This is a genomic window from Leisingera sp. CC-HEC096 (genome assembly GCF_059429235.1).
In genome coordinates this window covers 1-57191 of record NZ_JCAIJS010000003.1, presented here as the reverse complement: position 1 = coordinate 57191, position 57191 = coordinate 1, and the positions used below count along the sequence as shown (strand labels likewise).

53 protein-coding genes (1 of these 53 running past the window's edge) are annotated in these 57191 nt (G+C 59.9%); 36 read left to right on the top strand and 17 right to left on the bottom strand.

Annotated elements, in window-relative coordinates:
* The 5 genes from AC5STI_RS18905 to AC5STI_RS18885 form a co-directional block, all read left to right on the top strand.
* Positions 1-759, top strand: partial view of a nuclear transport factor 2 family protein gene (locus AC5STI_RS18905; protein ID WP_495447828.1) — the 3' portion only. 216 nt of this gene lie to the left of the window's left edge; only the last 759 of its 975 coding nucleotides appear in the window; its start codon lies beyond the left edge, outside the window; it ends in the stop codon at positions 757-759.
* Between the two features lie 156 nt (positions 760-915).
* The gene (locus tag AC5STI_RS18900; RefSeq protein WP_495447827.1) at positions 916-1875 is read left to right on the top strand and encodes a cupin domain-containing protein; all 960 of its coding nucleotides are present in this window, start codon (positions 916-918) and stop codon (positions 1873-1875) included.
* Between the two features lie 95 nt (positions 1876-1970).
* Positions 1971-3089, top strand: coding sequence for a cobalamin-independent methionine synthase II family protein (locus AC5STI_RS18895; RefSeq protein ID WP_495447826.1), 1119 nt, complete (start codon positions 1971-1973; stop codon positions 3087-3089).
* The gene (locus AC5STI_RS18890; RefSeq protein WP_495447825.1) at positions 3086-3781 is read left to right on the top strand and encodes an alpha/beta fold hydrolase; all 696 of its coding nucleotides are present in this window, start codon (positions 3086-3088) and stop codon (positions 3779-3781) included. Before AC5STI_RS18895 ends, AC5STI_RS18890 begins: the two co-directional genes overlap by 4 nt.
* Positions 3778-4473: an RraA family protein gene (locus AC5STI_RS18885; RefSeq protein ID WP_495447824.1), complete on the top strand. Its 696-nt coding sequence runs from the start codon at positions 3778-3780 to the stop codon at positions 4471-4473. The genes AC5STI_RS18890 and AC5STI_RS18885 overlap by 4 nt, the downstream gene beginning before the upstream one ends.
* A gap of 243 nt (positions 4474-4716) precedes the next feature.
* Here the strand turns inward: AC5STI_RS18885 and AC5STI_RS18880 are convergent, their stop codons facing one another.
* From AC5STI_RS18880 to AC5STI_RS18865, 4 genes are all read right to left on the bottom strand, one after another.
* Entirely contained in the window at positions 4717-5664 is a 948-nt protein-coding gene (locus AC5STI_RS18880) for a GlxA family transcriptional regulator (RefSeq protein ID WP_222481266.1), read from the bottom strand.
* A gap of 66 nt (positions 5665-5730) precedes the next feature.
* The gene (locus AC5STI_RS18875; RefSeq protein WP_495447823.1) at positions 5731-8181 is read right to left on the bottom strand and encodes a GcvT family protein; all 2451 of its coding nucleotides are present in this window, start codon (positions 8179-8181) and stop codon (positions 5731-5733) included.
* 172 nt (positions 8182-8353) lie between these two features.
* A complete protein-coding gene (locus AC5STI_RS18870) occupies positions 8354-9913 on the bottom strand; it encodes a trimethylamine methyltransferase family protein (protein ID WP_495447822.1) in 1560 nt (519 codons plus the stop codon).
* A 264-nt stretch (positions 9914-10177) separates the two neighbouring features.
* Positions 10178-10771, bottom strand: coding sequence for a helix-turn-helix domain-containing protein (locus AC5STI_RS18865; RefSeq protein ID WP_264210807.1), 594 nt, complete (start codon positions 10769-10771; stop codon positions 10178-10180).
* A gap of 85 nt (positions 10772-10856) precedes the next feature.
* On the opposite strand from AC5STI_RS18865, the gene thrC reads away from it, so the two are divergent.
* Together thrC and AC5STI_RS18855 are read left to right on the top strand one after the other, a co-directional pair.
* On the top strand, positions 10857-12254 hold the full coding sequence (gene thrC / locus AC5STI_RS18860) for a threonine synthase (protein WP_495447821.1): 1398 nt from the start codon (positions 10857-10859) through the stop codon (positions 12252-12254).
* Positions 12251-13039 carry a hypothetical protein gene (locus tag AC5STI_RS18855; RefSeq protein WP_495447820.1) on the top strand — a complete coding sequence of 263 codons (789 nt, stop codon included), beginning with the start codon at positions 12251-12253 and terminating at the stop codon, positions 13037-13039. Before thrC ends, AC5STI_RS18855 begins: the two co-directional genes overlap by 4 nt.
* A 132-nt stretch (positions 13040-13171) precedes the next feature.
* Here the strand turns inward: AC5STI_RS18855 and AC5STI_RS18850 are convergent, their stop codons facing one another.
* Positions 13172-14089, bottom strand: coding sequence for a LysR family transcriptional regulator (locus tag AC5STI_RS18850; RefSeq protein ID WP_495447819.1), 918 nt, complete (start codon positions 14087-14089; stop codon positions 13172-13174).
* A gap of 125 nt (positions 14090-14214) precedes the next feature.
* Here AC5STI_RS18850 and AC5STI_RS18845 point away from each other — a divergent pair, with 125 nt between their 5' ends.
* From AC5STI_RS18845 to AC5STI_RS18815, 7 genes are all read left to right on the top strand, one after another.
* Positions 14215-15585: a lyase family protein gene (locus tag AC5STI_RS18845; RefSeq protein ID WP_495447818.1), complete on the top strand. Its 1371-nt coding sequence runs from the start codon at positions 14215-14217 to the stop codon at positions 15583-15585.
* Entirely contained in the window at positions 15582-17075 is a 1494-nt protein-coding gene (locus tag AC5STI_RS18840) for an aldehyde dehydrogenase family protein (protein ID WP_495447817.1), read from the top strand. The genes AC5STI_RS18845 and AC5STI_RS18840 overlap by 4 nt, the downstream gene beginning before the upstream one ends.
* Positions 17076-17126: 51 nt before the next feature.
* On the top strand, positions 17127-18224 hold the full coding sequence (locus AC5STI_RS18835) for an aldo/keto reductase (protein ID WP_495447816.1): 1098 nt from the start codon (positions 17127-17129) through the stop codon (positions 18222-18224).
* A gap of 73 nt (positions 18225-18297) precedes the next feature.
* Positions 18298-19635 carry a dimethylsulfonioproprionate lyase DddP gene (gene dddP / locus AC5STI_RS18830; protein ID WP_495447966.1) on the top strand — a complete coding sequence of 446 codons (1338 nt, stop codon included), beginning with the start codon at positions 18298-18300 and terminating at the stop codon, positions 19633-19635.
* 94 nt (positions 19636-19729) lie between these two features.
* Positions 19730-21400 carry a BCCT family transporter gene (locus AC5STI_RS18825; protein WP_495447815.1) on the top strand — a complete coding sequence of 557 codons (1671 nt, stop codon included), beginning with the start codon at positions 19730-19732 and terminating at the stop codon, positions 21398-21400.
* Positions 21401-22546: 1146 nt separating this feature from the next.
* A complete protein-coding gene (locus AC5STI_RS18820; RefSeq protein WP_495447814.1) occupies positions 22547-22834 on the top strand; it encodes a plasmid mobilization protein in 288 nt (95 codons plus the stop codon).
* Positions 22835-23650: 816 nt separating this feature from the next.
* Entirely contained in the window at positions 23651-23944 is a 294-nt protein-coding gene (locus AC5STI_RS18815; protein WP_222481241.1) for a hypothetical protein, read from the top strand.
* A 477-nt stretch (positions 23945-24421) separates the two neighbouring features.
* On the opposite strand, the gene AC5STI_RS18810 is transcribed toward AC5STI_RS18815, so the two are convergent.
* From AC5STI_RS18810 to betI, 3 genes are all read right to left on the bottom strand, one after another.
* The gene (locus AC5STI_RS18810) at positions 24422-24778 is read right to left on the bottom strand and encodes a GFA family protein (protein WP_291733796.1); all 357 of its coding nucleotides are present in this window, start codon (positions 24776-24778) and stop codon (positions 24422-24424) included.
* 446 nt (positions 24779-25224) lie between these two features.
* The gene (locus AC5STI_RS18805; RefSeq protein WP_495447965.1) at positions 25225-25452 is read right to left on the bottom strand and encodes a transposase; all 228 of its coding nucleotides are present in this window, start codon (positions 25450-25452) and stop codon (positions 25225-25227) included.
* A gap of 470 nt (positions 25453-25922) precedes the next feature.
* Positions 25923-26564 (bottom strand): transcriptional regulator BetI, encoded by a 642-nt coding sequence (betI, locus tag AC5STI_RS18800; protein WP_495447813.1) that lies wholly within the window; start codon positions 26562-26564, stop codon positions 25923-25925.
* Positions 26565-26673: 109 nt separating this feature from the next.
* Here betI and choX point away from each other — a divergent pair, with 109 nt between their 5' ends.
* The 7 genes from choX (at position 26674) to AC5STI_RS18765 (ending at position 31728) form a co-directional block, all read left to right on the top strand.
* On the top strand, positions 26674-27600 hold the full coding sequence (gene choX / locus AC5STI_RS18795) for a choline ABC transporter substrate-binding protein (RefSeq protein ID WP_495447812.1): 927 nt from the start codon (positions 26674-26676) through the stop codon (positions 27598-27600).
* Complete coding sequence (locus AC5STI_RS18790) at positions 27597-28538, top strand: alpha/beta fold hydrolase (protein ID WP_495447811.1); 942 nt, start codon at positions 27597-27599, stop codon at positions 28536-28538. The genes choX and AC5STI_RS18790 overlap by 4 nt, the downstream gene beginning before the upstream one ends.
* On the top strand, positions 28525-29358 hold the full coding sequence (choW, locus tag AC5STI_RS18785) for a choline ABC transporter permease subunit (RefSeq protein WP_226431553.1): 834 nt from the start codon (positions 28525-28527) through the stop codon (positions 29356-29358). The genes AC5STI_RS18790 and choW overlap by 14 nt, the downstream gene beginning before the upstream one ends.
* A gap of 1 nt (position 29359) precedes the next feature.
* Positions 29360-30391 carry a choline ABC transporter ATP-binding protein gene (gene choV, locus AC5STI_RS18780; RefSeq protein ID WP_495447810.1) on the top strand — a complete coding sequence of 344 codons (1032 nt, stop codon included), beginning with the start codon at positions 29360-29362 and terminating at the stop codon, positions 30389-30391.
* A gap of 125 nt (positions 30392-30516) precedes the next feature.
* Positions 30517-30981 (top strand): MarR family winged helix-turn-helix transcriptional regulator, encoded by a 465-nt coding sequence (locus AC5STI_RS18775; RefSeq protein WP_495447809.1) that lies wholly within the window; start codon positions 30517-30519, stop codon positions 30979-30981.
* Positions 30974-31348, top strand: a complete 375-nt coding sequence (locus AC5STI_RS18770) for a hypothetical protein (protein ID WP_495447808.1) — start codon at positions 30974-30976, stop codon at positions 31346-31348. Before AC5STI_RS18775 ends, AC5STI_RS18770 begins: the two co-directional genes overlap by 8 nt.
* 59 nt (positions 31349-31407) lie before the next feature.
* Complete coding sequence (locus AC5STI_RS18765) at positions 31408-31728, top strand: monooxygenase (protein ID WP_495447807.1); 321 nt, start codon at positions 31408-31410, stop codon at positions 31726-31728.
* Between the two features lie 149 nt (positions 31729-31877).
* Here AC5STI_RS18765 and AC5STI_RS18760 read toward each other — a convergent pair whose 3' ends face one another.
* From AC5STI_RS18760 to AC5STI_RS18740, 5 genes are read right to left on the bottom strand one after another with little or no spacing between them, the layout of a single operon-like run.
* The gene (locus tag AC5STI_RS18760) at positions 31878-32330 is read right to left on the bottom strand and encodes an SgcJ/EcaC family oxidoreductase (RefSeq protein WP_495447806.1); all 453 of its coding nucleotides are present in this window, start codon (positions 32328-32330) and stop codon (positions 31878-31880) included.
* Positions 32323-32898, bottom strand: a complete 576-nt coding sequence (locus AC5STI_RS18755; RefSeq protein ID WP_495447805.1) for a hemerythrin domain-containing protein — start codon at positions 32896-32898, stop codon at positions 32323-32325. Before AC5STI_RS18755 ends, AC5STI_RS18760 begins: the two co-directional genes overlap by 8 nt.
* Before the next feature lie 2 nt (positions 32899-32900).
* Positions 32901-33515, bottom strand: a complete 615-nt coding sequence (locus tag AC5STI_RS18750; protein WP_495447804.1) for a glutathione S-transferase family protein — start codon at positions 33513-33515, stop codon at positions 32901-32903.
* A gap of 26 nt (positions 33516-33541) precedes the next feature.
* Positions 33542-34378, bottom strand: coding sequence for a hypothetical protein (locus tag AC5STI_RS18745; RefSeq protein ID WP_495447803.1), 837 nt, complete (start codon positions 34376-34378; stop codon positions 33542-33544).
* A 7-nt stretch (positions 34379-34385) separates the two neighbouring features.
* Positions 34386-35627 carry a hypothetical protein gene (locus tag AC5STI_RS18740; protein ID WP_495447802.1) on the bottom strand — a complete coding sequence of 414 codons (1242 nt, stop codon included), beginning with the start codon at positions 35625-35627 and terminating at the stop codon, positions 34386-34388.
* A 242-nt stretch (positions 35628-35869) separates the two neighbouring features.
* Between AC5STI_RS18740 and AC5STI_RS18735 the strand changes: the two genes are divergently transcribed.
* Positions 35870-36232, top strand: a complete 363-nt coding sequence (locus tag AC5STI_RS18735) for a winged helix-turn-helix transcriptional regulator (protein WP_226430787.1) — start codon at positions 35870-35872, stop codon at positions 36230-36232.
* Between the two features lie 220 nt (positions 36233-36452).
* Here the strand turns inward: AC5STI_RS18735 and AC5STI_RS18730 are convergent, their stop codons facing one another.
* Positions 36453-37589 (bottom strand): acyl-CoA dehydrogenase family protein, encoded by a 1137-nt coding sequence (locus AC5STI_RS18730; RefSeq protein WP_495447801.1) that lies wholly within the window; start codon positions 37587-37589, stop codon positions 36453-36455.
* Positions 37586-38965: a CaiB/BaiF CoA transferase family protein gene (locus AC5STI_RS18725; protein WP_495447800.1), complete on the bottom strand. Its 1380-nt coding sequence runs from the start codon at positions 38963-38965 to the stop codon at positions 37586-37588. Before AC5STI_RS18725 ends, AC5STI_RS18730 begins: the two co-directional genes overlap by 4 nt.
* Here AC5STI_RS18725 and AC5STI_RS18720 point away from each other — a divergent pair.
* From AC5STI_RS18720 to pgi, 14 genes are all read left to right on the top strand, one after another.
* Positions 38847-39743, top strand: a complete 897-nt coding sequence (locus tag AC5STI_RS18720) for a LysR family transcriptional regulator (RefSeq protein WP_495447799.1) — start codon at positions 38847-38849, stop codon at positions 39741-39743. The genes AC5STI_RS18725 and AC5STI_RS18720 overlap by 119 nt on opposite strands.
* A 549-nt stretch (positions 39744-40292) precedes the next feature.
* Positions 40293-41324, top strand: coding sequence for a LacI family DNA-binding transcriptional regulator (locus tag AC5STI_RS18715; RefSeq protein ID WP_495447798.1), 1032 nt, complete (start codon positions 40293-40295; stop codon positions 41322-41324).
* Between the two features lie 113 nt (positions 41325-41437).
* Complete coding sequence (locus AC5STI_RS18710) at positions 41438-42739, top strand: ABC transporter substrate-binding protein (protein ID WP_495447797.1); 1302 nt, start codon at positions 41438-41440, stop codon at positions 42737-42739.
* A gap of 245 nt (positions 42740-42984) precedes the next feature.
* Complete coding sequence (locus tag AC5STI_RS18705; RefSeq protein WP_495447964.1) at positions 42985-43815, top strand: carbohydrate ABC transporter permease; 831 nt, start codon at positions 42985-42987, stop codon at positions 43813-43815.
* A gap of 10 nt (positions 43816-43825) precedes the next feature.
* Positions 43826-44656: a carbohydrate ABC transporter permease gene (locus AC5STI_RS18700; RefSeq protein ID WP_222482398.1), complete on the top strand. Its 831-nt coding sequence runs from the start codon at positions 43826-43828 to the stop codon at positions 44654-44656.
* Positions 44657-44668: 12 nt separating this feature from the next.
* Positions 44669-45673 (top strand): ABC transporter ATP-binding protein, encoded by a 1005-nt coding sequence (locus AC5STI_RS18695; RefSeq protein WP_222509976.1) that lies wholly within the window; start codon positions 44669-44671, stop codon positions 45671-45673.
* Positions 45670-46443, top strand: coding sequence for an L-iditol 2-dehydrogenase (locus tag AC5STI_RS18690; protein ID WP_495447796.1), 774 nt, complete (start codon positions 45670-45672; stop codon positions 46441-46443). The genes AC5STI_RS18695 and AC5STI_RS18690 overlap by 4 nt, the downstream gene beginning before the upstream one ends.
* A complete protein-coding gene (locus tag AC5STI_RS18685; protein ID WP_495447795.1) occupies positions 46431-47966 on the top strand; it encodes a mannitol dehydrogenase family protein in 1536 nt (511 codons plus the stop codon). Before AC5STI_RS18690 ends, AC5STI_RS18685 begins: the two co-directional genes overlap by 13 nt.
* Positions 47963-48889, top strand: a complete 927-nt coding sequence (locus tag AC5STI_RS18680; protein ID WP_495447794.1) for a carbohydrate kinase family protein — start codon at positions 47963-47965, stop codon at positions 48887-48889. The genes AC5STI_RS18685 and AC5STI_RS18680 overlap by 4 nt, the downstream gene beginning before the upstream one ends.
* Positions 48890-49057: a hypothetical protein gene (locus AC5STI_RS18675; protein ID WP_475046241.1), complete on the top strand. Its 168-nt coding sequence runs from the start codon at positions 48890-48892 to the stop codon at positions 49055-49057.
* A gap of 4 nt (positions 49058-49061) precedes the next feature.
* Complete coding sequence (gene zwf, locus AC5STI_RS18670) at positions 49062-50513, top strand: glucose-6-phosphate dehydrogenase (RefSeq protein WP_495447793.1); 1452 nt, start codon at positions 49062-49064, stop codon at positions 50511-50513.
* A gap of 92 nt (positions 50514-50605) precedes the next feature.
* Complete coding sequence (gene edd / locus AC5STI_RS18665; RefSeq protein ID WP_495447792.1) at positions 50606-52417, top strand: phosphogluconate dehydratase; 1812 nt, start codon at positions 50606-50608, stop codon at positions 52415-52417.
* Positions 52418-52420: 3 nt separating this feature from the next.
* Complete coding sequence (eda, locus tag AC5STI_RS18660; RefSeq protein ID WP_495447791.1) at positions 52421-53074, top strand: bifunctional 4-hydroxy-2-oxoglutarate aldolase/2-dehydro-3-deoxy-phosphogluconate aldolase; 654 nt, start codon at positions 52421-52423, stop codon at positions 53072-53074.
* Complete coding sequence (gene pgi, locus AC5STI_RS18655) at positions 53071-54678, top strand: glucose-6-phosphate isomerase (RefSeq protein WP_495447790.1); 1608 nt, start codon at positions 53071-53073, stop codon at positions 54676-54678. The genes eda and pgi overlap by 4 nt, the downstream gene beginning before the upstream one ends.
* A gap of 491 nt (positions 54679-55169) precedes the next feature.
* Here pgi and AC5STI_RS18650 read toward each other — a convergent pair whose 3' ends face one another.
* Both AC5STI_RS18650 and AC5STI_RS18645 read right to left on the bottom strand, forming a co-directional pair.
* Complete coding sequence (locus tag AC5STI_RS18650; protein ID WP_495447789.1) at positions 55170-55796, bottom strand: hypothetical protein; 627 nt, start codon at positions 55794-55796, stop codon at positions 55170-55172.
* Positions 55797-55964: 168 nt separating this feature from the next.
* Positions 55965-57124 (bottom strand): IS3 family transposase gene (locus tag AC5STI_RS18645; RefSeq protein ID WP_495445279.1). Its coding sequence is split into 2 segments (ribosomal slippage): positions 55965-56866 and positions 56866-57124, totalling 1161 coding nucleotides; the frame shifts between segments, so codons are not numbered across the junction.
* Positions 57125-57191 lie beyond the last annotated feature (67 nt).

The window sequence follows — 57191 nt, the reverse complement described above, 5'->3', positions numbered from 1 at the left end:
GAGGATGTAATCTGGTCCGGCACGCCGGAAAATGGCATGCTGTCCTCGCACCGGCTGCTCTCAACCGCGACGCACCTGGGCGACGGGGTCTACGGCAAGGCAACCGGCAAGAAGCTCACCTACCGCATCCTGGCCGACTGTCACGCGATCAACAACCAGATCAATGATGAATGGCTGATCCGCGACCAAGGTGCCATCGTGCGCCAGATGGGCTGGGACCCCAAGGAATACGCCCGCGATCTGATCGCGCGCGAGGGCGGCCCCGAGGCTTGCGTGCAGCCCTATACCCCCGCCAACGAGCAACCCGGCCCTTACAAAGGCAACGGCAACGACAATGAATGGGGCCAGAAATACGCCGATATCCTGAAGCGGATCATGAATGCCGACATGCGCGCGATTGAATCCGAATACGACCGCGCAGTGCAGTCGGAATATCCCGGTGGCATCACCGGCCACAGCTGGGGTTCGGTGGACCGCTTCTGGATGGGGCTGCGCGCCTCCTTCCCGAACGCCGAGTTCAAGATCCACCACCAGATCGGTCGCGACGATCCAATGATGCCGCCCCGCGCTGCGTTGCGCTGGACGCTGCATGGCAAGCACGACGGCTGGGGCGTCTTCGGCAAACCGACCGGCGCCGAGGTCTTCGTGCTGGGCGCCAGCCACGCCGAATTCGGCCCCTGGGGACTGCGCCGCGAATACGCGCTGTTTGACGAAACCTCGGTCTGGAAACAGATCCTGCTGCAGACCGGCGATCTCTGAATGCGGCCCGGTGCCTCTCCTCTGAACGCCAGTCAGGCGGCCCGGCGGTATCACGCCCACCGCGCCAGCCTGCGCGCACGGCGGCTGAACAACCACCCGCCCGGTTGCGGGCGCTGACTCAGCCGTTTCAAACCAGATTTCAAGAGGATACGAGATATGAGCACCATCCAAGAACGCATCGTCCGCTACGGCGAATTGAAACCCTGCAAGACGGCCTTCATCGACGCCCACACCCCGGGCTCCGACCAGAAGGAAAACTTCACCATCATCGGCGGCGGCGTCAGTGAAAGCCCGGACCAGCATGTCCACATCACCGACAAGATCGGCTTCAACATCGGCGCCGCGGGCCAGCCGCCGAAATGCCGCAACTCGCTGCACAGCCACACCACCGCCGAAGTGTTCTTTGTCGCCAAGGGCCGCTGGCGCTTCTTCTGGGGCCGCTACGGAACTGCGGGTGAGTTCATCGCCGAGGAAGGCGATATCTTCAACATCCCCACCGGCATCTTCCGCGGCTTTGAAAACGTCGGCCAGGACTATGGCATGATCATGTCGATCCTCGGCGGCGACGATGCTGGCGGCGGCGTCACCTGGGCGCCGCAGGTGATCGAGGACGCCAAAGCCCACGGGCTGATGCTGGGCGACAACGGCGTGCTGTATGACAGCAAGAAGGGTCAGGACCTGCCCCACAACGTGCGCCCCATGCCGCTGCTGACTGAGGAACAGCTGAAGGCCTACCCCGAGGTCCCGGTCGAGGACGTCGTCGGCAAATACGTGGCCCGCTACTGGGACCTGATGGCGCTGGCGGCGGACAAACCTGCCAAGGTCATCGGCGAAGATGCCCTGATCAAGGACAAGCCCGGTTTCGAGGTCGATTTCCTGGCCCGCGGCTCTGCCGTGGCGGATCAGGTCAAGGCGGAAAAGCCGGTGGTGCTGATGCCCGCCAGCGGCCATTGGCGCATCACCATCAACGAGGTCGAGACCACCTTGTCAAACGGCGACACCGCGCTGGTGCTGCCCGGCGAAAGCTACAGCGCCGAACCGTCGATGACCGGGAACGCGGGCCTCTACCGCATCACTGCCACCGACGATCCTGCCGGCGCCACCTGGCAGGGCTGATGATCGAAATTCCCCCTGTGCGGCGCCGTCCGCTGCACAGGGGGTGTACAGGGGGTGTACGCATGGCACCCCCCTGAAATCAGGGAGATTGGTTGATGGTCAAGATAACCCATGTCGGCTCGCTGCCCCGGACCCGGGAAGTCGTGGATTTCATCTTCGCCCGCGAGCGGAAGGAGCCTTTTGACCAAGCGGAATTCGACGCCTGCATGTCGGCTGCCGTTTCTGAAACTGTCCGCAAACAGGTTGCCGCGGGGGTAGATATCGTCAGCGACGGCGAGACCTCCAAGATCTCCTATGCCACCTACGTCAAAGACCGCTACACCGGCTTTTCCGGCGACAGCCCGCGCAATGCGCCTGCCGATCTGAAGATGTTTCCGGGCTTCCTGCAACGGCTGGCAGACGACGGCGGCACGCCGCAATATGCCCGCCCCATGTGTACCGGCGAGGTGCGCTCCAAGTGCCAGGCTGAGCTGGAAAAGGACATCGCCAGCCTCAAGACTGCCATGGCAAAGCACGGCATGGAATACGGTTTCATGAACGCGGCGTCGCCCGGGGTCATCTCGCTGTTTTTGCAGAACGATTTCTATCCCACACGCGAGGCGTACCTGGCCGCGCTGGCCGATGCGATGAAGGCTGAATATGAGACCATCGTGGCCGCCGGGCTGGATCTGCAGCTCGACTGCCCCGACCTGGCGCTGTCGCGGCATATGCTGTTCAATGACTTGTCCGACGCGGAGTTCATCAAGATCGCAGACATGCATGTGGAGGCGTTGAACCACGCGCTGCAAAACGTGCCGCAGGAGCGCGTCCGGGTGCATATCTGCTGGGGCAACTACGAAGGCCCGCATTGCTGTGACATTCCGATGGACACAGTGTTCACCACTCTGATGAACACCAAATCGCGCTATGTTCTGTTTGAAACCTCCAATCCGCGCCACGCCCATGAATGGACCGTGTTCCACGACCGCAAGGCAGAGATCCCGGAGGACAAGGTGCTGGTGCCCGGCGTGGTAGATACTACCACCAATTTTGTAGAACACCCGGAACTGGTCGCGCAGCGCATTGAAAGATTTACGGAAGTCGTCGGCTCTGACCGGGTGATCGCGGGCTCGGACTGCGGCTTTGGTACCTTTGCAGGCTTTGGCGCAGTGGACCCGGACATCGCCTATGCCAAGCTCGCCGCGCTGTCGGAGGGGGCACGGCGCGTCAAATGACACCGCTTGTCCTGATCCCCGGCATGATGTGCGATGCGCGGCTTTTCAACCCGCAGATTGCGGCGCTGTCCGGCAGCGTTCCGATCGTGACCGCGCCAATCGGCGGTCATGGCACAATGGCGGCGCTGGCGGCGGAGCTGCTCTCTTACGCGCCGCCGCGCTTTGCACTGGCGGGCCTGTCGATGGGCGGCATCCTGGCGATGGAAATCCTCCGCCAGGCGCCAGAGCGGATCGCAGGCTTGGCGCTGATGGACACCAACCCGCTGGCCGAAAGGGATGAGGTCAAGGCCCGCCGCGCGCCGCAGATCGAAGCCGTCCGCCAAGGCGGGCTGCGCCGGGTGATGGCCGAGGAGATGAAGCCGAACTACTTGACGGAAGGGCCCAACCGGGCCGCGATCCTTGATCTGTGCATGGACATGGCCTTGGATCTGGGTCCGGACGTTTTCATCAATCAGTCCACAGCCTTACGCGACCGCATCGACCAGTGCGAAACGCTGCGCGCCTTCACCGGCCCGGCGCTGGTGCTGTGCGGTCGCGACGACATCCCCTGCCCCGTCACCCGGCATGAGTTGATGCACGAATTGATGCCGCAAAGCCGGCTGGAAATCATCGGAAACGCCGGCCATCTGCCGGTTCTGGAACAACCTGAACAAACCACGGCGGCACTGAACCGCTGGCTGGAGACGATATGAAACCATCGCTGCTAAACCTGCTGAATAAGGTCGACACGCCCACCGTCTGCAACGCCATCGAAGTGGCTGAGGGAAAGCGCGGTTTCAACGCCTTCACCCGCGGCACCATGCTGTGTTCGGACCCGGATGCCGGCGCCATGGTGGGCTATGCCCGCACCGCCAAGATTGCCGCGGTGAACCCGCCGGAAGAACCGCCCGAAGTGATCCGCAAGCGCCGCATGGACTACTACCGGCACATGGCTCTCGGCACCGGGCCTTCGATCACCGTGGTCGAGGATCTGGACTTCCCCCATTGCATCGGCGCCTACTGGGGCGAGATCAACACCACCGTGCATAAAGGCTTCGGCATCAGCGGCGCGCTGACCAACGGTGTGATGCGGGATCTGGGCGATCTGCCCGAGGGCTTCTCGGTTGTTGCTGGCTCCATTGGCCCCAGCCACGGGTTCGTACACGTCAAGGAACTCGGAACACCCGTCAACATCTTCGGCCTGGAAATCAATGACGGCGATCTGGTGCATGCGGACCGTCACGGCGCACTGGTGATCCCCCCAGAGGTGTTGGATGATCTCGAACAGGCCATCCTCAAACTGCTCGAAACAGAGAAACTGATCCTGGAGCCTGCGCGCAAGCCCGGGTTCGACTTCGACGCATTCGAGGAAGCATGGCAAGCGTTTGAAGCGGCCAGGACTTAGGTTAGGCCCCATTAATCCTACACCATTGCTTTCGCCGCTTTCGACTTGGCTGCGTAACAACTACTGGCCGTAGAACAAGCAGTCCGCGGAGGCCGTTTCTGACCTTGGAGTTGTTGAGCAGGCAGCGAGGTCTATGGCTGGGCTCATTGGCGTAAGGCACCTTCTGCGTTTAATCGCGATGGTACCACACAGCTGCGCTGTGACCAGCTTGGCCTGATTTGGTCCCATTGCCGCAGTCTGAATTTAGTGTGCGAGCACGGCCTTTTCGAAACGGGGAGTGATGCCAAATTGCCTCTTGTAGTGTTTCGAGAAGTGGCTGACCGATGAGAAACCGCAGGCAGTCGCGACATCAATCACGCGCATCTGCGTTTGCTGCAAAAGCGCGCGCGCTCGCTCGAGCCTGAGAACCGTCATATAGCTCTTTGGACTGTTTCCCAAATGCTGGCTGAAGAGCCTTTCGAGCTGCCGCGTCGAAATACCAACCTGTTCAGCGATGATTGACGGCGAAACAGGATCCTCCAAGCATTCCTGCATATAGCCTATTGCCTTTGACAGTTTTTCATTCCTGAATTCGACGCGCCGGAGACTGGCCACAACCTGGCGACTGCTCCCATCCCGAACAGATGCGCTGAGGAGTTGATCAGCGACTTGAGTGGAGGCTTCCGGGCCGGCCTTCTGACAGATCAGCGCGGAAAAGAGATCCAGAGTGGCAACGCCGCCACCACATGAGACGACGTTGGCAGTTTCTTCAAAAATCGTGCAGACAGGATCCAGCTCAAGAAAGCTCTCTTGAAAAATGGGTTTCATTCTCCAGTGCGAGCTGATGCGCCCCTCTTTTGCGATGCCAATTCGAGCGAGAAACAGTGCTCCGCCTCCCAGTCCGCAAAGTTGCGCCCCAATTCTTGCTGCTTGCCGCAACCAAGCCGCGGTTCTGCCAGACTTGGGGTAATTTTGGGAATTGAAGGCGCAACAAATAACGATGCAATCTTCGCGGCGCACATCAGGCAAAGCACTGTCAACTGCTGCATTCAGTCCCGAAGAAGAAATGACACTGTCACCCGTTTCGCTGACAATTTTCCACTGAAAAAGCGTCTTTCCAGATGTTTCGTTTGCGGCGGCCAAAGAGTCGATTCCGGATCCCAAGTCCAAAGCTGAGAACCCGGGCATCAGCAAGAAAACGAAACGGTTCAATTCAACCGGCTCACATCGGTCCGAGCCTATTTTTTTCTCTGGCCGCCCCATAGTCCTATTCCCGAATTAGGAACGCATATTTGCGCCGTTGGCGTCGTAGGCCGGCCCTGCCAAGACCAGCGCATCGTAAAAGTTGCCAAGGATCTCCACCTGAAGCTTCGTTCCGGGAGCCGCGAACTCGGCCGCAACGTAGCCCATGGCCATCGACTTTCCGACATGATGTGCATAGCCGCCCGAACTGACGTAACCGACCGGCTCACCGTCTTTGAGGATCGCCTCATCATGGGCCACGTCGATCCCCTCAACGTCGATCGTCATCGTCACCAGTTTCTGGGAAACGCCGCCTTCGCGGGCCTTCAGCGTTGCCTCCTTGCCGACAAACTCCTTTTTCCAGTTGATGAAGACATCCATCCCGGATTCGACCGCGTCAAAGTCGGGACGGTATTCCATCGTCCAGACACCCCAGCCCTTTTCGAGCCGCATCGATAGCAGTGCGCGTGCGCCGTACCAGCGATAGCCCAGATCCGCGCCGGCCTCTTCGATGGCGTCTGCCAGGCGCATCAGATATTGCGGCTTGCAGTAGATCTCATAGCCCAGTTCACCGGAGAAACTGATCCGGTTGATAATCACCGGCACGCCGCCGACAAAAGTCTGGCGCAGGTCGCGGAACTTGAAGGCTTCGGCTGAAACATCGTCGCGTGTGATCCGGGCAAGCAGTTCCCGCGATTTCGGGCCTGACAGGGCGATGCCGTGCCAGTCGTCTGAAACATTGGCATAGGAAATGCCTGCGGGCAGGTCTTTTTCGAACCAGCGGCGGTGCGCCTCCTGCATCGCGCCAGAACCGAACAGCATAAAGTGATCCTCGGCCAGACAAGCCACGGTCAGGTCTCCGTAAAGCTTGCCCTTGGGTGTTAGCATCGGTGTCAGCGCCAGGCGTCCGGGTTTGGGGACAAAACCGGCCAGGATATGGTTCAGGTATTCGCGAACGCCCTCGCCCTTGAACTCATGCTTGGCAAAGTTGGCAATCTCGATGCCGCCGACAGCTTCGCGCACGGCCTTGATTTCCCGCGCGACATAGTCGTGCGACCGGTTGCGCTCGAAGGATGGAACCTCATGCGCATCCTCGGGACCGTCGGCAAACCACAGCACATGTTCCAAGCCGAACCCCTGGTCCATCACCGCCCCCTTGGCGATCATGCGGTCATAGAGCGCGGTTGTCTTTTGCTTGCGGCCCTTGGGCAGGGTTTCGTTCGGGAAGGTCATCACGAAGCGGCGTTCGTAGTTCTCCGACGACTTGATGGTGCCCCAGTCAGGTGTCGCGAACTCGCCAAACCGTGCTACGTCCATCGCCCAGACATCGATGGAGGGTTCGCCGTCGATCATCCACTCCGCCAAGGTCAGGCCCACGCCGCCGCCCTGGCAGAAGCCCGCCATGACACCAACAGCCACCCAGTAGTTCTTCATGCCCGGAACAGGACCGATCAGCGGGTTGCCGTCTGGACCAAACGTGAACGGGCCGTTGATCACATCCTTGATGCCGGCATTGGCCATCGCCGGGAGACGTTCGAATGCGGTTTCCAGGCGGTCTGCCACCCGGTCCAGATCCGGCGGCAGCAGTTCATGGCCGAAGTCCCAGGGCGTCCCGCCGACTTTCCACGGGGTCGCCTGGGCCTCGTAGGTGCCCAGCAGCATGCCCTGCCCTTCCTGGCGGCAATAGACGTTGGCCTCGAAGTCGATCCCGTGCGGCAGTTGCTGACCGAAGTTCACAACTTCATCCATGCGCTCAGTGATCAGGTAATGGTGCTCCATCGGCTGAACCGGCAATTGAATGCCCGCCATATGACCCACCTCACGCGCCCACAGACCGCCGCAGTTCACAACATGCTCTGCGTTGATCGTGCCCTTGGGGGTGACGATGTCCCAGCTGCCGTCCGGGCGCTGCGTCATACCGGTTGCGCCGCAGTGGGTGAAATACTGTGCGCCATGCGCCTTGGCCGCCTTGGCAAAAGCATATGTCGTGCCGGACGGGTCCAGATGGCCGTCCTGCGCATCCCACAGAACCGCGTGATAGTGGTCCGGATCGATCAGCGGGTGACGCTCGGCCAGTTCCTTGGGCGAGATGAATTCCTGATCCAGGCCCATGTAACGCGCCTTCGAACGCTCGCCCTTTAGGTAGTCATACCATTCCTTGGTGGAAGCAGCGTAGAAACCACCGGTCTGATGCAAGCCGACGGATTGGCCAGACAGTTCCTCGATTTCCTTATAAAGGTTGATCGTATATGACTGCAGGCGCGAGATGTTAGGGTCAGAGCTGATGGTATGGATGCCCCCGGCCGCGTGCCAGGAGGAACCGGATGTCAGCTCGTCACGCTCAAGCAGCACCGCATCTTTCCAGCCAAATTTTGCAAGGTGGAACAGGATTGAGCAGCCAACAACGCCGCCGCCAATAACAACGACTTTGGCGTGGGACGGAAGTTTCTTGCCGCCTGTGGTCTCTTCGGTCTGAATAGTAGGCATGTTTCGTTCATCCTCAGGGATTCAGCTCTCATAGCGCCAGGGAATAGGGTGCGCGCACCCCGTTTGGATTCCAGGCCATCTCTGAATGAAAGCGGGGTTTCTGATTGTTAATGAATTGCGGGTCGGCAGCGCGATCACGTCCTTTGCGACCCGCGAACGGATCCCGTAAGCGTTAGAAGTCCGTCGCTGCGCCACCCTCGGCCTTGCGCTTGGCGACAAAAGCGTCCAACTCGTCTCGGATCGCCGGATCCAGGACCGGAGCCTCGTATGAGGCAAGCCGCTTCTTCCACTCCGCGTTTGCACGCTCGATCGCAATCGGCGATCCAGCCTCTTGCCAGGCTTCAAAGTTACGCCAATCGCTCAGGATTGGTGAATAGAAGGCATCGCGGTAACGCGCCTGGGTGTGTTCAGTGCCAAAGAAGTGGCCCGCCGGCCCGACCTCATTAATGGCTTCCAGCGCCAGATCGTCAATGCTGGTCGAAACCGGTTGCAGGAATTCTGAAATCATCTGCAGCAGGTCGATATCGAGGATCACCTTTTCATACGAGCAGCACAGGCCCCCTTCGAGCCAGCCGGCCCCATGCATGAGCATGTTTGCGCCGCCATTGATGGCGCCCCAAAGCGAGAAAACCGCCTCATATGCAGCCTGCGAGTCGACCGTATTGGCCGCGCATACATTCGATGAGCGATAAGGAATGCCATAGCGCCGCGCCAGCTGGCCGCCGATATGCTGCGCCTTCATGTATTCCGGCGTGCCAAACGCCGGTGAGCCGGTCTTCATGTCCACATTGGACGTGAAACCGCCATACATCACCGGCGCGCCCGGGCGCACCATCTGGGTAAAGGTCACCCCCGCCAATGCCTCGGCATTCTGCAATGTCACGGCCCCGGCAATCGTAACCGGCGCCATTGCCCCGGCCAGCGTGAAGGGTGTGATCACGACAGGCTGGCCCATCTCGGACAAAGCCATCACCCCCTGCATCATCGGAATATCGAGCTGCAGAGGAGAGTTCGTGTTGATGATCGAGAACATACACGCCTGATCACGCATCTGCTCGTGTGTCAGACCATGGGCAATCCGTGTCATCTCGATCGCATCGGACACACGCTCCTCGCCTAGCGAGTAGATACAATACGCCTTGTCGGTCAGCGTGATGTAATCCTGGATGCAATCAAGATGGCGGACAGAGGCGTGAATATCGACAGGTTCGACAGGATACCCGCCGGTCACGTTCAGCACATTGTGCATCTGGGCCAATCGCAGGAAATTGCGATAGTCTTCCTGATTGCCAGCACGCCGTCCCCGGTCCGTATCAGAGCAATTCGGCGCACTTGCCATCATGTTGAAAACAATATTGTTCCCACCCATAACAACGTTGTGCTGGGGGTTGCGCGCGTGCAGCGTGAACTCCGACGGAGCACTTGCAACGGCTTGGTTAATCAGATCCGGATCGAAGCGCACGCGCACTTCGCCATCCCTGACATCTGCACCCGCCTTTTTCATCACGGCGCGCGCGTCATCGTGCAAAACGTCCAAGCCGGTTTCTGAAAGCAGTTTCAGGGATGCCTGGTGAATATGTTCGACCTGATCATCCGAAATGAGCTCAACGGCCGGATAAGGACGCTTAAGCTGGGTGAAGGGCCGCTGCACGATTGCTGGGGCCGGCGCCCCGCCATCACGGCGGCGTCCGCGGCGTCCGCGCGCTCCTTGGGACAGTTGATCAGTAGACATCCAATAGCACCTTCATGGCCGGAATTGAGCTTGAGAACGAGAGGCTTGGGTTCAAGCCCTCAAGTCCGTTTCTGCGGGTGGAAGCTGGATGAAGAGCCAAGCCGCAGGCCGCCGCTCAAACTTGCGGAGGCTGGCGGGCTTGCCGGCCCGCCAGAGCCCGGAGGCACCAGACGAAGGTTCTTTTTATGTTTTCCAATATACCGCATTGTATCCGATATATAGGAATATTGCAAAGATTCGGTCAAGCCCTTCTGCGCCCCCCCCTCAAACTGACGCGGTCGGCTCCTGATACTGAGTCGGCTGGGCCACGAGAAGGATCGCCTCCGTTTCCCCGTCCGCCTCGTTGCTAATGCGATGGTTGCAGTCACTGCGGTATCGCAGTGTGTCGCCGGCCTCCGCCCGGACGGTCCGATCGCCAACCGTTACCGACAGTGACCCAGACAAGCAGGTCAGGTGTTCAAAGGTGCCAGGGGCATGAGGCTTTGAATCCAGCTCTGCTCCAGGCTTCATGAGCAGCCTGTGCCATTCAACAGGAAGAACCGTTCGCCGCGGACTGAGCATATATAACTCACATTTCCCATCCGCGCTGCGCCGCATTGGCGTGGAATAGTGATGAAGATGCTCAATCGGCTCCTCTTTACCAGGCCCGCTTTCCAGCAAGCTGAGATCAATCCCAAGCGCTTGAGAAAGTGCCCAGACAATGGAGAAGGTCGGGTTTGTAGCGCCCCGCTCAATTGCGGACAGCATCGACCGGGACACCCCTGTACGCTCAGAGAGCCGCTCCAAAGTCAGGCCAAGCGACTTTCTGGCCTCCTTCATTATTTTTCCGATATCTGGAGTGGCTGCGTGTGTGTTCATTCTCAATATCCAATATATTAGATTTTTCTTTACTGGCTGCTGAAGCCTTGCTAAGTCCACAATATTGGAAATCCAGGGGAATGCTATGCTCTACTCCAGCACTCGCGGGAACGCACCTGCTCGATCCCTCCGGGAATTGCTAAGCCGTGGCACTGCTGAGGATGGCGGTCTTTACGTGCCCGAGACCTGGCCCGAACTCACACCCGGCGAACTGACTACGCTGGGCGGGCAGCCCTACGACCAGATTGCATCGGATGTTCTGGCGCTGTTTGGCGGAGCCGAGTGGCAGCAGGGCGATTTCACCGCAGGCATAGGACATGCACTGGCCGGTTTTGAAGGCAGTGATGGCCCGCCCCTGACCCGCCTGAATGACCAACTGTGGAGCATGGAGCTATTTCATGGCCCCACACTGGCTTTCAAGGATTACGCCCTCGCTCCTCTGGCGGAAGCGATCGACCGGGAACTCGCACTCACCGGCAAACGGGCTACAGTACTCTGCGCAACCTCAGGAGATACTGGCGCGGCTACGGCTAACGCCTTTGCGGGGCGTTCGCGCGCCAATGCAGTAATTCTGTTTCCGGAGGGCCGCGTATCTGACGTGCAGCGCAAGCAGATGACCTGCCTGGGAGCGGAAAATGTCCAGGCCATCAGCGTCCGGGGAGACTTCGATGACTGTCAAAGCATAGTCAAGAGCCTGTATCAAAGCGAAGCCGCTGAAAAATATAGCTACACGGCTGTGAATTCGATCAACCTGGCCCGGATCCTCCTTCAGACGTCCTATTACATTTACGCTTCGGTGAAGATCCACAACGATTGCGGCCAGCCTGTGAATTTCGCTGTGCCGAGCGGAAATTTTGGCAATATCTTTGCGGGCTATATCGCGAAGCAAATGGGTGCTCCCATCGGGAAGCTGATCGTCACCTCAAACGAGAATGACGTCCTTCCCCGGCTGTTCGACACTGGACGGATGTCGAAAGCCGAGACCATTCCAACAATCTCACCTAGCATGGACATTCAGGTTTCAAGCAACTTTGAACGCATGCTGTGGCTATTGAAAGGGCGCGACGGGAACGCAACGCGCGACATGCAAAAACAGCTGGCCGAACAGTCTTACTACGAACTCACGCAAGCCGAGCGTTCCGTACTGACCGAGAACTTCGGAGCGATGAAATGCGGCAAAGGCGACGCCTTGGACACCATGCGCCAGCTCCACAAGCAGTTCGGCAAGATCATTTGCCCGCATTCAGCAACCGGATATTTCGCGGCAGATCAGCTGAAGGCAACGCTTGACGGTCCCATTGTTGTCGCTGAAACAGCCCATCCGGCAAAATTCCCGACGGCTGTCGAAGAAGCGCTCGGCACACTTCCGGATACGCCTGCGCGGCTGATGGACCTGTTTGCCCGTGAAGAGGAGTTCGCAACGGTCGATCCGACGGTTGAAGCGGTGCAAAGCGTGATCGACGGAAAATTCGGAACGCCATGAAACTGACGTGCTTGCCCCCGGAGGTTCAATCTCTTCTGAATGAACCGCGTGACATCCTCTTGATCGGGATGTCGGGAATCGGAAAAACGCTCCTTTCGAGCTATTTGAACCAATCCGGGGCGTGGCACTATGTGTCGATAGACGCCCAAATCCAAGAGCGGTATTTGCGCGAGCAGATTCTTGATGCCTTCAATGCCGAGGTCAGCAAGGGTGCAATGCTGTCCAAGCTGCAAGAACTGGGCATTCTCAGCCTGGACAATGAATTGTGCAAGGACACGCTTGCGCCTTTGACGTCCTATTTGGGGATGCCCGGCAACCCGGACAAAGGCGGGATCGAATTCAACGAATATGTGAAACGGCAAAACTTGCATCGGCTGGCTGAACGCACGGCGGTCGAGGACCTTCTTCGGCTAGGTGCCGATCAGCCAATTCTGGCTGATTCCAGCGGATCGTTCTGCGAATTGTTCACTGCCGGTGACCCCACATTTGCTGCTTTGAAAGACAGGTTCCTTGTCGTGTCGCTGAGGGAGAACGACGAACTCGTCAACAATCTGATAGCGAGATATGTTGAGAATCCGAAACCGATTTACTATCCGCCTGACCTGCTTTCTGAATACTGGGGTGAGTTTTCGGCTGCGGTTGGAAACCAGGACAGGAATGTCGATCCGAGGAAGTTTGCGCTCTGGTCGTATAAGAAGTTGGTTTCTGTCAGGCGGGACAAGTTTGCGGACCTGGCTAAGCACAGTGACATATCTATTCCCGCCGCAAATTTGCGATATGCCTAAGGGCTGCAGCCCTGACGAGCCGTGCTCTCCCCTTTTCCGGATGCCTTTACCTGCGCACCTCCAGCGGCATCTATCCGCCGCTGGCCTTGTTCCTGCAAAAGCACACGACTTAATGCGAGGTAACTGCAGTTTCTAGAACGCGCCCGCCGTTAGGCCTGCCACGCCTCTGAGCCACCGAAAGAACTGCACCGAGCGGGTTTTGGCTTGTTGCTCTTCTGAAATCTCAAGCCAGTATCCGTTTGGCCCAACCACAGTTGTTGGAGAAATCTGGACAAGGCTGCCTGCGTTGAGTTCATATTCAATCATATTGCGGTCGACCACGGCGACGCCGACCGAATTTTTGGCTGCCTGAATGGCAAGCTCAAGCGTTGCAAATTCCATGGATGTCCCGCTGGGAATATCCGGGTTGTCCGGCTCAAGTGCCAGCCAGTCCTCCCACAAAGGAAAGCGCACACCTTTGTCAAAGACATGCAAAAGGCAGCTGGCGCGCATGGCCTTACGGTCCTCAAAAAGTGCCGGCGAACAGACGGCAATGTGCTGTTCCACCAGCAGCTGCACATGTTCGGATCCTGCGGTGGGATGTGCGCCAAATTGAACGACGCAATCCATGCGGATATCAGGCCATGGCTCGGTGTGGACGGCCAATTCAACACCCGGAAACCGTTGTGGATAGGATGGCAGGCGCCGTGTCAGCCAACGGGACGCCAAGGTGGGTGGCGCCAGCAGGTTGATTTTATGCCGTTGAAGGGATCCGGTGGCTTCGCCCACAGCGTTTTCCAGAAGGCCAAATGTCTCGAAAATCCGCTGATGGAAGACCCGGCCCTCTTCCGTCAACGAAATGCTGTTGCCGACCCTATCAAACAGCTTGAGATCCAATGCGTCCTCCAGCGCTTTTATCTGCCTGCTAACAGCGCTCTGGGTGACGCCAAGATGCTTGGCCGCGCCGGTAACGCTCAGACAGTTGCCAACAACCGAAAAGGCCCGGAGCGAGGTGAGACTTGGGGAATTATTCATTGGTGCGATGCGCAAGCCACTGTGGAATAGTGCCATGCAACTTAGTCAGTTCTCGCGCCAACGTCATTACAAAAAGGAATGCTTATTCCTTTTTGTAATTTGCCTGAATCCCTGAATTTCACCAAAGACACGCCACGACAGCTCGACACGAGGGAGGCGTGGTGTCCGTGGATCACTTCAGGACGGAGCATGATACCCTTGGCTCGGTATCTGTGCCTGCGAATGCCCGCTATGGCGCTCAAACACAGCGCTCCGCAGAACTTTTCCCCTTATTTGGCGCGCAAAAGTTATCTGCTTATCCACAGTTGATCGAGGCGATGCTGCATGTCAAACGCGCGGCTGCGCAGACCAACGTGTCCATCGGAGCCATGCCGGAGGACGTGGGAGAAGCGATCAGCGCGGCCATAGACCATTTGTTGACACAGCCTCTGGGGGCAGATTTCCCCATACATTCATTTCATGGGGGTGGCGGGATCGGCATCAACATGAACGTCAACGAAGTGCTGGCCAATCTCGCCAACCATCAGCGATTTGGCACGTCTTTTGGCAGCAACGCACCGCTGCATCCGAATGATCACCTTAACCTCAATCATTCCACCAGCGACTGCCTGTCCACCGCCTGCCACATCGCGGCCCGTGCCGCCTGGGCGGAGCTGGAAACCGAGCTAGTGGGACTGGTGGATGACCTCGAACAGTGCGCTAAACAGATGGGGGACCAGCCCAAACTGGCGCGCACCTGCCTGCAGGATGCGGTGGATATTCGCGCCGGGGACTATTTCGGCGGGGTTGCGCATAATCTGCGCAAGCTGACGGCGCGCGCCGGCGCAGACGCCAGCGATCTGGCAGCCGTGAACCTGGGCGGCAATATCATCGGGCGGTCTGATGATTGTGACCCGGATTTCTTCAATGAGGTCATCCATCAGTTGAACACGGTTCTGGAACAGGCAGGCCTGGCCCAGGATCTACGCCGCACCGACAATCTGTATGCCGCGTCGCAAGCTCATGATCCGCTGCAAAACCTGGCGTCGTCGCTGGAACAGATCGCCCGGACACTTATCCGGTTTGGCGGGGATCTGCGGCTGATGGCGTCAGGGCCGAATGCAGGCTTTGGCGAAATCCGTCTGCCGGTAAAGCAGCCCGGCTCATCGGCCATTCCGGGCAAGATCAATCCGACGATCCCCGAATTCACTATGCAATGCGCCATGATGGCCTGTGGCCGCGCGGCGACGGTGCGCATGACCCAGGATCACGGGGAACTGGATTACAACCCGTGGCAGATGCTGGTCGTGATCGCCCTGCTTGACATGATTGCCCTGTTGCAGAGCGGGGTGTCCTCGCTGCGCCGCAACTGTGTGCAGGGGCTGGAATTGAACTCCCAGCGCAACACCGAAAATGCGCAAGGGCTGGGCCCGAGCCTCATGCAGGTCAAACGCAAATATGGCTACAGCCGTGCCTCGGCCGTAGCGAAACAGGCCGCGGGCGATGTGTCCATCGTTCGCGCAGCTCTTTCCGGAATAGAGGAAGTACAATGACACTCGATGCAGATCTGAGCTGGGCCAGAACCTGGCTGAAGGCAGAAAAGAAGCAGTATATCAAAGGCCAGTGGGTGGCCGGTGCAGGTCAGGCTTGGGATGTGAAGAACCCTGCCACAGGCGAAACCCTCAGCACCATCGCGCTGGCCGATGCGGGTCAGGCGGATGCCGCCGCAGCTGCCGCCCACCGCTGCCATCAAAGCGATGTCTGGAGCCGCAAGACCACCCGCAAACAACGCGCCGATGTGCTCAATGCCATCGCCCGGCTGATCCGCGAGAACACGCAAAAGCTGGCTATTCTGGAAAGCCTGCCGAACGGCAAGCTGCTGTCCGAGGCCATGGTGGACGACATCCCGACCTGCGCCGAGATCTTCGAATACTACGCCGGCTGGACCGACAAGTTCTACGGTGAGGTCTCGCCGGTTGAAGACGGGTTTCTGAACTTCACCAACAAGGAACCCGTGGGCGTCTGCGCCCTGATCGCACCGTGGAACTTTCCGCTCTATCAGGCCAGCCTGAAAATCGCGCCTGCGCTGGCCATGGGCAACACGGTGGTGATGAAACCCTCCGAATACACGCCGCTGGCCACGCAATTCCTGTTCGAACTGATCGACCGAGAGCTTGACCTGCCCGCCGGGCTCTTGAACCTGCTGGTTTGTGACGGGCCGGTGGCCAACCACCTGACGGTCAGCCGCGACGTCCACAAGGTGTCCTTTACCGGCAGCACCAATGTGGGCCGTCAGATTGTGCAGAACTCGGGTCAATCTAACCTTAAGGCAGTGACCCTGGAACTGGGCGGCAAATCGCCTTGCATCATCTTCGACGACACGCCGGATCTGGACGCAGCGATCGACCGCGCCTTTACCGTCATGTTCTCGCACAAGGGCGAGAAATGCTCCGAGCCGACCCGCTTCCTGATCCAGAAAGGCAGCTATGACTATGTCATGAGCCGCCTGATCGAGAAGGCCGAGGCGGTGCGCTGCGGCGATCCGCTGTCCGCAGATGCGCAACAGGGCCCGCAATGCAACGCGGCGCAGTTCAAGCGCATCATGGATTACATCGAAATCGGCAAAGGTGAAGCCGAACTGGTCGCTGGCGGCCATGCGGATCAGCGAGGTGACAACGCCAACGGCCTGTTCATCCGCCCGACAATTTTTGCGAATGTACCGGGTTCCGCACGCATTGCCCAAGAGGAAATCTTTGGGCCGGTTCTGTCCTGTACGCCATTTGATACCGCAGAGGACGCTCTGACCCTGGCCAATGACACCACCTATGGCCTGGCCGCCGGGGTCTATACCGGCAACATCAATGTGGCGCACCGAATGGCGGATCGCCTGGATGCGGGCATGATCTTTGTGAACCGCTATGGCTGTTACGGCCTGTCCAGCCCGTTCGGCGGATTCAAGGAAAGCGGCTGGGGCAAGGAAATGGCCATCCATTCGCTGAGTTCCTACACCAAAACCAAAGGAGTCTGGATCGCTTACGGGTGATCCTCCTCCGACCTCTCCACCATCAATTCATTCACTAGGAAAGACTGTAGAATGAAATACACACGCCTTGGCAATTCGGGCCTGCGCGTCTCTCGGCTGTGCCTTGGAACAATGAACATGGGTTCCAAGGATTGGAAGCCGTGGATCTTTGACGAAGCCGAAAGCGAGCCGCTGATCGGCCACGCACTGGACAACGGGATCAACTTTATCGATCTGGCGGACTTTTACTCGGCGGGCGAAGGCGAAGCCGTGGTGGGCAATATCCTGCGCCGCCTGGCGCGCCGGGATGAGCTGATCCTGACAACCAAACTGGGCTACCAGATCGGTCAGGACGTGAACTCTTATGGGACGTCGCGCAAGCATATCCTCGATGCCATCAATGGCTCGCTGCAGCGCTTGAAGATGGATTACATCGATATCTACATGCTGCACTACTTCGATACCGAAACCCCGGTCGAAGAAACTATGGAAGCGCTGAACGACGTCGTGCGCAGCGGCAAGGCGCGGTATATCGGCGTGTCGACCATGTACACATGGCAATTCGCCAAGATCCTGAATGTCTGCGAAAAAAATGGCTGGACCAAGCCGGTCAACATGCAGCTTCAGCTGAATTGCGCCTACCGTGAAGAAGAGCGCGAAATGATCCCCTACTGCATGGATCAGGGGATTGGTGTGTCGTCCTTCAGCCCGCTGGCGCGGGGCACCCTGGCCAATGATCCCAACTCGACCCGCAACAAGACCGACTTCTTTACCGCGCAGATGTACAATGACCAGGCGTCCTATGACATCGCCTGTTCCGTGCAGCGTGTGGCCGAGGCCAAAGGCATCACTTCCTCGCAGGTGGCGCAGGCCTGGGTTCTGCGCAAGTCAGAGATTTCGTCGATGCTCGTCGGTGCGGACAGTGTTGCCCAACTCGACACCGCCTTTGCGGCGCTTGAGACAGAACTCGATGCAGAGGATTTGCACGAGATCGAACGTAACTACACGCCCTGTGACCTGATCAACGACTACACAGCGGAAAAGCGCACCCCGCGCACCCCGCGTGCAGCCATCGGCAAATATGCCGGCCAGACACCGGAAAACCACGACCTGAGCATCCCGTGTACGGCCATCGGCCAATACGCGGATCAGGCGGCAAACGTGGCTTGATCCACTGCCCGCGTGCCTCAAGCACGCGGGCATGTTTTCGCATGTCTCCAAGCTTCTGAAAGGGATGCACAGAATGAACTCGCATTACAGGGATCACCGGAAGATCGACCCAAGCCAGGGCGCACGCCTTGGCGACGGGACGGAAAATGACGGCAACCGGGTCGAGATCGGACCAACCGCGCTCGCCCATGCCGAATGGCGCGAGGCGGGTCTGGAACTGCCCGACCTGGCCGAGATGCGCAAAGCCCGCCATAAGCGCCTGACCGACGCCATCGTCGCGCGCGGCTATGGCGGCCTTCTGATGTTCGACCCTTTGAACATCCGCTACGCAACCGACACGACGAACATGCAATTGTGGAACACCCACAACCCGTTCCGGGCCTGCCTGCTCTGCGCCGACGGTTACATGGTTATCTGGGACTACAAGAACGCGCCGTTCCTGGCCGAGTATAATCCGCTTGTCCGCGAGAGCCGGTCCGGCGCGGACATGTTCTATTTCGCACGCGGCGACCGGATCGGCCCGGCGGCCGACGCCTTCGCCGCCGAGGTGGCGGACCTGCTTGCCACCCACGCACCGGGCCATACTCAGATCGGCATCGACAAGATCCAGCCTGCCGGATTGGACGCGATCCGCCGCGCGGGGCTGGAGTATCGCGACGGCGAGGAAGTCACCGAACGCACGCGGGGAATCAAGACCGAGCACGAGCTGCGCGCCATGCGCTGCGCCATCCATTCCTGCGAACGCGCCATGGCCGCAATGGAAGACTTCGCGCGCACCGAGATTCCGAACGGCGGGGTGACTGAAGACGACGTCTGGGCCGTTCTGCATGCCGAAAACATCAAACGTGGCGGCGAATGGATCGAAACACGGCTGCTCACCTCGGGGCCGCGCACAAACCCCTGGTTCCAGGAATGCGGGCCTCGGGTCATCTCCGAGAATGAGATCCTCGCTTTCGATACTGATCTGATCGGACCTTACGGCATCTGCGCTGACCTCAGCCGCACATGGTGGATCGGCGACGACCTGGCGCCGGCCCATATGCGCGAGAGCTATGCCGAGGCCGTCGAACACATCCGCTACAACACGGCGCTCCTGCAGCCTGGCCTCCACATGGAGGACCTGACCCGCTCATTGCATGTGCTGCAGGACAAGTATCAGGCGCTCAAATACTCCTCGCCGATGCACGGGGTGGGGATGTGCGATGAGTGGCCTCTGATCGCCTATCCCGACCGTCTGGTGGAAGGTGCCTTCGACGCCGTTCTCGAGCCCGGCCTGACGCTGTGTGTCGAGGCGCTGGTGGGCGAGGTCGGCGGGGACCACATGGTCAAGCTGGAGGATCAGGGCGTGGTGACCGGCAGCGGGTTCGAGACGATCTCGACCTACCCGCTCGACGAGCGCCTGCTGGGCTGAACAAGCCAGCCAGCATTCGCAATACGCAATACCTGCCGGCAGACCGGAACCACGGTTTGCCGACGGGTCGGTTTTGACACATTGGGAGGAAAGTATGAAACCACCTTTAAATAAACTGGACATTCCGGTTTCGGAGAGCGGCTTTTACGCAGGGTTTTCGAAAGACGTGGCCGTTGGAGGCAAGCTGCTCGTGATGGCGCTGATCGTGTGGGCTGTTGCCTTTCCGGAGAGTGCCTCATCGGCGCTGGGATCCCTAAATACGCTCATTCTCGGGGTGTTTAACTACTGGTATATTTATGCCGTGGCCTTTTTCCTGATCCTCTGCCTGGTTCTGGCCCTTTTGCCCGCATCAGGCCGCTTGCGGCTGGGGCTGGACAACGAAAAGCCCGAATTCTCGAATTTCTCGTGGTTTTCCATGATGTTCAGCGCGGGTATCGGGATCGGGATGCTGACATTCGCGACCGCTGAACCGATTTACCATTTTCAGAATAACCCGAACGTGATCATGGGCGACGTCGCCGGGACTTCGGCTGACGCCGTGCGCTCTGCCTATATCTGGTCCTTCACGCACTGGGGCCTTTCGGCGTGGGGCGCATATGCGATCGCGGGGCTGGCGTTTGCTTATTTTTCCTACCGCCGCAATCTGCCCCTGACTGTCCGCACCGCACTGATCCCGCTGTTCGGCAAATCGCTGTCGGGCCGGCTGGGCCATGTTGTCGACATCGTTTCGGTGGTCGCCATTGTTCTGGGCATTGCGCAGACACTCGGGTTCGGCGTGGAACAGTTCGTGGCCGGCTTGGCACGCATTGGTGTCGGTGACTGGTTGCTGGTGGCCGACGGAAACGGCGGTCAGAAAGCCTCCTTCGCTGCAATTTTGTTCGCCCTTCTGGTCATTGTCGGCGCTTCTACGCTGTCGGCGCTGTCCGGCGTCGGGCGCGGGATCAAATGGCTGTCGAACTTGAATATGGGACTGAGCTTCTTCCTGTTGGCGTTCTTCCTGATCTTCGGATCCACGATGTTCGCTCTCGAAGTGTTTTTCGTCGGCATCTGGGATTACCTGCTCGCGCTGCCGGAAATCAGTTTCACCGTGTGGTCTGATGATGGCACCGAGAAGGGTACGGCTCTGGCCGGATGGCAAGGCGGCTGGACCGTGTTCTATTGGGCCTGGTGGATTGCCGTGACGCCGTTTGTCGGCCTGTTCCTGGCCCGGATTTCACGCGGTAGAACAGTGCGTGAATTCATTCTTGGCGCGATGATCATTCCGTCGATCATGTGCTTTATCTGGTTTGCCTTTATCGGTGGAACGGCCATTAATCTGGAACTGAACGGCGCGGCCGAAAACGCGATCCTGGGCGTTGGGATTTCCGATCAGCTCTATGCCACACTTGCGGTCCTGCTCAGCGACGGGCTGACCTGGGTTTTCTCGGTTATCGTCGTCGTATTGCTGCTGACCTATCTGGTGACATCCGCGGACTCGGCTGTGTTGATCATCAACACCATCAACGCGGCCGGTGACGATGGTCCAAAGGCGCGCCCCCATATCATCTTTTGGGGTATTGCGCTGGCATTGGTCGTTGGCGCCCTGCTCGTTGTCGGTGGCCTGAAAGCCATTCAAACCGCGATGGTCATCGCCGCGTTGCCGTTCAGCTTTGCGATGGTGCTGATGGGCTTTGCACTGATCAAGGCGATCATCAACGATAGCCGCCGGAACGCGGCAGGAGTCGCATCGACAGTGGATGATGAGGATCCGTTACCGGCTGAGTAACGGCACACAATACTCCCGGAGCGCCCGCATGACCTGTTGCGGGCGCTCTTTCTGCAATCAATCTGGGGAGGGCTTTGTCAGGTTCTCTGCTCGATGAAGGCGGATTTTTGCCCCGACAGCCGCACACCAGGTCCGCACGCATTGGCAACAAACTCCGGCCCATAGCACGTCGGGAAGATTAGCCGCTGAGAGGCTATGGCCACGCGCGCAGCCCTCAAATCGCGCAGCGGGTGGCCATAACCGGGTCTCAGGTCTCAACAGTGGTTTTGCGTAAACCACACCGCTGAGGAGGCCGGGTATGACCGCCACTTATTCTACTGCGCCGACCTTACTGGTCGCCATCGACATTTCCAAACACCGCCACGACGTTCTGATCGGTGATCCCGGCAAGAAGCGCCGCCACAGCCGCTCGATCCAATTGAAACTGACCTGCCAGACTGGATCTCGCAGCAGCACGGCGCCCCCCCGATATCGGTAGCTGCCATCTTGCCGGACCAGCTCGGTCATTTCAGCAACCAGTCGGCCCTGGTTTTCCCGGCCCCTTGGACGATGCCGCTGCGCCACCGGCGGGCACATGTTGAGCGCTTGATGCGGACGTGTGTGGTTGTATTGCCTGACGCATCATTCAATGACGATCTGCGCCTGTTTTGTGATCTTCAACCGTTCGGCATTGGGCATCTCACGGCGAAGCGTTCCATTGAAACGTTCGCTGTATTCGTTCTCCTAGGGTGATCCCGGAAAGATCCGAATTGGGGTCACACCGACCTTCTCGAGCCAGCTCCGGGTTGCCTGGGATGCAAACTTCGGGCCGCAGCCGGTTTCGAGGGTGTACTGTGACCAGATGCGGAAGCGCATAATTGTCCCGGTTGCGTCAGGCGTATTATCGAGCCCAGGATTTCTCCCGTGCGTTAGGACCTAAGCACCAGGGCCCTATTTCTCCGCGCTGAATGCCAGCTGGCCGCATCGGCAAGGAGCACGGCGCAGAAACATTTGAATGGGGTTTTCCACATTCCCGTTGTCTCCGGCCATCCCGATTTTCGCCTTCCTGGCCTATATTTGTCCAGATATCGGAGATCAGCAGGACAGGGCCTGAACACGCGTTTGCGCGAACGGGAAAGGCTTGCCCCAGGAACAGAAGGACAGGTCATGACCGAACGCAGGACCCACATGGTCAAGTTCCGCTTAAGCGAGACTGAGAATCAGCAGCTGGAACAGCTTGCCAGGCAGAGCGGCTTTGCAACAAAAGCAGGTTATCTGCGCCATGCAGCGCTGGAGGCAGGCGGTGGTGATGCGGCCCTTGCAGAGGAGATCGGAAAACTCGGTCTGGCGGTCAACGCCCTGCACGGCCGTGTGCCCGCCTCCCGGATCGGCCGTCTCGCCGAAGCGGTCTGCCAGCTGGCCGAGGCTTTGGCCATGCGCGGGGCGGCACGCTGATGCGCCCATACGTGACCTTCCACAAAACCGCCCAAGCCGCCGTCGCTTACATTTTCGACGATGGCGCGGAAATTATTGGCGGCACGATCCCGGTTCTGCCCCGGCGTCGGCTTAGTCAGTATCTCGAACATCTCGCGGCGGGTCATGACATCATTCATATGACGCTGTCCTTGCCCGAAGGCTTGCGCGCAAGCAGCGGCCAATGGACCCGGATTTTCCTGACGGCGCTGCGCGAAACAGGTTTCCCGGAATTCGCAACCCCATGGCTGGCCGCGCGCCACCCCGGCAAAAGTTGCGACCATGTCCATTCGGCCATCGTATCCAGGACCTTTTCAGGGTGGGTGGTGAGGCCCCGGGTATCCCGAAGAAACACCGACCGGGTGCATGGGATGCTGGCGCGACATCTGGGCCTCGAAAGGCCTGTATATTTCGACCCGAAGATCCCCGACCTGACCCCGCCAGTGCCGCAGCGCAACCTGACCACCGACCTCCGCCGCCAGTTACATACCGACCTCGGCTCAGTGTTCCGGCACCAGCAGCCACGGTCCCTCCCCGAGCTCGACGCCGCCATGGGTCTTGCCCCCGGTGAGTTTCGGCGCACCCGGATCCTAAACACGCACAGGACCAAAAGCGATCTCTGGGTGAATGGTGCAGGCAGCGTGCTAGGCGGAAATCTCGGTCCGGCTTGGGAACCACGGCACCTGCGCAGCCGCCTCGAATTCGCCCGCAAATTGGACGAAGCACGAAGGTTTCTGGAAGCCGCTAGTTTTTTCAATGCCCTTAACCAATACAGACCCGAATTCACGGAGTTCATACATGACCACATCCGTACCGAAAACGCTTCACCTGCCCCAGGACCATCAGGTGCTTCTCGACCAATTGATCCGGAACGAGGAACACATCAGAGTGTTGCACCCACTACTCGCGCTTCTGGAAACGCCCGAGCGGGACTCCAAGACCCTGGCGCAAGGGCTTCTGTCAGCGCTTCTCCAGATCTCCGAGGACCTGCGCCTTGGCCGTCAGCAGCAGGAAGCCAACCAGCAGCAGATGGCCGCCCTCGAAAGAAAGCTCGACAGCGTGCTGACCATCCTGAACCTGCCCCTGGAGTGACGTTTGGCATCCTCTTGCGGCATGTCGTCGCCTGCATCGGCGCAGGTCGCGGTTCTTGGCAGATTGCCCGCCAGGACGGGGAATTTCCGCTGCGCATCATGTTCGGCGATGGCAGCTTTGCCGCCGCCGGACCCCGCAGGGCTCTCGTGCGCGGCCCAGGAGGTGAGGCTGAGCAATTCTGCTGGTCCTATGCCCCCTTGCTTGCGCCTTCCCTTGGGATCCCAGTCCCGGAGGAGTACAGCGGCCCGTCGCTCGAGTGATCGGACGCCAGCCGGAGGATTGGAAGCTGCTTTTAGGCTGCAGCCGACGCGGAGGGAAAGCCGCGATTAGAGCGGTCTCCGCAACAGATCAATATCGGATTTTGCTTTCATAAGTTTCCTGCGGCCAACAGCCTGCTGGACCCGCGCTGCCGGGGGCTGGGAAGGACTTTCATATGTGAAATTCTGTCAATGGCCGAGGAGTTAGATTTGACTGTCCTCAGTCGAGGGATTGTCCATCGTAAATGATCTCGGGAAGGCGCAGAGCATTGATACCATCGACGCAGCCAAGGTTAATTCGGTAGTGGCCCGGATTTAGGCGAGTTTCGACGAATGTCTGAATACCACATTGGCTGCAAAAGTGATGGCGGGCTGTCATCGAGCCAAATTGGTATGTTGATAGGGCATCCCCCTTCGCTGAGATTTCAATGTCTTCCGGCGCTATCGCCGTCATCGACATGGATATGCCTTTACGGGCGCAGATGGAGCAGTCGCATCGCATGGCCTGCTCTATCTCGGGTGCAGAGAACGTGAACTTCACTGCACCACAGTGGCAACTTCCGGTGTATCTGATCATCTGTGCCCCTTATGTTTGCTTCCTAACGAGGCTACATTATTTGGGTCTTAACACTTTCACCGGCCGCGACATGCTTAGTCGGCTTTGGTCAACTCCGACCTATACTGACGAAGGTCTTGCATCGCCGGTTTGTAAGCTAAACCAATACTGTATACCGACCTTGCGTAAGTCTTTTCTTATTCGTGCCTGTCTGGATGCAGGATCACCAAGTACCGTTTTCGGCGCGCACCGGTTGATTAGGGTGCCGCCCTTTTTGTTGTCGGCTATCCCGACCGAGCCCCGCACGCGGCGCCCTCGACTGGAAATGGTGGTGTTTCCATCGCCGTGCGCCAGAGCTGGATCGCGAGCTTGCGAGCGACGGCGACAATGGCACTTTACCCGATCCCATGCTTCGCAAAATAGTGATTGTAGATGGCCTTTGCCTCTGGATCGTGCCAGGTCCATTGTCATGCCGCTTCGACCAATATGCCGCGCAAGCGTTTCTGCCTGACCGGGCGTGGCTTTGCTCTTGTAGGGCTTCTGCCGCTCGACCTGACGACGGGGGCAAGACCGAGATAGGATGTGACTTCCTCCGGTCTGTTGAACCGTTCGGGTAAGAACAGCTCTGCAGGAAAATGCGCCGCCGCCGTTTCGCCTACGCCGATGACCGAAGTGAGGTGCTTGAACCAAAGCAGCCATCCGCCAGGCGGCGGCGGTCCTGGCTAATGCTGCCTCCTGCAACGTTGGCAGCGAAGCGCAGACAGCGACCTTTGCACAGTCGTGGCTCCTCGGGCAGGGCAATAGGCACGACCGGCCCAAAGCCGACCTTGAGCACCGTTTTCAAATGCTGCGGCCGCAGCCCGCATTCCAGACTTTTGCTGCAACCGCAATATCGCAATCAGTTTGGAGGTCGGGACCGCGGGACGGAGCTGACTTTCGCTGCAAGTGCAGCTGATGCAGCCCTTAGTGCCGGGTTTGCTGCAGGTTTTTTGGACGCCAGCAGAAGATTCATCTCGGCGCACGCGCAGGCCTGCCAAATCTTCTGCAGTGCGTCCCGATCCTCCGGACCAAAGGGACCCGGTGCCTAACTTCTCTGTGCAAACTGACAAGGTGGCGGCTCCCGCTCCAAAGATCCCAAACGGGGGAATTTTGCCAGTAAGCGGGTTCAGCCCGGGTTCAGGATCGACTGTATCTCATCTATACGGGCCTTGGCAGCCAATCTTTCGGGGTTGTTGGGGAACAGGGACTCCATAAGCAGTTCCATTTGCTGGAGGGCGGTGTCACGGCCGATGCCGCCTTCGTGCAGGCCGCACCGCAGCCAAAGTCCGTCGATCATGACCGAAATCGCCAAGGCGACCTCCTCTGCCCGTTCCCGGTCTGCCAGCTGTTCCAGCGCATGCATCAGGTTTGAGCGCATCCGCTGGTGAATGGCGGTCTGTATCCTCTGGTAGCTCGGATTGTACGGGATCTCCGCGAGCAGGGAGAGCCAGGCATGCGCAATCTTGGGAGTGAAAAACTGGCGCGAGAAGTTGGCTTCGATCACTGAATAGACCCTTTCCCAAGGCGTGTTTGAGCGAATCAAGAGCGCGCTGACTTCGCGGGCCAGGTCCGCATTGCCGTAGCGCAGGGCCATTTCCAGCAACCGGGCCTTGTTTCCGAAATAGTGCAGGACGTTGGTCTTGGAGACGCCTGCGCGTTTGGCGACCTTCTCCACGGTGGTTCCGGAAAGCCCTTCTTCACTAAGGGTTTCGAAGGCAGCCTTGGAATATTCCTCAGTCCGTAGCCTCCACAGTTTGTTCCGCTTCATCCGTCTCTCCCAGAGCTGGCCGGAGTAAATATTTCGTTGACTCGAGTGTCAATGTGTACCTATCAGACTATTTATAGACCAGTCAGTCTATGAAAACTGGGAGGAAAAAATGAAGGCATTCTCGATTTCAGCTGCCCTTGGCATTTCGCTTCTGGGGGCGGGTTTGGCTGAAGCATCCTGCGAAAAAGTCCGGATGGCGGAGCCGGGCTGGACGGACCTGGCGCTCACTTCAGGTGTGGCATCCGTGCTGCTGAAGGGGCTGGGGTATGAGGCGGAAACAAAGGTGCTCGGCACCACGGTCACCTATGAGGCGATGGTCAACGGCGATCTGGATCTGTTCCTGGGATACTGGGACCCTGCCATGGCAACCTATTTTGCGCCCTATATCGAGGGCGATGCCATCGAGACGGTGAACCAGAACCTGGAAGGGGCGAAATACACCTTTGCCGTGCCGAAGTACGTGTATGAGGCGGGCGTCACCAGCTTTGCCGACTTGGCCGCCCACTCAGAAAAGTTCGGCAGCCGCTTCTACGGCATCGAACCCGGCTCAAACACGCAGATGATGGATATCATCGACACGAATGCCTTCGGTCTGGGCAGCTGGAACGTTGTAGAAAGCTCGGAGCAGGGCATGCTGGCGCAGGTGCGCAGGGCCGTATCGCGGGAGGATTGGGTCGTGTTCCTCGGGTGGGCCCCGCATCCGATGAATGTGGAATTCGACATCGAGTACCTGAGCGGCGGCGACGACTATTTCGGTCCGGACTTCGGGGCCGCGACAGTACATACCCAGACCCGCGCGGGCTATACCGAGGAATGCCCGAACATCGGGCGCCTGATCGCCCAGCTGGACTTTACCGTGCCGATGGAAAGCGAGGGCATGGGGTACATCATCAACGATGGCGAAGATCCCGAAGAGGCTGCGATGCGGCTGATCAAACAGCACCCGGGCATGCTGGACGGTTGGCTGGACGGAGTGTCCACCCTTGCAGGCGGCCCGGGACTGCCCGCAGTCCGCGCATATGCCGGGCTGGAATGACCATCATGGAGTGGCTCATTCCTCACACCGCCAAGGCAAATGGCCAGCCGGTGCAGCTCGGCTACTGGGAGGCCGGTGTTCCGGCTGCCCATCCCGTTGTCCTCTTGGTCGGGCTAGGCATGCAGGCGATCGAGTGGCCCGCGGATTTTATCCGGCAGCTGTCGGAAACCCGCCGGGTCATCTGCATTGACAACCGCGATGCTGGAAAGTCGCCGCGCTGCGGTGAAGACAGCGAGCCGCTTGCTGCCGGGATCTGGATGCAGGGCGATACCGCGGCCGCCCAGGATCTGGCCTCGTATTCCCTTTTTGACATGCGGGATGATGTCCTGGCGCTGCTGGACCGCCTGCAGGTCGGCACCTTCGACATCATCGGGTTCTCCATGGGCGGCATGATCAGCCAGCTGGTTGCTGCCGCCGCGGGCCCGCGGGCCGGACGCTTTGTGCAGCTGGCCAGCAACGACGGAACCGCCGAAGTCGATGGCGACGCGGATTCCAAGTGCCGGATGGCGCGTCTGTTCACCCGGCCTTCGGATCCGGAACTGATCCGGACATACCTGCTGGAAGACGCTTTGGCCTATGGCGCGGGCCGCCTCACCGACACGCCGGAGCTTCGGAGCGAAGTCAACGCTGCTTTCTCCGCGGGGTATTCTTGCGGCGGCGCAGCCCGCCACGCACTTGCGGTTCTGACCACACCGGACCGGCGGCCGCTGCTCAAGTTAATCCAAAGCCGGACATTGGTTCTGCACGGCGACCGCGACAGCTGCATTTCCCCGCAACGGGGCGCGGCAGCGGCCGCGCTGATCCCTGATGCGCGCTTCGAACTGCTGCCGGGCGTCGGGCATGTTCTGGATCCTATGATGTGCGATGCCGCCCTCAACTGGCTGGAGCCGACTGCAGGCACAAGGACAAGAATTGGAGAAAGCCATGGAGTGGCTTGAAACACATAAGATCCCGGTCGGCCATTGGGCAAAGCTGATGGTCGACTGGCTGACCGGCAACATGGCCTGGTTCTTTGACGGGCTGTCAGAGGTGATCGGAGCCATCGTCGCAGGCACTCTTTGGCTGCTGCAAATGCCGCATCCGCTGGTGCTGGTCGGCCTGGTTTCAGGGCTGGCCTGGTATTTGCATCGCTCGCTGGCCTTGACTGCCTTTGCGGCACTCGGCCTGCTTCTGGTCATCAACCAAGGGTACTGGATCGAGACCACCGAAACACTGTCTCTGGTGCTCGCGGCAACTACTATGTCGATGCTGATCGGCGTGCCTGTCGGGGTTCTGGCTGCCGGGCGGCCCTGGCTCTACCGGCTTCTGCAGCCGCTTCTGGATCTGATGCAGACGATCCCCACCTTCGTCTACCTGATCCCGGCGCTGGTGTTGTTCGGCCTTGGCGCGGTTCCGGCCCTGATCGCAACCGTCGTGTTTGCCGTCCCCGCCCCGATCCGGCTGACTTACCTTGGCATCTCCTCAACGCCGCATGCGCTTGTGGAAACTGCGGATGCCTTTGGCGCCACCCCGGCGATGGTGCTGTGGAAGGTGAAGCTGCCCTGGGCCATGCCTCAGATCCTGGCCGGGTTGACCCAGACCATCATGCTGTCGCTGTCGATGGTCGTTGTGGCCGCGCTTGTCGGCGCCAGCGGGCTGGGCGTTCCCACCCTGCGCGCGCTCAACCAGGTCAATGTCGGCAAGGGCTTCGAAGTTGGCATTGTCATTGTTATCGTTGCGATCCTTCTGGACCGCCTGCTGAAAGCCGGGAGGAGCTGATATGGAACAGCCGGTCATCAAGTTCGAAAACGCCAGCATCGTGTTCGGCGACAATCCGAAGTCCGCCCTGCCGCTGATGGACGCGGGCCTGAGCCGGGAAGAGGTCCGGGCCGAAAGCGGGCAGATTCTGGGGGTCCACAACTGTTCGCTCGAGGTGCAGGAAGGTGAGATCGTGGTGCTTATGGGCCTGTCCGGTTCCGGCAAATCAACCCTGCTGCGCGCCTCCAACAGGCTCAATCCGCTGGTTGCCGGCACCGTGCATCTGCGCAGCAAGAGCGGGCTTGTCGACCTCGCCGCCGCCTCTGCCGCAGAATTGCGGAGCCTCCGCCGCCATGACGTGTCGATGGTGTTTCAGCAGTTTGGCCTGCTGCCCTGGCGCAGCGTGCTGGAAAACGCGGCCTTCGGGCTGGAGGCTGCCGGTGTGCCACGGGAGGAGCGGCTTCAGCGGGCCATGCGGCAGCTGGAGAAGGTGCATCTTGGGCAATGGGCCAACACCAATGTCTCTGAGCTTTCGGGCGGTATGCAGCAGCGGGTGGGCTTGGCCCGCGCCTTTGCCACCGACGCGCCGCTGCTGCTGATGGATGAGCCGTTCTCGGCGCTGGACCCGCTGATCCGCAACGAGCTGCAGGACGAACTGCTGGAGCTTCAAGCGGACCTGAAGAAGACGATCCTTTTCGTCAGCCACGATCTGGACGAGGCGATCAAACTTGGCAACCGGATTGCGATCATGGAAGGCGGCCGCATCGTGCAGCTGGGCACACCGCAGGAAATCGTGCTGAAGCCGGCCACGGACTATGTGCGGAACTTCGTGTCACACATGAATCCGATGAATGTGCTTCATGCAGCCGAAATCATGAAGCCGGTCAACGGTACCATCCCCTCCGGCGCGCGCGTGCGCGATGCCGGCACGACGGTAAAGGACCTGATGCGGGCGCAGCTGAACGACGGCGGAGAGTACTTCGTGTCCAATGGCCGCGACATCATTGGCAGGCTGGATCATTCCGATATCTTCAAGGCACTGCTGCGCGAATAGCGCAGCAGGGTTTCCCGGCGCAAAACCAACTTATTACTTAGAAAAAACAAAGGTGTGGCGACCCGCTCCCATTTTCCTTAAAGGCGCAGCTTGAAGTACCCCTACATAGGGGTAAATACCAAAGCATGAAACGAAACACACATGACCGCGAAAACATGGCCCTGGTTCTGGCCCTCCTGCGCAGTGCCCAGCAGTTCCATCGGGCGATCGGCCCGGTGTTCCGGGCCGCAGGCCTGACCGCGTCGCAATGGGACGTGCTGGAAACCCTCAGCAACAAGGGCCCGATGACCGTGAATGCGCTGCTGGAACGGGCACTTGGAACCTCCGGCAACTTGGATGTGGTGATCAAGAACCTGATCCGCTCCGGGCTTGTCGAAAAAACGGTCAGCGATACGGACCGGCGCAGCCGCGTCCTGTCCCTGACAGCCGAAGGCAGGGCAAAGGTTGAAACCTTCCTGCCCACCCACAACGCCGCGCTGGCGGAGATCTTTGAAGGCCTGCCCGCCGACGGCAAGCGCCAGACCATCCGGAGGCTGAACCGGCTCCGCCGCAGCATGCGCCACACCCGAAAGGATCATACCGATGAGTAACCGCACCTTCCTGACAACGCACAGCGTGATCTACGCTTTCTTCGCGCTGGCGCTGTTCTTTGCACCCGGCCTGTTGTGGCCGAACTACGGCGTCGAGCTGAACGACCGCTACGCCTGGTTCCTGTCGCAGCACAACAGCATCTTTCTGGGCGGCATCGCGGTCATCAGCTTCCTGTTCCGTGATGCGCCCTCCGGCAGCGGCGAGAGCCGCAAGGTCCTGACCGGCCTGATGTGGACCAACCTGCTGGGCCTCGCTGTCACCTTCTACGCCGGTGCCGCAGGCATTTTCACCGGCTTCGGCTGGTCGGATCCGGCTTTCTTCGCCCTGCTCTCGGCTCTTTGCTTCCTGCAGCTCCGCAAGGGCTGACCCGCTACAACGCAAACACCGCAACACGTTTTCCCTCAACTCCTCAAAAGGACCCACGCATGAGCACTCAGAAAATCTGGGACATCCACCTCACCTATGATGGCCCCGTCACCGAAGAATTCCTCCAAGGCGCCAATCAGCTTGCCGAGAGCATTGCCCAGGAACCGGGCGTTGTCTGGAAAATCTGGACCCATGAGGCCGGCACCAATCACTTTGGCTCCACCTATCTGTTCAAGGATCTGGAGCATCTGGAGGCCTACAAGGCCATGCACATCCCCCGCCTGAACGCGATCGGCATCGAGGTCGTCAGCGACCACGTGTTCGACGTGATGGAAGAACTCAGCCAGATCAACCGCGCGCCAGTTGGGACAAGTTCGTAGACCGGTCCGCTGGTCCTGAGTGCCTCTCCTGACCGCAACAGGAGAGGCCTTCCAAATCCGGGTTCATTCTACAATTTCTTCCCGCCTGAGCCTCAGTTGCGGCAAATGGACCTTGGTTCCAGAGCTAGAACGAACAAGTGGGGTAGCCGCTATTCGCCATCCCGGTAGTTTACAGCAAATGCCGACCCGTCCTTGGCAGCAATGGTCTCCATGCCCGGTATGACGTCAGTGTTATGCGCAGCCAGGACGGTCCAGCCATTGGCCAGGCGCTGTGCAAAGAACACCATTATTGCAAAACGGTCCTCAAGGGTTTCACCTGCCTTGCCAATCTGCCCTGCTAGCTTCCAGCGGGTGTGAATGATCGCGGTGTCGCCGCCAACCCGCCGGACCTTGATACCCCGGGCAGTAATCTCTGAGTGCCGGAAAAACGTACTGAGCCCGTAGGCGTGCGCTTTTTCGATGTCGACGCGGTTGTGCCACCACAGGCCCACGACATTGACGAAATCAGCATCCTCAGCAAAGAGGGCAGCCAGGGCAACCGCATCCCTGGCGTTCCAGGCCTCGGCAAAAAGCCGGGGGATGTCATCCGGTGTTTCAGGCATAGGCATGCAGCACCGCCGGGATCAGGATATCTTCCTCGTCATAGGTATGCCGGTTCAGGATTTTGTTCAGAACTTTCGCCTGCTCCAGCGCTTTGCCGATTTGTGATTTTGAGGTTTCCCCGCCGCGAAGCAGGGCAAAGACCTGTTCCGACTGGTCCAGCGCCTGATCCAGGACCTGGTGGTCGTTTTCCAGGAGGTCTATGGCCGAAGCCAGCTGCGGGAAGCGCCCCAGGAACCCGGGCAGCACATTGCTGTCCTCGAAACTGTGATGGCCGTGAACATGCGAGACCAGATCAAGCCCCAGGCGGTTCATGCCGGTCAGGCCCATCAACTCCTGCGCGCTGCCTTCCGGCTCCCCCAATACGACTTCCAGCCCGCCGATCAGTCGGGCACTGGCCTCAGAGATCGAGGCGTGAAGGCGCTGAAGATGCGCGGGCCAACCAAGAAACCGGGTGTCATCGTCCCATGCCGAACGGTCCGCTGGAAACAGGCCTTGCAGCAGGTCCGGGCCAATCCGGCCGCGCGAGGCAATGTGGTAATCGGGGGCGTTGTAGTCGTAGTTGTGCATTGTCAGCTCAATCCCTGCGCCTTCATCGCAGTTTGCACGCCGCGGTCTTCCAGCATGGTTTCCATGAAGCGTTTCACCGGCGGGTAGTCCTGCCAGGGTTTCGGCGTGTGTGCCGTCCAGCGCACCATCGCAAAGGCGTAGGGGTCGGCAATCGTGCGCTTGCTGCCTGCAACATGCGGGCAGCCGTCCAGAAGTGTGCCGAGATGGTTCATTACCCGATCAATCCTGGCGAATGCCGCTTGCCGCACTTCATCCTGCGCACCCGTGGAACCGTTAACCGTATACCGGTCCGGCACAAAGAAGGGCCAGAATGCGGGATGGAAATCGCCTGTCAGAAAGGCCAGCGCCTCATCCAGCCCGAATTGGCTGAGCGGATCCTTGGCCACGCCCAGGGCGGCTTCCGGGTATTTGGTCTCGATATACTTCAGGATCGCATCTGCCTGCGTCATGATACGGAAGCCATCCTCCTTCAGCGCCGGGACCATGCCCAAAGGATTGATCTTGAGGTATTCCTCGGACCCGAGTTCAACCAGCTCTGCCTCGTAAGGCTTACCCGTCCACTCCAGGGCGATATGCGGAGCCAAGGCACAGGTGCCGGGTGCGTAGTAGAGTTTCATGACCAGTGTCCTTTCCAGTTTGCTCTTCAATTGTTGCGCGACTTGAAGGTGAGGCTTTCTGTCTTTTGTCCCGACTGGCTGTAGCCATCGCTGTCCAGCGGCCGGTCGAACAAGCCAGTCAGCCTGTTGCCAGCGATATCTTCCAGGGTGGTGTCCACCTCAATCCGGTAATCCGCGTTTGCCCAGGGGACGCGGGGTGTGAAGATCCACTCCTGCTCATCCGGCCCAAGGCGCAGCGAGCCGCCGAGCCTTGCACCGGCTTCATCGGTCACCCGCACCCTGTAGGCCAGGGAGACGTGATCCATCGGGCCATTCAGTGTCACCAGAAGCGGTTCAGCAGAATCCGCCATCGGCGCCTGCACCTGCCACTTCGCCAAATCAGGCGCCTCGAAATCCGCTTCGGCGGCAACGAAGGTCTTCTCATAGCTGCGCGTTAAAGTGCAGCCACTCCTGGTTTCCGCGCCGCTCCTGATTTGCAGCGTATAAGCCTTCCCCGGCTCCAGCGCCCGGCCCAGCGTATTGTGTGCTACCAGCCCGGTCTTCACCCGGCCCGGGTCAAACAGCACCGTCAACCTTCTGTCATCCGGCGACCAGAGATCGAATTTGTTCTCGATGAAGGCCCCTGGAACCACCTTGCCGTCTTCATCGAGCAGCACGACGGAGTCCCATATGCCCTTCCGTGCCATCGGTTCGGAGAAGTAGACATAGAAGCGCAGCAGGTTTTCGGGCAGCACATCAGCACTGGGGTAGACTTGGGTTACCTGGGCAGTATCTGACACGCTTTCCTCGCAGGCCTGTGCCGCTGAGCTGGCCGCAAGAAGCGCGGCCAGCCAGAGGGATGCAGCTTTCAGATTGCGGAGCATCTGCACGTTACCTCGCCAGATCAGCGTAGCCCGCGTCTGCCTTCAGCATGTTCTGGAAGTTGCGGAAAAACTCCTGCTCCTCCACATACTGATAGTCGGGGAAGTTGTATTCACTGACGAAATCGCTGAGCCGGAAGTAGGCGCCCTTGCGGAAGGAGACCAGGTCGACATCGCCGGTATCCAAATTGCGCTTGAGCGTGACCAGAAACTGCTCATCCTGGTCATCGGCCTGCAAAACTGCCCCCAGCGGGCGTGCGGCGGTTTTCACCCCTGCGTCACCCCAAAGCTCGGGGGACGACAGCCCTTCGCCTTTGCTGGCTTCGGCCAGGTCAGCCACCCGGATCAGATCGGCATCGCGTTCCTTGTTGATGACCAGCACATACTCTTCCGGCAGGAACTCCTCATTCGGAGCGGTGAAATGCAGCACCTCAAGCGGTGTATTGCCATAGCCGAGTTCGGCCACGGTTTTACCGGATACATGGGCACCATCAGCCAAATCACCAGAAGGGATCGTGACCAGTGGCGTACAGGTGTAGGCGGCAACAACAGTTTTCACGCCATCCAGATCAACCACGCTCATAGCCCGGATCGGCGCCCGGGTTTCAGTCTGATTGTGAACGGTATGGTAAATTTCGATGCTGGACGCGGAAGCAGAGTCTGTAAACGGGTACGGGATCTGCCGCAGGGTTGAGGCGAACTCTCCGGTCGACAGCCCGGCAGCGAACAGCGTGCCATCCTCGAAATCAAGATCCGTGACGGTGAAGGTGGCGGCCGGAATGTCGTGCCAGAAAGTGACGCTGTCATCGGGAGTACCGTTCAGTTCCACCGATGTGCCTTCCAGTGCAGTCAGATCCAGCGGTGTGATGGTGCCTTCCTGATCCACCCGCACAATCATCGGCGATTTGCTGTCGCCCGAGCGCAGGGACATCGAAATGTAGGTTTCCTTGGACACGGGATGCACGGCGATATCGTGATAGCTGATGCTGTACGGATCTGCGCCGGTCGAGGCCGCCAGCCGGGCGCCCAGGCCAATCAGGTTGTAACTGCGCGATTCCGCTGCCGGGACAGCTTCGGGCAGCGTGTAGGCAAAGATCTTTCCGCCGTCGGAGTCTGCCACAAACAGTGTTTTGCTGTCGGCAAATTCAAGCACGGTGGTGGACTGAGGCGTTTCAAGCGCGGCAGCGCCTGTTGCAAACGACAGGGACAGAATTCCTGCCGCCAGGGCGGGTGACGTGGATTTCAGTTTCATGGTGCCTCCAGGCAGGTCGTGGTTCGGCGGCTCCAAGACAGTTTCTGCTTTGCCGCCGTGCCCCAATTTAGCACCTATGGCCCAATGCGGTGAGTAGGAACACTTTGGATACTATTGAAGATGTCAGTTCGCCTTTGCACAGAGGCTGTTCATGACGCGGAACCCTGCGCCCGCCGAAAGGAGCAAGCCTTGGCAGGGCGGCGTATCCAAGGGTACATTTCTGGAGCGAGGAGCTGAATGGGATGCTTGAAGACCAGATGAAGGATGCAACAGAGGAAGATGCGGCCGCGCATGTATGCCCGGTCGAAACCGTCATCGAGATCATCGGCGGGAAGTGGAAGTGCCAGATCATTCACTTCCTGCTTGGCGGCACCCGGCGGTTCGGTGAAATCCGCCGTCAAATCCCCGACGTGTCTCAGCGAGTTCTGACCCGCAAACTTCGGGAACTGGAAGCGCATGGAATCGTCGTCCGTAAAGTTTATGCAGAGGTTCCGCCCCGCACGGAGTATTCCCTTACGCCGACCGGGCAGTCTCTTGAGCCCGTAATGCAGGAGCTAGACCGTTGGGCCCAGGCAAATCTGGGCAGTTCCGGTGGCGTAGTTTAGTTAGAATGAGCGATGGCGAAGCCGGGCACGCCTGTTGAATGCCGCACCGACTGGGCGAAGCAAAACAGTTTCGCCAGAGCAAAAAAAGATCTTGGAAGGCTGTCTAGAATTCGGTCCAACGCCCGAACTACCGCAACAGCCTTCACAAGGCCTGTTCAGTTCACTCCGCTGAAGCAATGTTCAAAAACGGCGCTAACTGACATGACGCCTGCCTAAGCCGCTAACTCAGCATTTCGCGCGCAATGATGGTTCGCTGGATTTCCGATGATCCTTCATAGATCCGGAATATCCGTAAGTCGCGCAAGTAGCGTTCCACCGGAAAATCACGGGTATAGCCATAGCCGCCGTGAATCTGCAGCGCCCGGTCCGCAATACGCCACGCAGCCTCACTGGCAAAAAGCTTGGCGAATGCAGACTCCGACGAATAACGCTCACCAGTGCCCCGCTTGCGGGCGGCTTGCATCCCCAATGCCCGCGCCGCGGCCAGTTCGGTGGCACTGTCGGCCAGCATCCACTGCAGCCCCTGGTAATGGCCAATCGGCCGTCCGCCGACCTCACGTTCCTTGGCATAGGACACAGCCGCATCCAGTGCGGCGCGCGCAATGCCAGTGGCCTGCGCGGCCACTTCGATACGGCCGTTATCCAGCACCTTCATCGCGGTTCGGAAACCGGTACCTTCCTCGCCCAGCCGGTTTTCCGCGGGCACATGGCAATCAAACGAGATCGGAAACACGTGGCCGCCGCGCAGCCCCATGGTCTCCTCATGTTTGCCGATCTCCACCCCAGCGGTTTTGGCCGGTTCCACCACAAAGGCGCTGACCCCGCGGGCGCCGGCTGCGCTGTCGGTCTTGGCATAGACCACGATAAAATCTGCATCACCCGCGTTGGAGATGAAGCATTTGGAGCCCTTCAGCCGGTAGCCATCGCCGTCGCGTGTGGCGGTACTGCGCATATCAGCAGGGTTGGAACCCGCCATCGGCTCAGTCAGCGCAAAGGCGCCAAGTGCCTCACCCGCCGCGGCGGTCGGCAGGAAGCTCTGTTTGAGCGCCTCATCCCCGCCCAGGAGCAGCGAATCCGTTGCTAGGAAGTGCGCCGTCAGCATCGAAGCGGTGGAGCCACAGGCGCCTGCGATAGACTCCACTGCGCCGTACAGAGCTGGCCCGGACAGACCGATGCCGCCATAGGTTTCGGGCAAGTTCATGCCCATGATGCCCATTTCTGCCAGTGCCGGGCGGTGCAGGGTTGCAAACTGCCCCTTGGCGTCGAGAGCGGCGGCGGCCGGTGCCAGCACCTCGCTGGAAAACCGTTCGATCTGGCCGATGACGGCCTGTTCTTCGCTGTTCAGGTCGCCGATCATTTGGCCTCTCCTTCCTGTAACTGTTGTAGAATTTCCTGTGTGTGCGCGCCCAGTTCCGGGGCCGCCTGCCGGGATCCTCTTGCCGCACCGCTGAAGTGGACAGGCTGTTCCGGCACAGAAAATTCACCGAGAATGGGGTGTTTCACCGGGGATGCCAGTCCGCGCGCCTGCATCTGAGGCGAGGCCCAGGCCTCAGACACTGTACTCAGGGCCGCGGCTGGAATGCCCGCCTCTGTAAGGACCGCCACCGCATCCTGCGCGCAGCGCGCGGCGGCCCAGTCTTCGATGTGCCGAGCCAGGGCCGGTTCATTCTGTCGCCGCAACACATCACTGGAGAAACGCTCGTCCTCCGCCAGATCCGGCGCGCCAATGGCCTCCGTGAAACGGGCAAACAGCCGGTCGTTCAGTACCGCTACGGAAAAACTGCCATCTTTGGCCGGATAAGTGCCAAATGGTGCCGATAGCGCATGTTTGCTGCCCGTCCGCTTTGGCGTCTCACCCGCCATCAGCGCCCGGCAGGCCGCCACCGGCATCATCGACACCAACGAGTCGTAGAGCGCCAGATCAACATGCCGCCCCCTGCCGCTGCGTTCCCGGTCAAACAGTGCCACCATCGCTCCGAAGGCCGCGAACATGCCGCCTGCAACGTCGGCAAAGGCATCACCGGCCATCATCGGCGGGCCATTCCGATCGCCAGTCATGTCCATAAGGCCGCTCATCGCCTGGATGATGATGTCATAGGCTGGCAGCATCCGGTTCGGACCGGTCTGGCCAAAGCCTGAAACCGAGACATAGACCAGTTGTGGATAGGCCGTGCAAAGCTCCTCAGCACCCAGCCCGAACCGCTCCATCACGCCGGGGCGGAAGTTCTCGATCAGCACGTCGCAATCTGCCGCCAACGCCCGTGCCGCCGCCGCGCCTTTCGCGGATTTCAGATCCAGAACGATGGATTTTTTGCCCCGATTCACCGACTGGAACAGCAGGCTTTCGCCTTCCTTGAACGGGCCGATATGGCGGTAGTCATCGCCTGCAGCGGGCTCAACCTTGATTACTTCCGCGCCCAGATCAGCCATCAGCGCCGTGCAGTAAGGCCCGGCCAGAACGCGGGAGAAATCCAGCACCCGGACTCCTTCGAGCGGCCTGCGGCCTGCCGTTTTGTCATCTTTGAACATGCATCCACCTTCAATTGCTTGCTGGAGGATAGCGTTCGGTTGGGTATTGTAGGAAATACGAGATAGGTATGAAGGATATTCCTGTTTGAATATACCATTGAACTTCCGCCAGGTTGAAGTCCTGCTGGCGGTCGCAGACACCGGCAGCACTGCCGCGGCGAGCCGCGCGCTGAACACCTCGCAGCCCTCGGTTTCGCTAGCCATTACCCGCTGCGAGGAGGTGTTCGGACAGAAGCTCTTTCTCCGTATCCCCGGGCGCGGGATGGAGCTGACCCCGTTCGGGCGGCACAAGGTCGCCCAGCTGCGCGAACTGGAGAAGCAAGCGCGTTGGGTACTGAGCGGCGGTGACGGAACACCAGAGTTCCTGAACCTAGGAGTGTTTTCCACCCTCGGCCCGCGCTATGCCCCACGGCTGGTGCGCCGCTTCCTGGACGACCGCCCGGACGCCGAAGTCCGTATCCTCGAAGGTGACCTGCAAACGCTGTTCGACTGGCTCAGCGAAGGCCGGATTGACATGGCGCTGCTATACGATTTCGGCATTCCATCCGACTTTGTCATCACTCCGTTGATGGCGGCGGTGCCCTATGCCCTGCTGCCGCAGGAGCACCATTTGGCACAACAGCCCAGCGTGAACGCCGAAGACCTGGCGCAGGAGCCGGTCATCCTGATGAACCTGCCCCACAGCCGCAGTTATTTTCTGTCACTGCTGCAAAACGCCAAGGGCTCAGTGAAGGTCGCCCACGAAACCAGGTCAATCGAAATGCTGCGTTCAATGGTGGCCAACGGGTTCGGCGTCGGTCTGCTGGCCACCGATCTGCCGGATGCCCACTGTTATGATGGGAGCCCATTGACCCGGGTCCCCCTTTCCGGCAACCCGCCCCTTCATCAGATCGCTCTTGCCCATCGTGGTTCAGCTCTAAAGCGGCCAATTCTCCAAGCTTTCACCGCTTTTGCAGAAGCCTTTTTCAATCAGCAGCACTGAGAGCGAGGCGCCACTCCAGCACAGTTCCACTACAACGTAGATTTCTGTTTCCCATCCTGCCTGCGCATGTTGCGTTCGGCCCTTAGCTGCCGTCCAAAGCTTAGCGTCTTCTGCAGCGCAGATTTCTCTAACCGGACTTTCGGTTTGCTGCACAGCATTCTTGGCTGGCCGGTGCCTACCCAATTCAACCGGATTGTCCGTCGCTGTGGGGGTGAGAGATCAGCGCTGCCGTTCGGGTATCCCTCTTAGGCATTCCTGCTGGCGATGGCTGTGCTGGACGCTGGCATAGTGATTAACTCCGAATTCCTTTGGCCCACCAAGATTAAGATACCATCTTCAAGAACATCTTTCTTGCATTGATAAATACTCATCGCATCGCCGCAGGGGGACGCGCACATGCGGTGTTGCGGCACATGTTTTCCAGAAGTGGTGATGGCATTTGCGAAACAGGGTGGGAAATTTTTCGCGCGTCAATTACTATGGCGGAAGCCTTTCTGGCAGGGTCGCATTGACCTTGCCATACCCAGTGCAGACAAAGCGGGCCCCTTCATGGATGACAAAAAGATACGGAACATGGAGGAATTCGCGGCGGTCAGCGGCATTTCCCGTCCGACGCTGTCGAAATTCTTCAACGACCCGTCCAGCGTAAGGGCCTCGACCAGGCAGCGCATCGAAGCTGCGCTCGACCGCTACGATTACCGGCCCAACCTCTATGCAATCAATCAGAACCGCCGTCTGACCAAGAACATCGGCATCATCGTTCCATATCTGGCTGACCCCTTCTTTGCGGAAATCGCCCGTAATATTGAAGAGCACATTCTGAGCACCGGGTACCGGCCGGTCCTGCTGGGCTCCCACGGCAGCCCAGATCAGGAGATCGAAAACCTCGAGAATCTGCGGCTGCTCAAACCGGCCGGTGTTCTGCTGGCCCCCTTGGGGCGGGCATCGGACCAGGCGCGCATTGCCGCCTTTTGCGAAGAGGTTCCGACGGTGTTGTTTGACGCCAATGTCGGCGCCGCGGGTCTGGCATTTGTAGGTTCAAACAACGATCAAAGCATTGATCTTATTGTGGACTACCTATGCAGGACAGGCGAACCACCGGCATTCTTTGAGATGAAGGAGCCCTCGAACCCTAACGCCTACAAACGGCGCCACGCCTATCTCGCCGCCATGGAACGGCTGAACCACACACCGCATTTGATCCAGGCCGCCGGTGAAGGCTGGGAATTTGAAGAGATCGGCTTTCGGGAAGGAACTCGGGTGGTCCGTGACAGGAACCTGCCAACCGATACGATCCTGTGCAGCAATGACCGCCTTGCTATCGGCTTCCTTTCGGCGGCCTATGAGGCTGGGATACGGGTTGGTCTGGGCACAGACTGCACCATGCGGGTAGCCGGGCATGATGACCACCCGTTCTCCCGCTACACTTGCCCGACATTGACGACGGTCTCGCAGGATTATGAAGCCATCGCCCGGAAAAGTGCCGAGACACTGATGAACCTTATTGAGGCGGAAAAACCGGCTGATTCGCGGGAGGAAACCCTGTTTGATGGCCGGCTGGTCATGCGGGGGTCCGCCTAAGCTGCTGATTTTTCCGGCAATCACCTTAAACTTTACGCGCGTAAAAAATAAATTGACGCCAGCACACCGGCGCCGGTAATCTTGGAGGCGACATCTCAACAGGGAGGTAGAGGATGTTTGCTAAGTACGCATTGGGTGCGGCAACGGCCATTTCACTGATCGCAGCAGGCAGTGCCTCTGCCGAGACCATCACCATCGCCACCGTAAACAACGGCGACATGATCCGGATGCAGGGTCTGACAGACGATTTCACCGCCAAGACCGGCCACGACGTCGAATGGGTGACGCTGGAGGAAAACGTGCTGCGCCAGCGTGTGACCACCGACATCACCACCAAGGGCGGCCAGTTCGACATCATGACCATCGGCATGTACGAAACCCCGATCTGGGGCAAGAACGGCTGGCTGGTGCCGCTGGATGACTTGCCTGCCGAATATGACGCCGATGATATCCTGCCGGCCATGCGCGGCGGCCTGAGCGTCGATGGCACGCTTTATGCCGCGCCGTTTTATGGCGAAAGCTCCATGATCATGTACCGGACCGACCTGATGGAGAAGGCGGGCCTTGAGATGCCAGACGCCCCGACCTGGGAGTTCGTAGCCGAGGCCGCCCGCGCCATGACCGACAAGGACAACGGGATCTATGGCATCTGCCTGCGGGGCAAGGCCGGCTGGGGCGAGAACATGGCCTTTTTGACCGCCACCTCCAACGCCTTTGGTGCGCGCTGGTTCGACGAGAACTGGCAAGCCCAGTTTGATCAGCCGGAGTGGAAGGAAACCCTGGAGTTCTATGTGAACCTAATGAACGACGCCGGCCCTCCGGGCGCGTCGAACAACGGTTTCAACGAGAACCTGTCGCTGTTCCAGCAGGGCAAATGCGGTATGTGGATCGACGCCACCGTGGCGGCGTCCTTCGTGACCAACCCCAACGACTCGACAGTCGCCGACAAGGTCGGTTTTGCGCTGGCGCCGGATACAGGCAAGGGCAAACGCGGCAACTGGCTCTGGGCCTGGGCGCTGGGTATCCCTGCAGGCACCCAGAAAACGGATGCTGCCAAGGAGTTCATCCAGTGGGCCACCTCCAAGGAATACATTGAGCTGGTGGCCGCGAAAGAAGGCTGGGCCAACGTGCCGCCAGGTGCGCGCACCTCTCTGTATGAAGACCCCAACTACAAGGACGTGCCATTTGCCCGGATGACGCTGGAAAGCATCCTGTCGGCCGACCCCACCAATCCGACGGTAGACCCGGTTCCTTATGTCGGCATCCAGTTCGCAGCGATCCCCGAATTCGCCGGCATCGCAGGCCAGGTTGGCCAGGAATTTGCAGCTGCGCTGGCTGGTCAGCAAAGCGTCGATGAAGCCCTCGCCAAGGCTCAGGCACTGACCACAGACGAGATGGAAGCCGCAGGCTACTGATCTCCCGCACGGACACCCGGGGGCGGCCAAGCCGCCGCCCTCTGGCCCCAGCGATCCCCCAGAGCGCATAATCGTCCAAGGCGGCCCGCGTGCCGTCAACGGAGGAGGTACACCAAATGGCAACGCAACACTCCCAACCCGCGGACCGGCTGACGATGGTCCCGCCTGCGCCCAAGCCGGCAAAGCAGCCCGCTACGGCGGACCACCAGAGCGGCACGAAACACGCCCGCACCGCAGCCCGGCTGATGATGGCGCCGGCCGTGATCCTGCTTTTGGGCTGGATGCTCGTGCCACTGACGATGACGCTCTATTTCTCGTTCAAGAAGTTCCTGCCGCTGCGGGGCGGCGACTTGGGCTGGGTCGGCTTTGACAACTACGTCCGCTTCGTTTCCTCCAGTTCCTTCTGGCCCAGTGTACAGGCGACACTGGTAATCGTCGGCGGTGTTCTGGCGATTACCGTGGTCCTGGGGGTGCTGCTGGCAACCCTGCTCAATCAGCCGATGTGGGGCCGCGGTGTCGTCCGCATCCTGGTGATCGCGCCCTTCTTCGTGATGCCCACTGTGTCCGCGCTGGTCTGGAAGAATATGTTCATGGACCCGGTGAATGGCTTGCTGGCCCATGTGTGGCGGGCATTCGGCGCCGAGCCTTTGGTCTGGCTTACCGAGGCTTCGACCCAGTCGATCATCCTGATCGTCAGCTGGCAATGGCTGCCGTTCGCGACGCTGATCCTGTTGACCGCCATCCAGTCGCTGGACAGCGAACAGCTGGAGGCCGCGGAAATGGATGGTGCGCCGCCGGTGAAGCGCTTTGCCTACATCACCCTGCCGCACCTGTCGCGCGCCATCACCGTGGTGGTGCTGATCCAGACGATCTTCCTGCTTTCGATCTTCGCAGAAATCTTTGTCACCACCCAGGGCGCCTTTGGCACCAAAACACTGACTTATCTGATCTTCCAGCGGGTGCTGGAAAGCCAGAACATCGGGCTGGGTTCCGCCGGAGGGGTCTACGCCATCATCCTCGCCAACATCGTTGCCATCTTCCTGATGCGCATCGTCGGCAAGAACCTGGACGCGTAAGGAGGCCCTCATGGCACGTGCAATCACATCGCAACGCAAAGCCCTGAATACTGCCCTGGCATGGGGTGTGGGCCTCTTGATCTTCTTCCCGATCCTCTGGACCATCCTGACCAGCTTCAAGACCGAAGCCCAGGCTATCAGCGACCCGCCGGTCTTCCTGTTCTTTGACTGGACGCTGGAGAACTACTCGGTGGTGCAGGAGCGCTCCGACTACGGCCGGTTCTTGTGGAATTCAATCATCATCGCCGGGGGCTCCACCATCCTGGGTATCATCATCGCGGTGCCCGCCGCCTGGTCGATGGCCTTTGTGCCCTCGAAGCGGACCAAAGACATCCTGTTGTGGATGCTGTCCACCAAGATGCTGCCAGCAGTTGGCGTTCTTTACCCGATCTACCTGCTGTTCATCAAACTGGGCTTGCTGGACACCAAGATTGGCCTCGTGATCGTGCTGATGCTGATCAACCTGCCGATCATCGTTTGGATGCTCTACACCTACTTCAAGGAAATCCCCGGGGAGATCCTCGAAGCGGCCCGGATGGATGGTGCCACCCTGCGCGAAGAGGTGCTGTATATCCTGACGCCAATGGCCATTCCCGGCATCGCCTCGACGCTGTTGCTGAATGTGATCCTAGCCTGGAACGAAGCCTTCTGGACGCTCAACCTGACTGCGGCCAAGGCAGCACCGCTCACCGCCTTCATCGCCAGCTATTCCAGCCCTGAAGGTCTTTTCTACGCCAAGCTGAGCGCGGCCTCCACCATGGCCATTGCCCCGATCCTGATCCTCGGCTGGTTCAGCCAGAAGCAACTTGTCAGCGGCCTGACCTTCGGCGCTGTGAAATAAGGAGACATCAAAATGGGACGCATCACTCTGGACAAAGTCTCTAAAAGCTTTGGCGACGTGCAAGTTATCCCCCCGCTGGATCTGACCATCGACGACGGTGAGTTCACGGTCTTTGTCGGCCCCTCGGGCTGCGGGAAATCCACTTTGCTGCGGCTGATCGCCGGTTTGGAGGACGTATCCTCCGGCCAGATCCGCATCGACAAGCAGGACGCCACCCATGTTCCGCCCGCCAAGCGCGGCCTGGCGATGGTGTTTCAGTCCTACGCGCTCTATCCGCATATGTCGGTGCGTAAGAACATCGCTTTCCCGATGAAGATGGCCAAAGTCCCGGTCGAGGAACAGAACCGCCGCATCGAAGCCGCCGCCAATGCGCTGAATCTCACCGATTACCTGGACCGCCGTCCCGGCCAGCTGTCTGGCGGGCAGCGCCAGCGGGTGGCCATCGGGCGCGCCATCGTGAGGGAACCTTCGGCCTTTCTCTTCGACGAGCCGCTGTCGAACCTTGATGCGGCCCTGCGCGTTGGAATGCGGCTGGAGATCTCCGAACTGCATGAACGGCTGGAAACAACGATGATCTACGTGACCCATGACCAGGTCGAAGCCATGACCATGGCCGACAAGATCGTAGTGCTGCAGGCAGGTGTGATCGAACAGGTCGGCTCGCCGCTCGAGCTTTATCACACTCCGCGTAATAAGTTCGTGGCCGGCTTCATCGGCTCACCCAAGATGAACTTCATCGAGGGCAAAGAAGCCGCTAAACACGGCGCCCACACCATTGGCATCCGTCCCGAGCATATCGAGGTGTCCGGCGAGGCAGGCACCTGGTCGGGTGTGGTCAGCGTCTCAGAACACCTGGGCTCGGACACATTCTTTCACGTCCACGGCACCGGTCTGGCAGAAACCATCACCGTGCGCGCTGACGGCGAAGTCGGGTTCCGCCACGGAGACCGCATCTTCATGACCCCGCGCGCCGATGTGATTCACAAATTCGACGCTGAAGGGCTGCGGATCGCATGAAACGGCTGGAAGGCAAAACAGCGCTGATCACCGGCAGCGCCCGCGGGATCGGCCGCGCCTTCGCGGAGGCTTATGTCCGCGAAGGGGCCCGTGTAGCCATTGCTGATATTGATTTCGACGGCGCGCAGACAGCGGCTGAGGAACTGGGTGGCGGGTCGATAGCCGTCCGGCTGGATGTCACCGATCAGACCAGTATCGAACAGGCCGTTGCCGAAACGGTCTCAGAGCTGGGGCGGATTGATATCCTGATCAACAACGCGGCCGTCTTCACCGCCGCTCCGGTTAGTGAAATCACACGCCACGACTATGAGCGCACCTTTGCGGTCAATGTCGCCGGAACTCTGTTCACTCTGCAGGCAGTGGCGCGGCACATGATTGAACGCGGCGAGGGCGGCACGATCATCAACATGGCCAGCCAGGCCGGCCGGCGCGGAGAACCGCTGGTTGCCGTCTATTGCGCCACCAAGGCCGCCATCATCAGCCTGACCCAATCCGCCGGCCTCAATCTGATCCGGCACAGGATCAACGTGAACGCCATCTCCCCTGGTGTGGTGGAGGGTGAGCATTGGGACGGCGTCGATGCGCTCTTTGCAAAATATGAGGGCAAGGCGCCGGGCCAGAAGAAGCAAGAGGTGGCACAGGCGGTGCCCTATGGGCGCATGGGGCGGGCGGACGATCTCACCGGCATGGCCGTGTTTCTGGCTTCTGACGAGGCCAGCTACGTCGTCGCCCAAACCTACAACGTGGACGGTGGACAATGGATGAGCTGATGGAACGCGAAACAGCACAACTTACTCCGGTTAAGCTGAGCCAGGAGGCGCTGAAGGATCTGCCCGAAGGTGTTGCAGGTCCCGGATACGACCGCGCCTCACTGAAGCCGGGGATCATCCACATCGGCCTCGGCAATTTCCACCGCGCCCACCAGGCCTGGTATCTGCACCGGCTGATGCAGCAGGGCCTAGCAAAGGATTGGGCCATCATCGGCGCCGGGGTACGCCCGTATGATGCCGCGATGCGGCAGAAATTGCTGGCGCAGGATTGTCTGACCACCCTGATTGAACTGGCGCCCGGCAGCGTTTCGGCCGAGATCACTGGATCGATGATCGATTACCTGCCGATAGACGACGGGAACGGCGCGCTGATCCGCGCCATGGCCGATCCCGCAATTCGTATCGTGTCGCTGACCGTGACCGAGGGCGGTTATTTCGTGGACCCGGCCACCGGCGGGCTGGATGTGCGGCACCCCGACATTCGTCATGACGTGGAGAATCCAACCCGTCCCCGCACTGTTTTCGGAGCCATTGCAGCTGCGCTGAAAACCAGGCGCGATGCCGGAGCCGGCCCCTTTTCCGTTCAAAGCTGCGACAACCTGCGCGGCAATGGCAACGCCACCCGGCAGGCGGTGGTCTCGCTGGCAAGGCTCACCGACCCGGAGCTGGCGGATTGGATCGATCAGACCTGCAGTTTCCCGAATTCGATGGTCGACTGCATTGTGCCCGCAACCGGTCCCGTCGAAATCGCCCTTGCCCGTGAACTGGGCATCGAAGATGCCGCCCCCGTCACCCATGAAAACTACCGCCAATGGGTGATCGAGGATGACTTCTGCATGGGCCGACCCGACTGGGATAAGGCCGGGGCAGTGTTCACACCTTCCGTGCATGACTATGAGGTGATGAAAATCCGCATTTTGAATGCGGGCCACCAGGTATTGGCCAATGCCGGAGAGATGCTGTCGGTGGAGACCATCGCCGATTGCATGGTGCATCCGCTGATTGCCGCGCTGTTCCAAAAGGTCCAGCAAGAGGAGATTGCCCCTTACGTTGCAGCTGTTCCGGGAATGAACCCTCAAGACTATGCCAAACTGATCGAGCGGCGGTTTTCCAACGCCGCCATCCGCGACACGGTACGGCGGGTAGCCTTTGACGGCTCCTCCCGGCACCCGGGATTTGTCCATCCCATTCTGCGTGACGCGCTGGCAGCAGGCGGCCCGATCGCAGGCCTGAGCCTCGTCGAGGCGCTTTGGGCGCGCATGTGTGCAGGCACCCGGGAGGACAGCACCGGGATTGAGGCCAACGACCCCCATTGGGAAGCGCTGGCTGAGGCTGCAATGGCCGCAAGGCTGCGTCCGCAAGCCTGGCTCGAACAGCATGATATCTACGGTGATCTGGCCGGCAACCAATGGTTCGCTGTGGAGTTTTCGCGCTGGCTCAGCCTGATCTGGTCGGAAGGATGCGAAGCTGCTTTACGCGCCTATACCGGGCATGAGCAGGCCAAGGGGAGCTCGGAAACATGATCCTATGCAGCGGAGAAGCCCTGATTGACATGATACCCGCGCCAACTGCGGACGGACCGGAAGGGTTTGTGCCTCATCCCGGAGGGGCGGTGTTCAATACAGCAATTGCGTTGGGGCGGCTTGGGGTGCGGGCCGGAATGCTGACCGGCCTGTCTACCGACATGTTCGGGCGGCAGCTGGCCGAGTCGCTGAAGGCCAGTCATGTTGACACTTCGCTGGTGGTCCAGTCCGGCCGCCCCACCACGCTGGCCTTTGTCCGCCTGGTGGATGGCCATGCCACCTATTGCTTCTTCGACGAGAACTCAGCCGGGCGCATGCTGATGCCTGAGGATATGCCCAAGCTTCCTCAGGAGGTCTCGGCCCTGTTTTTCGGCGGGATCAGCCTGGCCTCTGAGCCTTGCGCCGATGCCTATGCCGCGCTGCTGGACCGCGAAGCCACGGATCGCGCAGTGATGATTGACCCGAACATCCGCCCCAGGTTTATCAAGGACATCGCCAGGTACCGCGCACGGCTGGACCGCATGGTGGCGCAGTCGGATATCGTGAAGGTTTCTGACGAAGACCTGAACTGGCTGCTGCCGGACCCGCTGTCGCTGAGCGAGAAAGTCTCCATCCTTCTGGAACGGGGGCCATCCGCTCTGATCCTGACCCGCGGCGGCGAAGGGGCGGTCGGGTATCTTGCGAACGGCGGCGAAGTGCGTGTGCCTGCTGTTCGGGCCAAAATATCCGACACCGTCGGGGCCGGCGACACCTTCAATGCGGGCGTTCTTGCCAAACTGTCCGAGCTTGGCCGGCTGACGAAACCGGAGCTGGCTGCTTTGCCGCCTGACGTTCTGCAGCAGGCAATGGAGCATGGTGCGAAAGTGGCGGCGATTACCGTGTCGCGCGCCGGCGCCAACCCGCCCTGGGCCGGAGAGCTATAAATGCACACTTTCTTGTCCTCTTTTTCGCTCGGTAATGTTAGCGCTACTGGCGAGGTTTCGATTTATGAACCCGCAGCAAAGCCGTCAGGAGAAAACGCCATGACCATCCAGTTCGCCGCCATTGGCCGCAAGCCGCGGGCCGGGGCGCCTTTCAAGCGGGTGGGCTAAGCAGATGGTGTCCCGTGTCATCCCCGTCGATCCTTTTGACCTGGTCCTGTTCGGTGCCACCGGCGATCTTGCACGCCGCAAAATCCTGCCTGGCCTATTTCACCGGTTTGCGGTGGGGCAGATGCCGGAAGGGGCACGCATCATCGGCACTGCCCGCTCAGCGATGAACCGGGCGGAGTTCACCGAGGCGGTGCATGCCAGCCTGCTGGAATTTGCGCCGCAGGCGGCCAAACGGTCAGCACTGCTGGAAAAGTTCCTGGCCAGCCTGGAGTACGTTCGTGTCGATGCCGGAGGCGAGGACGGTTGGGACACTCTGGCGCAGGCGATCAGGCCGGATGTGGTACAGGCATTCTACCTCTCCGTCTCGCCAGCGCTGTTCGGCCCCATCGCAGCCAATCTGAAAAGCCGGGGCATCGCATCGGCGAACAGCCGGGTTGTGGTGGAAAAGCCCTTCGGTCACGATCTGGCGTCGGCGCGGGATTTGAATGCGGATCTGCGCCGCAACTTCGACGAGCATCAGATCTACCGGATCGACCACTATCTGGGCAAAGAAACCGTGCAGAACCTGATGGCGCTGCGCTTTGCCAACGCCCTGTGGGAGCCTTTGTGGAACTCCACCCATGTGGACCATGTCCAAATCACCGTGGCCGAAAGCCTCGGCGTCGAGGGGCGCGGCGAATATTACGACCGCTCCGGTGCGATGCGGGACATGGTGCAGAACCACCTGATGCAGCTCTTGTGCCTGACAGCGATGGAGCCGCCGTCGCGCTTTACCTCCGACGCGGTGCGCGATGAGAAGGTCAAAGTGATCGAGGCGCTGGAACCGGTGGCGCCATCGGACATCGTGCGCGGCCAGTACCGCGCCCAAGGCAGCGCGGGCAGCTACCGCGACCATGCCGGCAACCCGCACAGCAGCACCGAAAGCTTCATCGCCATGAAAGTGAATATCGGTAACTGGCGGTGGGCGGGCACGCCGTTCTACCTGCGCACGGGCAAAAAGCTGCGGGCGCGCTGTTCCGAAATTGCGGTGGTGTTCCGCGACCCGCCGCACATGATCTTTCCGGACATGGCCGGGCGGCGCAGCAACGCAATGATTATTCGCCTGCAGCCGGATGAAGGCATCACCCTGCGCAACACGATCAAGGAGCCGGGTCCAGGCGGTTTCCGCCTCGCGGAAGTGTCCCTGGACATGACCTTTGCCGAGGCTTTGGGGGAACGCGCTGAACCCCAAGATGCCTATGAACGTCTGATCATGGACGTGATCCGCGGCGACCAGACCCTGTTCATGCGCGGCGATGAGGTCGAGGCAGCCTGGGCCTGGGCGGATCCCATCATTGCCGCCTGGGAAGACGCCGGGCCTGCCCCGTCTCCGTACGATCCGGGAGGGTCTGGCCCCGAGGACGCCCTGATGCTGCTGCACCGTGAGGGCCGACGGTGGCGCGAGATCGGGGGCTGAGCAATGCATCAGGATTGCACGAACCCCGCCCCGGCCAAACCTCACCCCTTCTGTAACGTCCCGCCAATCCGTTTTCCCAAGGGAGCGCACCAATGAGCCAGCTCAATGACACTCTTCTGCGCGTGACCGATCGGATCATTGCCCGCAGCGAAACCACTCGAGCCGCCTATCTGGACCGAATGCACCGGGCCGCGGAAAAGGGCCCGGCCCGCGCCCATCTGTCCTGCAGCGGCCAGGCTCATGCCTATGCCGCCTCCGGTGGCGACAAGGCACAACTGGTCGAGCGCAAAGCGGGCAACCTCGGCATCGTCACCGCCTACAACGACATGCTTTCAGCCCATCAGCCCTTTGAACATTATCCGGCCCTGATCAAGCAGGCAGCCCGCGAGGCGGGCGGCACCGCGCAGGTGGCGGGCGGGGTGCCTGCCATGTGCGATGGCGTCACCCAGGGGGAGGCGGGCATGGAGCTGAGCCTGTTTTCCCGCGATGTGATCGCGTTGGCAGCCTCGGTTGCGCTCAGCCACGCGACATTCGACGCCGCCGTCTATCTGGGGGTCTGCGATAAGATCGTGCCCGGGCTGGTCATTGCCGCCCAGGCCTTTGGCCATCTTCCCACTGTCTTCCTGCCCGCGGGGCCCATGGCCAGCGGATTGGCCAATGACGAAAAGGCCAAAGTCCGCCAGCAATTTGCAGCGGGTGAAGTTGACCGGGATACGCTGCTGGCTGCTGAGATGGCCGCCTATCACGGGCCGGGCACCTGCACCTTTTACGGCACAGCCAACACCAACCAAATGCTGATGGAATTCATGGGGCTGCACCTGCCAGGCGCCAGCTTCGTGCCGCCGGACACCGCGCTGCGCGATGCCCTGACCCAGGAAGGCGCTAAACGCGCCTTGTCGCTCAGTGCGCTTGGCAATCACTACACGCCAGTCTGCAGCATTCTTGATGAAAGGGCCTTTGTGAACGGCATCGTCGGGCTGAATGCCACTGGCGGTTCGACCAACCTGCTAATCCACCTGGTTGCCATGGCACGTGCGGGCGGGATCGTGCTCGACTGGCAAGATTTCTCGGATCTCTCCGAAGTCACCCCGCTAATGGCGCGGGTCTATCCCAACGGGCTTGCGGATGTGAACCATTTCCATGCCGCAGGCGGCCTTGGTTACATGATCGGCCGCTTGCTGAAAGCCGGGCTGCTGCATCCGGACACCATGACCGTGGCCGGCGAGGGTCTGGAGAGTTATGCTCAGGAGCCCGTTCTGGACGATGGCGTCCTGGCTTGGCGCAACGGCGCGGGCCGTAGTCTGAATGAGGCCATCTTGCGCCCGCCTCACGACCCGTTCCAGCCAACCGGCGGCCTCAAGCGCTTGACCGGCAACCTTGGCACCGCGGTCATGAAAGTCTCTGCCGTGGCGCCTGAACATCAGGTAGTCGAGGCGCCGGTGCGCGTCTTCGCCGATCAGAACGAAGTCAAAGCCGCTTTCAAGGCCGGTGAGTTTGCAGGGGATGTTATCGTGGTTGTGCGCTTCCAGGGGCCAAAGGCAAATGGCATGCCTGAATTGCACAGCCTGACGCCGCTGCTGGCGATCCTGCAGGGCCGCGGCCAGAAAGTAGCACTGGTCACCGATGGCCGCATGTCCGGCGCTTCCGGTAAAGTGCCCGCCGCGATCCATGTCAGCCCTGAAGCCGTCGACGGCGGCGCAATTGCCCGCCTGCAGGACGGCGACCTCCTGCGTGTGGATGCCACAGCCGGAACACTCGATATCCTGACCGAAGGTGTCTGCGAGCGCCCGGCGGTGGTTGCGGACCTGACCGCCAATCAGTCCGGGACCGGCCGCGAGCTGTTCGCAGCCTTCAGAAACTCTGTCAGCGCCGCAACGGACGGCGCCTCCATTTTCGGAGCCTAATACATGACTCTGCCCCCCAAAGATGCCAGCCGGCTGACCCGCGAAATCTGCGGCCTTGCCCCGATTGTTCCGGTGCTGGTTATTGAAGATGCCTCCACAGCCCGCCCGCTGGCCGAAGCGCTGGTCGCGGGAGGGCTCCCCGCCCTGGAAGTCACCCTGCGCACCCTGGACGCGCTGGAGGCGATCCGCGCCATGTCTGGGGTTCCGGGCGGTCATGTCGGCGCCGGCACGCTGATCACGCCGGAGGATGTCCGCGCCGCCAAGGCCGCCGGAGCAGCCTTCGGGGTTTCACCCGGTGCGACCGATGAGCTTCTGGCTGCCTGCGAGGCGGAACAGCTGCCGCTGCTGCCGGGCGCTGCAACCGCGACCGAGGCCATGCGGCTGCTGGCGCGCGGCTACGGCATGCTCAAGTTTTTTCCTGCGGAGGCGTCAGGCGGCGCCCCGGCTTTGAAGGCCATCGGCGCACCGCTGCCGCAGATCACCTTTTGCCCCACCGGTGGCATCAGTCCCGCAAACGCTGAAAATTATCTGTCCCTCAGCAACGTGCTGTGTGCGGGGGGCAGCTGGGTTGCGCCAAAGGATCTGATTGCGGCCGGGAACTGGGACGGGATTGAATTGCTGGCCAGACAGGCCGCGCAACTGGGGGGAAGCGCATGATGGATATCTGGACCAAGCTGCAGGAGAACCACAGCGCGGCAGAAGGGCGGCCGATCATTTCCTTGTTCGACGACCCGCAGCGCTTTGACAGGTTTTCGGTTGAAGCAGACGGGCTGCTGCTGGACTTCTCAAAGACCAGCATCGACGGTGCGGCACTTGATCTGCTGCTGGAACTGGCCGAGATGCGGGACGTTGCCGGTCAACGCGATGCCATGTTCCGCGGCGAGCGGATCAACCGCTCCGAAGACCGGGCGGTGCTTCATACAGCCCTGCGTGCCGGCGATGGCGGACCGCTGGTAATTGATGGCGAGGACGTGCGCCCGGGGATAAGTAAAACCCTGCAGGCGATGGAGGATTTCGCCGACGGCATCCGCTCGGGCCGTATCGCAACCGCAGGAGGCGGGGCATTCACCGATGTAGTGAATATCGGCATCGGCGGCTCCGACCTCGGGCCGGTCATGGCCGTCCGGGCGCTGAGCCCCTATCACAACGGACCGCGCTGCCACTTCGTCTCCAACGTCGACGGCGCCCAGATCTCCGACACGCTGCGCCAGCTCGATCCCCGTTCGACGCTGGTCATCATTGCGTCAAAGACCTTCACCACGATTGAGACGATGACCAATGCCGAAACGGCGATCAACTGGCTGAAGAATGCGCTGGAGGACGCAGCCGTTTCCCATCTGGCCGCCGTATCCACTGCGCTGGACAAGACCGCCGGCATGGGGATCAGCCCGGAGCGTGTTTTTGGCTTTTCCGATTGGGTTGGCGGCCGCTACTCGCTTTGGGGCCCAGTGGGCCTTCCGATCATGCTGGCCATCGGGCCAGCGGAGTTTCGCAACTTTCTGGCGGGTGCCCGGGCGATGGATACACATTTCGTGACCGCTCCCGTGCGGGAAAACATGCCCTTGCTTATGGGGCTCGTAGGGATTTGGCACCGAAACATCTGCCGCCATCCGACACGTGCAATCCTGCCTTATGACCAGCGTCTGGCCAAATTGCCCGCCTACCTTCAGCAGCTTGACATGGAGAGCAACGGCAAGTGCGTATCTAACCGAGGAACAACACTGGAGCGCAGCGCCGGGCCCGTCGTCTGGGGCGAAGCCGGAACCAACGGACAGCATGCGTTTTATCAGCTTTTGCACCAGGGAACCGAAATCATCCCCGCTGAGTTTCTGGTGGCTTCGCGCAGTCATGAACCCAGTCTGCGGGAACATCATGATTTGCTGAAGGCGAATTGCCTGGCCCAATCCGAAGCCCTGATGCTTGGCCGCTCCTTGGAGCAGGCCTTGGAGATTGCTGCAGCGCTTGGCTATACCGGTGACGAGCAGCGCGTCCAAGCGGCATACCGGACCTTTCCAGGCAACCGCCCTTCGATGACGCTGGCCTATCCGCTGCTGACGCCGTACTCCCTCGGCCAGATCATCGCGCTGTATGAACACCGGGTGTTCGTTGAAGGCGCCATTTGGGGGATCAATTCCTTTGATCAATGGGGAGTGGAACTGGGCAAGGAGCTCGCCAGCGCCCTGGTGCCAATGATCAAGGGCGCCTCATCTGAGGGCAAGGACCAGTCAACAATTGCTCTGATCCGGAAACTGTCTGCGTGAATGACCCCTTGGATCACCCAGTGGTCAACGAACGCCGCCAATACCAAGGTGCCGGACATTCACAAACGGGCGTTGCGCACATTTTCCGTAATCTGGACATTTATGTTTGGCGCAGCGAACGGCTGCTTCCCACCCTGACCACCAGCTGTGTTAAACGGCCCATAGCGGGCTTTGGCATCACCTATCGCCGCCGCAGCGCAGCTTCACCGAACCGGTCTTTCGCTGCGGGTGGATGGTGAGGTCGACGGCGAATTCACACAATACTGTACTTTGATTACCTTCGCTGCAAGGGCGTCAATTTCCGGTTCAGTAAACCATTCCACAACCGACCGTTTTTGACTGAATAAAGAAAGTAGATGGAAAGTAGACTACACTTAACTTTAACCGAGACACGGCGCACACACGTTCATGACCTAACTTGATTTAATTTATTAGTCCTTACTGCTGCCCAGACATACAACTCTGGTCCAGTCAGGCTTTGTCGGCTTGTGTTAATTTTCACCTATGCAGGATTTCATTCCATCCAGGAACTCCTGCTTTGAGTGCGCGGCAACTAACTCCTCCTCAACAATAAAGATCTCAACGGCTTGGATGCCCCCCTCGTCGTATTTTCTCAAGAGGGTCAAGCTACCTTCCTTGATTGCTCGATTTACACGAAATTTATTGAAAGTGTTTAGTTCTTTGACAGGTTTGTCATAGTGTTTTTCAGCGGCACGATTCACGAGTATAGTGACGCACTCCGTTTGCAAAACCTTCTTGGCCTCAAGAGCTTCACGCATTTCCACTTGGATAAGAAGTGTTATTATAGTGATTACGATTACGCCCGCAATAGCTACACGATACCCAAAGAAAAAGGCGCAGAGAATACCTACAGGAAGGGTGATGTACCAAATTTGTAGAGCGGCGACGAAAAACACGATACCAACAACAATCAAGACTATCTGTGGTTCGCCGTTTTTACTGTAGCCTTTGATTTGGCGTTTCTTCTTGCTGCTCCCTCTAATTCGATGCTTGCGTGGTCTGTCTTTGGTTTCAGAGCCGTAGCCCATCCCGGCGTCACTCGCCTCTGCATCAAGGTCATTCATCAACCTTGCATAAACATTTTCATCATCTGACATGGCCCTGTGCCTCCCTGTGTTGGTAGCCTTTGGCCAAGGTTCCCTCAGACTTTATAGTCACCTTATCAGCAGTTCACGAATCTTAAGACCAAGAAATGGGGGGATGAAAGCTGCCGTTACATCGTGAGGGCCAGCGGGGGGCTGACCTGCCCCCCGCTGGTCCCTCGCTCATGAGGAGAGTCTGCGGGTTTGATTTTGGTAGTCGTCGGTTTCGGGCTTGGCAAGCGCGGCGGGCGCGGAACCCTCAAATAGCTCAAGCGCCTGCCGCGCTTGCTTTGGCGTTCTGTTCCCCAGCGAAGAGTGGGGCCTGACGTTGTTGTAATCGTAGCGCCACAGCGCCAGCTTGCGGCGGGCATCGTCCAGGGTATCGAACAGCTCTTCATTGAGAAGCTCGTCCCGCAGGCTGCCGTTGAACGACTCGATGAAGGCATTCTGCTGCGGTTTTCCGGGGTCGATGTAATGCCAATCCACGCCGTTCCTGTCGGCCCATTTCAGGATTGCCCGGCTGGTGAATTCCGTGCCGTTGTCGCTGACAATGCAAGCGGGTTTCCCGTAGATCCGGACGAGCGCGTCCAGCTCCCGGGCAACGCGCTCTCCTGAAATGCTGGTGTCCGCGGCCAGGCACAGGTTTTCCCGGCAGCAGTCATCATTCACGGCCAGGATGCGGAATTTCCGCGACGCGCCGAAGCTATCCGCCAGGAAGTCCAGGGACCAGCGCTGGTTGGGCTGCGTGGCTTCAGGCATCGGCGTTCGCGAGCCCCGGGCACGCTTGCGGCCCCGCCGCCTCCTTACCGCAAGGCCTTCTTCGCGGTAGAGCCGGTAGAGTTTCTTGTGGTTCATGATCATGCCTTTGCGCTCAAGCAGCACGCCGATCCGCCGGTAGCCGAACCGGCGGCGTTTGCCAGCGATCTCTTTCATCTCCTGGCGGATCTCGGGATGGTCGGGCGGGCGTTCGCGCCGGACCGTCTTGGGGTCGACACCGACAAGCCGGCAGGCCCTGCGCTGCGAGATGCCGTGATCCCGCATCGCAGTGAGCGCTGCCTCTCGCCGCTCTTTCGGTGTCGTCAGCTTTTTCCCAGCAGGTCTTTCAAAACCACGTTGTCGAGCATCGTGTCTGCCAGCAGCCGCTTCAGCTTGGCATTCTCATCTTCCAGCGCCTTCAGCCGCGCGGCCTCCGTAACCTCCATGCCGCCATATTTGGACTTCAGCTTGTAAAAGGTCGCCGGGCTCAGGCCGTGCCGTCGGCACACCTCTGCTGTCGGCATCCCGGCTTCCTGCTCTTTGATCATCCCAATGATTTGCGCCTCGGTGAAACGGCTCTTACGCATTCGTCTGCTCCTACATAGGTTGGGCAGACTCTACTTCATGGTGAGGGATTTTGCGGGGGGCAGGTCA

Excerpts from the sequence above, each read along its gene's own strand:
- AC5STI_RS18900 (WP_495447827.1), top strand. The coding sequence starts at position 916 with ATGAGCACCATCCAAGAACGCATCGTCCGCTACGGCGAATTGAAACCC.
- AC5STI_RS18895 (WP_495447826.1), top strand. The coding sequence starts at position 1,971 with ATGGTCAAGATAACCCATGTCGGCTCGCTGCCCCGGACCCGGGAAGTC.
- AC5STI_RS18890 (WP_495447825.1), top strand. The coding sequence starts at position 3,086 with ATGACACCGCTTGTCCTGATCCCCGGCATGATGTGCGATGCGCGGCTT.
- AC5STI_RS18885 (WP_495447824.1), top strand. The coding sequence starts at position 3,778 with ATGAAACCATCGCTGCTAAACCTGCTGAATAAGGTCGACACGCCCACC.
- AC5STI_RS18875 (WP_495447823.1), bottom strand. The coding sequence starts at position 8,181 with ATGCCTACTATTCAGACCGAAGAGACCACAGGCGGCAAGAAACTTCCG.
- AC5STI_RS18870 (WP_495447822.1), bottom strand. The coding sequence starts at position 9,913 with ATGTCTACTGATCAACTGTCCCAAGGAGCGCGCGGACGCCGCGGACGC.
- AC5STI_RS18865 (WP_264210807.1), bottom strand. The coding sequence starts at position 10,771 with ATGAACACACACGCAGCCACTCCAGATATCGGAAAAATAATGAAGGAG.
- thrC (WP_495447821.1), top strand. The coding sequence starts at position 10,857 with ATGCTCTACTCCAGCACTCGCGGGAACGCACCTGCTCGATCCCTCCGG.
- AC5STI_RS18855 (WP_495447820.1), top strand. The coding sequence starts at position 12,251 with ATGAAACTGACGTGCTTGCCCCCGGAGGTTCAATCTCTTCTGAATGAA.
- AC5STI_RS18850 (WP_495447819.1), bottom strand. The coding sequence starts at position 14,089 with ATGGCACTATTCCACAGTGGCTTGCGCATCGCACCAATGAATAATTCC.
- AC5STI_RS18840 (WP_495447817.1), top strand. The coding sequence starts at position 15,582 with ATGACACTCGATGCAGATCTGAGCTGGGCCAGAACCTGGCTGAAGGCA.
- AC5STI_RS18835 (WP_495447816.1), top strand. The coding sequence starts at position 17,127 with ATGAAATACACACGCCTTGGCAATTCGGGCCTGCGCGTCTCTCGGCTG.
- dddP (WP_495447966.1), top strand. The coding sequence starts at position 18,298 with ATGAACTCGCATTACAGGGATCACCGGAAGATCGACCCAAGCCAGGGC.
- AC5STI_RS18825 (WP_495447815.1), top strand. The coding sequence starts at position 19,730 with ATGAAACCACCTTTAAATAAACTGGACATTCCGGTTTCGGAGAGCGGC.
- AC5STI_RS18820 (WP_495447814.1), top strand. The coding sequence starts at position 22,547 with ATGACCGAACGCAGGACCCACATGGTCAAGTTCCGCTTAAGCGAGACT.
- AC5STI_RS18815 (WP_222481241.1), top strand. The coding sequence starts at position 23,651 with ATGACCACATCCGTACCGAAAACGCTTCACCTGCCCCAGGACCATCAG.
- AC5STI_RS18810 (WP_291733796.1), bottom strand. The coding sequence starts at position 24,778 with ATGATCAGATACACCGGAAGTTGCCACTGTGGTGCAGTGAAGTTCACG.
- betI (WP_495447813.1), bottom strand. The coding sequence starts at position 26,564 with ATGAAGCGGAACAAACTGTGGAGGCTACGGACTGAGGAATATTCCAAG.
- choX (WP_495447812.1), top strand. The coding sequence starts at position 26,674 with ATGAAGGCATTCTCGATTTCAGCTGCCCTTGGCATTTCGCTTCTGGGG.
- AC5STI_RS18790 (WP_495447811.1), top strand. The coding sequence starts at position 27,597 with ATGACCATCATGGAGTGGCTCATTCCTCACACCGCCAAGGCAAATGGC.
- choW (WP_226431553.1), top strand. The coding sequence starts at position 28,525 with ATGGAGTGGCTTGAAACACATAAGATCCCGGTCGGCCATTGGGCAAAG.
- choV (WP_495447810.1), top strand. The coding sequence starts at position 29,360 with ATGGAACAGCCGGTCATCAAGTTCGAAAACGCCAGCATCGTGTTCGGC.
- AC5STI_RS18775 (WP_495447809.1), top strand. The coding sequence starts at position 30,517 with ATGAAACGAAACACACATGACCGCGAAAACATGGCCCTGGTTCTGGCC.
- AC5STI_RS18770 (WP_495447808.1), top strand. The coding sequence starts at position 30,974 with ATGAGTAACCGCACCTTCCTGACAACGCACAGCGTGATCTACGCTTTC.
- AC5STI_RS18765 (WP_495447807.1), top strand. The coding sequence starts at position 31,408 with ATGAGCACTCAGAAAATCTGGGACATCCACCTCACCTATGATGGCCCC.
- AC5STI_RS18760 (WP_495447806.1), bottom strand. The coding sequence starts at position 32,330 with ATGCCTGAAACACCGGATGACATCCCCCGGCTTTTTGCCGAGGCCTGG.
- AC5STI_RS18755 (WP_495447805.1), bottom strand. The coding sequence starts at position 32,898 with ATGCACAACTACGACTACAACGCCCCCGATTACCACATTGCCTCGCGC.
- AC5STI_RS18750 (WP_495447804.1), bottom strand. The coding sequence starts at position 33,515 with ATGAAACTCTACTACGCACCCGGCACCTGTGCCTTGGCTCCGCATATC.
- AC5STI_RS18745 (WP_495447803.1), bottom strand. The coding sequence starts at position 34,378 with ATGCTCCGCAATCTGAAAGCTGCATCCCTCTGGCTGGCCGCGCTTCTT.
- AC5STI_RS18740 (WP_495447802.1), bottom strand. The coding sequence starts at position 35,627 with ATGAAACTGAAATCCACGTCACCCGCCCTGGCGGCAGGAATTCTGTCC.
- AC5STI_RS18735 (WP_226430787.1), top strand. The coding sequence starts at position 35,870 with ATGCTTGAAGACCAGATGAAGGATGCAACAGAGGAAGATGCGGCCGCG.
- AC5STI_RS18730 (WP_495447801.1), bottom strand. The coding sequence starts at position 37,589 with ATGATCGGCGACCTGAACAGCGAAGAACAGGCCGTCATCGGCCAGATC.
- AC5STI_RS18725 (WP_495447800.1), bottom strand. The coding sequence starts at position 38,965 with ATGGCTAGCGAAACCGAGGGCTGCGAGGTGTTCAGCGCGCGGCTCGCC.
- AC5STI_RS18715 (WP_495447798.1), top strand. The coding sequence starts at position 40,293 with ATGGATGACAAAAAGATACGGAACATGGAGGAATTCGCGGCGGTCAGC.
- AC5STI_RS18710 (WP_495447797.1), top strand. The coding sequence starts at position 41,438 with ATGTTTGCTAAGTACGCATTGGGTGCGGCAACGGCCATTTCACTGATC.
- AC5STI_RS18705 (WP_495447964.1), top strand. The coding sequence starts at position 42,985 with ATGATGGCGCCGGCCGTGATCCTGCTTTTGGGCTGGATGCTCGTGCCA.
- AC5STI_RS18700 (WP_222482398.1), top strand. The coding sequence starts at position 43,826 with ATGGCACGTGCAATCACATCGCAACGCAAAGCCCTGAATACTGCCCTG.
- AC5STI_RS18695 (WP_222509976.1), top strand. The coding sequence starts at position 44,669 with ATGGGACGCATCACTCTGGACAAAGTCTCTAAAAGCTTTGGCGACGTG.
- AC5STI_RS18690 (WP_495447796.1), top strand. The coding sequence starts at position 45,670 with ATGAAACGGCTGGAAGGCAAAACAGCGCTGATCACCGGCAGCGCCCGC.
- AC5STI_RS18685 (WP_495447795.1), top strand. The coding sequence starts at position 46,431 with ATGGATGAGCTGATGGAACGCGAAACAGCACAACTTACTCCGGTTAAG.
- AC5STI_RS18680 (WP_495447794.1), top strand. The coding sequence starts at position 47,963 with ATGATCCTATGCAGCGGAGAAGCCCTGATTGACATGATACCCGCGCCA.
- AC5STI_RS18675 (WP_475046241.1), top strand. The coding sequence starts at position 48,890 with ATGCACACTTTCTTGTCCTCTTTTTCGCTCGGTAATGTTAGCGCTACT.
- zwf (WP_495447793.1), top strand. The coding sequence starts at position 49,062 with ATGGTGTCCCGTGTCATCCCCGTCGATCCTTTTGACCTGGTCCTGTTC.
- edd (WP_495447792.1), top strand. The coding sequence starts at position 50,606 with ATGAGCCAGCTCAATGACACTCTTCTGCGCGTGACCGATCGGATCATT.
- eda (WP_495447791.1), top strand. The coding sequence starts at position 52,421 with ATGACTCTGCCCCCCAAAGATGCCAGCCGGCTGACCCGCGAAATCTGC.
- pgi (WP_495447790.1), top strand. The coding sequence starts at position 53,071 with ATGATGGATATCTGGACCAAGCTGCAGGAGAACCACAGCGCGGCAGAA.
- AC5STI_RS18650 (WP_495447789.1), bottom strand. The coding sequence starts at position 55,796 with ATGTCAGATGATGAAAATGTTTATGCAAGGTTGATGAATGACCTTGAT.